A 57671-nucleotide genomic window follows, 5' to 3' on the forward strand; every position below is an offset into this window, starting at 1 on the left:
CACGAATAACACGAATTCAATAATATCAAAGGGCTTCAGCCGAAACTTATAAGTATCCCACGGATTCCACAGATTGGTACGGATGCTTGCGTATATTTATTTGTGCTATTTGTGAAAAAATATTTGTGGTATTTGTGTTTATTAAAATTAAACACAAGTTACACTAATAATTTACGAATAACACAATTTCTATAGGAACAGACTATAATCCTTAGCTTAGATAAAGGAAGCCCGATTATCTTTATAGAAATCTTCCACGGGTTTTACTATAAATGTTTTTAAATTATATAAAAACGAAATGCTTCCGTAATATTTTCTTTACTTCAGATTATTCAAGCTTAAAAACAGAAAATTTTTCTTTGTTTAAGGAAATAATAGATAAAAACACGTTTCACAACAATCTCATCAATCCCGTGAAACAAAGTGTTAATCGCGAAAACAGAACTTTGGCATGATATTGGCATGTAAAATATTGAGAAAAAATTAAAAAAAACACTAAGGATGAGAAAAGAGGTTTTCTGTGGATTTTCAGTTTTTCCACCGATTCAAGTTCATATCTAGTATATGAATCCTTTTTTTTCTACGATGCCGTAAAAGATACGGGTCCGTGATTAACTAACCCCCGTTAGTTTTTCACAGCAGTTTTGCACCCCGTATCTAACTGGTATCACAATAATCAAGAATCTTTATTGATTCGAAAAAAAAACAAAAATATCCCGGACTTTTAGCCCGGTGTTATGATATAAATAAATGGCAAAGTCATCGTGAACCTTAGCCCAGTAAAGGAATTTATTCTTTTTACCGTGATGAGTGCGCCTTTATCCTATTAATTAATGTATAACCCTTAAAATGTTAGTAATGATGAGAGCCTTTTTTGAAATGATTTTTAAGAGAAATGAAGATGCTGCAAAATTGCATATATGGAGTCTATTGTTGATGTTAAGTTTTGCTGCATTTTCTGTGTTGGTATACGCCTTAGAACCAAGCTTTAACAGCTTAATTATATACCTGACGGCATTTGCCGCTTATATCGGGTTTGGCCTTGTATTCATCAGTTCCTTAGCCGGAACGAGTATGAAGAAAAGATAACAGAACATATAACTTTCAATTTATTTTTACTGAAAAAACCGCCCTGTTTGGGGCGGTTTTTTATTTACAACCCTACTCCATTCTTATATCTCTAAAATGACCTTCAGTATTCAACAAAAAAGCCACTCCATCCGGAGCAGCTCAGGTGATAACAAAGTTATCTTAACATCGTAAAAACTTATTCTTTAAACAGATCCTTCATCATCTCATCGAGGATCTTTTTTGTTTCTTCTTCAATCATTTTCCCTGACTTTTCAACAAGCTCTTCTCTGAAAGGTTCACAGCAGGCTTTTATTCCAAAACCTTCGTCTGTTTTTACAAATTCAGGGTGCATGCCGTGTTCTTTGCATATTTCAGATTCTATTTCCGTCTTTATCTGGTCGTAATTCAGGTTAAACATATTCTTGTATTTTGTTCTTTTAAGTGCATGATAAAGATAGAAGGAATAAAGCCTTGCCGAAATCCGTATTTCTACGGTATTTACAGGAAACAAAAAAACCGCCATTTCAAGACGGCTATTTTAATATAAAAGCTAATGCTTACCTCTTTAAAACTTATCCAGAATTTTCTTCGGTAAGATCTTCACCAGTTCTTTTTTATATTCCTTTTCAAGCATTACAAATTTCCATGCCTTTTTATCTTTTGAAACCGCACAGGCTTTCATATTGGTATTGATGAGATACGAACTTTCGTTAGCCAGATATTTCACATTATTTACGCCATACTTGGCGGTTAAAGCACTGTTCATTTTCTTTTTCATATCATCGTTTAATGAACTGACATTACATTTCAGCTTCAAAAAATAATGGGTAATAGAAAAATATTCACCGGTAATAAGTTCAGGTTTCTCAATATTTCCAAAATTTAAATCCTGTACTTCAATTTTCATGAATGGATTATTGTAAGTCATATTCAGAATCTGTGTCATCTGCTCTTTTGAAATTATGGTGAAGAATTTCGGATATATACAGCTTACTGCCTGATCTATCTGTTTAGATTGAATACTGTTTACAAAATAAGTAAGCGACTTTTTTATCGTTGGATCGTCAGGATTCGCTTTAGTCTGTGAAAAAGTCATCAACGACAACAGAACGAACAGAAACAGGAGTGATTTGGTTTTCATGATTTAATGGTTATTATAAATTTGAAGATTACTTTTCACTGGAAAAACAGATAAGCTTTCCAGACTGTAAAATATGTCGTAACCTATACGCCAATCGTTACAGAATGTATTTGACACCAATAAAAAAAGCCATCCTTATGGACGGCTTTTAGTACTATTTTGAAGATTCAATTATTTTACTTTTACAAGCTCAACATCAAAAACTAACCAAGAATTTGGCGGGATCACTCCTCCTGCTCCTCTTTCTCCGTAAGCCATTGCTGGCGGGATCAATAATGTAGCAGTTTCACCTTCTTTCAATAACAGGATACCTTCATCCCATCCTTTGATTACTCTTCCCATTCCGATTGGAATTTCGATCGGCTCGTTTCTCTTGAATGAAGAATCGAATTCAGTTCCGTCTACCAATTTACCTGCATAATGCACAGATACATTGTCACCAGCTTTTGGAGCTTTTCCGTCAGCTGTTTTTGTGATTTTATAGTAAAGACCTGATTCAGTTTTTTGCATACCAGCTTTTAAGTTTTCAACTAATTTCTCCTGGTTAGCTTTGAATTCTTCTTCTCTTTTTTTCTTTTCAGCTTCTTCTTTAGCGATGAAAGCTTTGTTGTTTTCTGCAATTTTAGCCTTTCCTTCGTTGAAAGTTTTAGCTGCATCGTAGTGCTTGTACTCATCACCTTTGCTGAAAACAGAAACCTTTTCTAAAACGATATCAGTTTTAGGTTTATCCTGAGCTCCTTTTTCAACGTTAGCAATAGCATCAATTACATCATTTCCTTTTACCACTTTTCCGAAGATTGTATGTCTTCCATCTAACCAAGGTGTAGCAACTTCAGTGATGAAGAATTGAGAACCGTTTGTATTAGGTCCTGAGTTTGCCATAGAAAGAACTCCTTTTCCTGTATGTTTAAGGTCGTTTCTTTCATCCTCGAATTTATATCCAGGATCTCCCATTCCTGTTCCCTGAGGATCTCCTCCCTGGATCATGAAATCTTTGATTACTCTGTGGAAAATAGTTCCGTCATAGTAAGGAACTCCTTTAGCCTTAGCTTTGTTGTCGATTTTCCCTTCTGCAAGACCGATAAAGTTGGCTACAGTTACTGGTGCTTTCTTGTCTTCAAATTTTACAATTAAGTTACCTTTTGTAGTTTGAAGATTGGCATAAAGTCCGTCATTAAGACCTTCGTAAGTTTCTTTGTCTACGTTCATTTTTTTATAAATTGGGGTACAACTCATCAGCGAAATACTTGCCGCTGCCAGAATTATATTCTTGTTAAACAATTTCATATATTATAGAGCTTTTAATTTTATGATTAATGGAATGTCGTTATCTATTTTCTTTTCGTCTCCGTAGGTTCCGTAAGCCAAAGAAGACGGTACCAAAAGCATTACTTCCTCTCCATCACGTATAAAACGTAAAGCATTCTCCACCGCTCTCAGTTCATCAAAATGCCCGAATCTGGCATCTCTTCTTTCAAAAGGCTGATCGTAGATTTTAGTCTGATCAAAATCATACAGATCATAAGAATAGGAAATTGTAGTTTCATCTTTCCTTCTTTCCCTTTGATCATAACCTTCTACCGTTACCCAATAATTAAGCTGCGTAGGATAAAACTTCACAGACTGACCGCTGATCCAATCCTGAATCTGCCCTCTTTCTATGACATTCAAATTTTTCATCCTGTTCTTGGAAACATCCAGATCTTTTTGGCTTAAAACCCCGCCTACAGGAGGATGGGCCATCTGTGCATTTCTGTTGCAGCTCAACAGGCTTATGGCTGATATGAAGAGTATTTTTCTCATAAACTTTTGCGAAAATACACATTTCGGGAATCAATTACAAAACTTGACACAGAAATATGTAAATGGAAGAATGTATTCATCTTCTATAAAACTATTCTTCCATTTTAGATCAATGCATAAATACAAAAAAGCCGGGAAAAACCCGGCTTTCATATAATTATTTAAATACTATTAAACTGTTTCAAGAGCGTGATCTACCATAACTCTCCATCCGAACGGATCTTCAGAAAGGTTGTTTTGAAGGTCTACCAAATCTTTCTTAAGAAGAGCCGCATAGCTTTCTTCATCAGATAATCTTGGAAGTTCAAGTTTTTCACCCTGATATCCTAAAGCCTGGAACTGTGTAGTTACTACTGCTGTACCTACTCCCCAAACTTCTTTAAGCTCATTGTTCTTTAAAGCTTCAATAACTGTTTTCACAGGAATTGGTTCTACTTTTACTTCAATACCTCTTTTCTTAGCTAACTGGATGAAGCTGTCTCTTGTTACTCCATCAAGGATTTTCTCAGAAGTCGGAGGTGTATAGATCGTATCGTTAATTCTTACAAATACGTTCATTGTACCACTTTCTTCAAAATATTCGTGAGTAGCATCATCAGTCCAGATGATTTGCTCATATCCTTCTTCAATTGCCAGCTGAGTTGGATAGAAAGAAGCAGCATAATTACCTGCAGCTTTTGCGGAACCTACTCCACCGTTTGCAGCTCTTGAATAGTGATCAGAGATTTTTACAGATACCGGCTCAGAATAGTAGCTCTTTGCAGGTGTTGCAACGATAGCAAACATATATTTATTAGATACTCTTGCTTTCAAAGCTTCTTCAGTAGCAAAAATCAAAGGTCTGATATAAAGAGACATTCCTTCCCCCTGTGGAATCCACTCTCTGTCAATATCTACTAACGCCTTTAATCCGTCTAAAAACATTTCTTCAGTCACTTCCGGCATAGCAAGACGCTTCGCTGACTTGTTGATACGTTCAAAATTCTTTTCAGGCCTGAAAAGGAAAACCTGCCCGTCTTTGTCTTTATAGGCTTTCATACCTTCAAAACAAGCTTGTCCATAGTTTACTCCCATCATGGCAGGTGTAAATGGAATCGGACCGTAAGGAACTAATTTTACATCACCCCATTTTCCATCTTCGTACTCACAAATGATCATATGATCAATAAAAGTACCACCAAATGAAAAATTGTTAGGGTCAAATGTAGAAATTCTGGAGTTTTCAGTTTTTTGAATTATCATTTTTTAAAATTTTTACGATGTTCTACAAATTTAACATAATTTTCTAAATATAAAAATTTTAGAGTAAATTTGACAAAAAAATAGCTTGAAAAGAGAAATAAAGACCACAAACGACGGTAGTAAAACATTGTTTATCAATGAATTAAATGAAAACTACCATTCTCATCACGGAGCGCTACAGGAAGCCGAACACGTGTTTATCAAAAATGGACTTAATTTGATAAATGATTGCGAAATTAATATTTTAGAACTCGGTTTTGGAACAGGTTTGAATGTTTTAGTAACAATTAATGAATATTTAAAAACTGACAAAAATCATGTCATCAATTATTTTTCGCTAGAAAAATACCCCATAAATGAATCCGAAGTTAAGGATTTGGCTTACTTTGAACTTTTCGATAACCCAGAGTTTAAAAATATTTATCAGAAAATTCATCTGGCAGATTGGGAAAAGTCAGTAGAAATCATTAGTGGATTCAATTTAAAAAAGATAGAATGTGATTTTTTCGATCTGAAAGACATTGATCTGCCAAAAATCAACCTTGTTTATTTTGACTGTTTTGGAGCCAGAGTACAGCCAGACCTTTGGGAAAAGCCATTATTCGAACTGGTATCTGACAAAATGGCCATTAACGGATTATTAACTACCTACTCTTCTAAAGGAAGTGTAAGAAGAATCCTTCAGGAATTGAATTTCCAGGTAGAGAAAAAACAAGGCCCTCCAGGAAAAAGAGAGATGATTAATGCAATTAAGTTGTAGAAGAAAGCTTGAGGATGGAAGCTGGATGCTTAGGGTCGGCTGCTTAATTAATTCTGATCTTTTATTTTAAAATAATAATCAATATATAAGATACGTTAGTTCAACATTATTAAGAATAAATAGTGTTAAAACTTCCAGCTTCGCGCTTCCAACTTCCGGCTTTTTCCAACAAAATTCCTTACATTAGCTATACAAATATTATACATTATATATATGATAGATAAGATCAACATTAGAGTGTATGCCTGTGCGGTAAAAGATAAACAAGTTCTGACTTTATTTGAAGAATATGCCGGCGAGCCTTTAATGAAATTTCCGGGCGGTGGATTGGAATACGGTGAAGGAGTACTGGAATGTCTGCATCGTGAGTTTGATGAAGAATTGAATGTAAAAATCGATATTCTGGAACATTTCTATACTCAGGAAAACTTTCTGGTATCCCGTTTCAAAGAAAATGAGCAGCTTCTTACCATATATTATATAGTAGATATCGTCAACGAGGAAGACTTTATTATTTTGGATCCCTGCATCGAAAAAACAGAATGGATTGATATCGACAGACCAGACAATCCTTTTCCTCTTCCAATAGATAAGATTGTATTCGATAAATTAAAAGAAAAATTCCTGTAAGTATTCTTACAGGAATTTATATTATTTCTTTACTTTAAAATCATTTGCTCCGGGATAAGGCTGCAGATAACCTGAATTCCAATTGGACTGCAGTAATGACTCTATAAATTCATCACTTCTGTTAGCGTGAGGATCATAGCGTTCTTTCAGATCAATATCAGCCATTTTTCCTTTTACATTCCACCAGAAAGCACTCCATCCACCTCTTAATTCTTTGATAATCTCAAATACATTTTTTCCGGTTGCTCTGTTCATCAGCTTTGCGAAAACCTGCCCTTCAGTGGTAGTAAGATCTCTCAATTGTTTTTCATACTGATCAGCAAGCATATTCTGTCTTTCTCTTACAAACTTTCTTTTGGCTTTGCTGTCCATATCATTCATATCTTTCTGGATATCTCTGTACTGCTGGAGTGCAGTAACAAATAAAGGATATACTCTGTACAGCTTTTTATTCAGAAAATAATAGTAATTCTTATCCAGCTGATTATTAAATCTCGGTTTATTCACCAAAACCAACTCATCCAATACAACTACAGGCTCTCCATTGATTTCATACACCTTAATCTTCTGCTGTTCGTCATAATAATACTTATTACCAAATTCATCCACTTTCAGGGATTCGGGCGGATACTGATTGAGTGGTTTTGCCACTATTCCATCTTTCTGACCAAAAACACTGACTCCAAAAAAGAAAATAAAAAGGCAGATAATCTTACTAAAATTCATTATTTTTACACTTATAAGAAGAAAAATTAAACGCAAAAATCATTCCTTTTTATGAAATTTGAAAAGAAATCTTTGAAATTTTTAGAGAAATATTTAAACACATCATCCCCAACAGGTTACGAACACAAAGGACAAGAAGTCTGGATGGACTACATCAGACCTTATGTGGACAAAATAGAAGTAGACCATTATGGAACCTGTTATGGGATCATTAATCCGGAAGCTGAATTCAAAGTAGTGATCGAAGCACATGCTGATGAAATTTCATGGTACGTCAATTATATTACGGATGATGGATTAATCTACGTCATCAGAAACGGAGGTTCAGATCAAACCATTGCTCCTTCAAAAGTAGTTCATATTCACGGTGAAAACGGAATTGTAAAAGGAGTATTCGGGTGGCCGGCTATTCATACAAGAACCAATCAAAATGAGCCTACTCCAAAAATCGAAAACATCTTTATCGACTGTGGTGCTACTTCCAAAAAAGAGGTAGAAGAAATGGGAATCTTTGTAGGATGTATGATTACTTATCCGGATGAATTCTTTGAAATGAATGACAGATATTTTGTCTGCAGAGCTCTGGACAACAGAATCGGTGGTTTCATGATTGCTGAAGTGGCCAGACTTTTAAAAGAAAATAAGAAATCAATCCCATTCGGGCTTTATATTACCAACTCTGTACAGGAAGAAGTAGGTTTATACGGAGCAGACATGATTGCTGACACCATCAAACCAAATATCGCGATTGTAACAGATGTTACCCATGACACTACAACTCCGATGATTGAAAAGAAAAAAGAAGGAGATCAGAAATGTGGCGCAGGACCAGTAGTGTTTTTCGCTCCAAGTGTTCATCATACCATCAGAGAATTAATTATTGATACCGCAAAAAACAAGAAAATTCCTTTCCAGAGAGCCGCAGCAAGCAGAGCTACAGGAACCGACACAGATGCCTTTGCTCATTCTAATGGCGGAGTACCAAGTGCTTTAATTTCCTTACCTTTGCGTTATATGCATACTACGGTAGAAATGGTATCTAAAGAAGACGTAGGTAATGTGATCAAACTTATCTATGAAACCGTTCTTAAGATCAAGCCGGAAATGAAACTGAAGTATCATTAATTACAATGAAAAAGGTCTTTTATCATCTATTTAAAAACCCTACTTTTATTTCTATTATAACCATTATAATAGTCACGCTTGGAATTCCTTTGATCGTTTATCAATTATTTACATTCGATTCAAGTGAAAGTTTGGGAATCACAATAGAGGTAATTTTCCTTGTGGTCTTATTTGTATTGCTTATAATTGACAGGTTTTTACTCTTAAGCATTAACAATAAAAAGTTATCTGTCATAGAGGCGGTTTTAATAACAGGATATCTAGCCAATTATTATTTCACCCATGACCACTCATTTTCAATAGGATAATAAAAGTAAAAGTATAAAAAGTAAAAATGAAAACGAAGCTTATTGCTCCATCCCTTTTATCAGCAGACTTTGGGAATCTGCAAAGAGATATTGAAATGCTGAACAACTCTCAGGCCGACTGGTTCCACATTGATGTAATGGACGGCAGATTTGTTCCCAATATTTCTTTTGGTTTTCCGGTGATGAAAACCGTTCAGCAGCATGCTAAAAAATTTGTAGATGTTCACCTGATGATCGTGGAACCTGAAAAATATGTTGATGAATTCATCAATCATGGTGCTGATCTTGTTTCTGTACATTATGAGGCATGTACTCATCTTCACAGAACCATTCACCACATTCAGAGCAAAGGAGCAAAAGCAGGTGTTGTTTTAAATCCTTCTACTCCGGTATTAATGCTTGAAGACATCATTGCAGATGTAGATCTTGTATTATTAATGAGTGTAAATCCAGGATTTGGAGGACAAAAATTTATTGAAAACACCTACAAAAAGATTGCTGAAACCAAGGACCTGATCTTAAGCAACAACTCTACAGCGCTTATCGAGGTAGACGGAGGAGTAAACCTTGACAACGCTTCTAAATTATTTGAAGCCGGAGCTGATGTTCTTGTTGCAGGAAATGCTGTTTTCTCAGCGGAAAGTCCTGAAAGAACAATTGAACTTTTAAAGATCTAAAAGAATCAAAATAATAAACAAAAGGCAGCCATTGGCTGCCTTTTCTCTTGTTTGGAAATTTAAGTCGTCTTGGTTATAATCTTTTTTTCAACTTATTTGAAAATGTTTAAAACTATCTTGCTAACAACACAAAGATCTGAATAAAACCCTACGTACACATCCGTAGAAACACCTAATTTAACAGTAAGTATTTTTACTTAATCTATTATATTTTTCAAACTTCTTTATTCCAGACACAGGCACAAACCACAAGAATGATCGAAATAACTGAAAAGACCGTTCTGATATTATTCAGAAAATTCCATCTGTTTTCAAAATTTTCCCGCATCTTTCTGATGGCTTCTGTTGTAGATCCGGATATATCAAACTTATCCAAAGTATCATTCATAGGAACATTTCCGGCAACTGTTACTCCAAAAACACCAATCACATAAGCCAGTGTAGCCAACAGAAGAAAAATAAAAACAGGCTGCTGTCCACGGAGTAAAAAGGTAGATACAGGAAGAAGAATTACAGTTCCCATAAAGCTCATAAAGAAAACAGGGTTTAGGATTTCCCGGTTAATGTTCTGCATTGCTTTCAGGTATTCTGTATCAGAAAGTTTTCCGAGCCCAAGAACAACTGAGCATGAATAAGCATAGAAAAGCCCTCCTATCAGAGCAGTGAGGACAGCGGTAATGATCAATACTAATGTTGTCATTTTCATATATTTTGATTTTGGTTATCAGAAGAATAGAATTAATAGGGATTCCATTTTTTAATAATATTCTGAGCTGTAAGAATCATTTCAGAGTCCCATTTTTCTGTTTTAAAATAATGAAAATCCAGATCTTTAATGGTTTCAATATTTGCATTATCATATAGAAGTCGGGTAAGCCTTGACTGCTCTTCATATAAAACCAGGTCTTCTAAAGGTCTTTCCGAGAGTTTCATTTCCATCTTACTCCAGCTACTTTTTTCTTTTCCATTAAAATCTGAAGTTTCAATAATGTCTTTAACTTTATTAAAATCATTCAGGAAATCATCTCTTTCTTGTTCTGTTTTCACAGTATGTCCCAGCCTTTCAATAATAATATATTCCAGGTTTCCACATTGTGTAAGTACAGACGGCAGAACAGAAAGAATATCCTGAGGAATAATATCATCATGAGTATCCCTTCTCACCTGCTTTTTTCCATATACACTATCCTGCCAGCTTCCTCCGGAAAGATGGATTTCTTTTACTTTTTCCAAAGGATATAAAGCAATGATCTCCTGCATTCCTAATTCGAAATTACAGGATTGGCAGTAAATATTATGAAGATCAAGAATCAGAAAACCATTGGTATCTTCCGTCAGCTTGTCAAGAAAAATGCCTTGTTCTTTAACGTCATCTATAGAAAATGAGAACGCTAGATTTTCTATCCCTACAGGAATATTTACAGCATCCTGTAGTCTGTATAACCTGTCTTTTCCTATTTGTAAAGTTTTGGAATGTAAAGAAACCGGCAACGGTACTCCCTGATGAAAATTCTCAGTATTCATGAAACCAAAATGTTCCGTGATATGATTATATTTCCGCAGACTAACCTCTTCTTTAAGCTTTTTCAGCCATTTTTCCTGCCTTTCTGTCCATTTCGCATCAAATAAAGAATAATACACTCCATGTCCTATCAAGCGGTTATTTTCAGCGTAGAAATTCAACAGATCCCGAAGCCAATCCGGTTCATTGGTATGATAAAGGGTATCAAAAGACCATTCCATCACATCGATAGAATTATTCTGCAACAACGGCAAAATAGCAGAAACAAAATCTGCCTCTGCCATCATGGATACTCCTAACATTGGCTTTCTCATCTTCTATCCCATTCCGCAAGCCGGACAGCCGTGTCCACGAAGCACAAGTGTATCTTTTTTAACAACCGGCTTAGGTGTTCCCGGTTTTTTCTTTTCAACCGTATCCGTTGAAGTGGCTTTCTTTACTTTTTTAACAGGCTTTTTTGTTTTAGCTTCCGGTTTAGTCGTTTGTGCAGACACGCCCACCGCTAATAAACTTGCCATTAATATTGCTGGAATTTTCATAATTGCTTTTTCAGATAAATTTTACAATAAACGTTCCATTTATAAAAATACAATAATAAGAAACGTTTTGATAACAATTATTAATAAATATCAGCAACTCTTATATAAGGTACCGTTATCTTTATTTATATTTAGAGTTAAAATAAATCTATATATGAAAATCAGTCTGATTAAAGCTGTTTTCCTTGGGTTGATATTATCTGCAGATCATATCAGCGCACAGGTTCAGACAGCTGGCAACAGCAAAAAAATGGAATGGTTCAGCAATGCAAAACTGGGTATTTTTATTCATTGGGGAATCTACTCTGTTAACGGAATCTCAGAATCCTGGTCATTCTTCAATAATTATATTAACCACGAAAATTATATGAAACAGCTGAATGGTTTTTCAGCTTCAAAATATCAACCGGAACAATGGGTAAATCTCATTAAGGAATCCGGAGCAAAATATGCTGTCATTACCACTAAACATCATGACGGAGTTTCGTTATGGAATTCAGGAGCAGAAAAAGCGACAAGCATTCCTCAACACTCTTTGGCAAAAAAGGATGTGTTAACTCCTTTTGTTTCCGCTCTGAAAAAATCAGGATTAAAAACAGGACTTTATTTCTCTTTGCCGGACTGGAGCCATCCGTATTATGATATTAATACCCGGACAAAAAAACGCTACAAACTCAAAAATGATCCAAAGCGCTGGCAGAATTTTATCCGCTATTATCAAGGTCAGCTCAATGAACTTTCTACCCAATATTCTCCTGATCTTCTTTGGTTCGATGGTGACTGGGAACATACTTCCGAAGAATGGAAAGCGGCTCAGACCCTGGATTTACTCAAAAAATACAATTCTAATATTATCATTAATTCGAGGCTTAATCATCACGGAGACTATGATACTCCTGAGCAGGGCATTCCTGTTGTTCCACCGCAAAATCCATATTGGGAGCTTTGTTACACCATGAATGATTCCTGGGGATATCAGCCTTTTGATAAAAATTACAAAACCCCCAATATGATTGTCAGAACACTGGCAGATGTGCTCAGCATGGGAGGAAATCTTCTGCTTGATATTGGCCCGAAATCAGACGGTACAATTCCTGATGAACAAATTGAGATTCTTAAAAATCTTGGTCGATGGACTTCCAAAAATCAACATGCCATTTATGAAACTACCCGCGGAATTCCTTTTGACAACTATAAAGGAAAATCTTCTTTGTCGACCTCTAAAAAATCTTTATTCCTTTATCTGGAAGAAACCAAAAACTTTGCAAAAATTTCCGGATTGACAACAAAACCTCTTTCAGTAAAGATCATCGGAGATCCATCCGCTGTTGTTACAATGGATTATAATGCAGAAAAAACACTGACACTGAATTTCTCCAATGTAAAATTTGACAAAGATGTCACTGTGGCAGAAATTACTTTTGACACACCTCCTGCATTTTTGAAAGATTTTAAGACGGAAAAACATCCTCTTCCCGAAATACTGGAAAACAAAAACACTCAGGAAGCCGTCTATGATATCGCCAATGCTCTGAGCTATGATCAGAATATACTGACGCAAGAAGGCCTTACCTATGATGGTCTTGACATGAAAATTAAAAAAACGTCTAAAACAAATCCGGAAACCACAGAATGGATAAGTAAGCATGCTGAAGCTTTGTTTGAGACAGGAAAAGGTCTTCCGGCTGGTCACTACCCAGGAATAAGTGCTTTATCAAAAGACAAACAGACTCTTTATCTTTTTGTGGAAGGAATACCTACCGGCCCGATTGCCCTGAAAGGAATAAAAAATGAAATTGCCAGAATAAGAGTTGTTGGTGAAGGCACTATGCTGCCTCATACCATCTACAATAAGCTGTACTGGAGCGACAGACCGGGAATTATTTATATTGACGTTCCAAAGGAAAAACTTGACAAGCAAATGACCGTCATTGCTGTTTTATTGAATAAACCTCTTGAACTCTACAGAGAAAATGTGGGAGCAATTGAAAATAACCTTTAGTACACCTGAAAGATGCATTCATAAAAAACAAAATCCGGAGAAAATCTCCGGATTCTTTATTTTGTAAGATGATTTTCTTAGAAAATCTCTCTTCCTGAAAAATGGAATTGAGCTTCGATTAATGCATTCTCGTCAGAATCTGAACCGTGAACAGCATTTTCTCCGATGCTTCTTGCAAACATTTTTCTGATAGTACCTTCTGCAGCTTCTGCAGGGTTAGTAGCACCAATTAATGTTCTGAAGTCTTCAACTGCATTGTCTTTTTCTAAAACTGCAGCAACGATAGGACCAGAGCTCATGAATTCTACTAATTCTCCATAAAATGGTCTTTCAGCGTGTACTTCATAGAATTTTTTTGCATCAGCAACTGTAAGCTGAGTTAATTTTAAAGCTTTGATTTTAAAACCTCCTTCAGCAATCTTACCCAATATAGCACCGATATGTCCGTCAGCAACAGCATCAGGCTTAATCATAGTGAATGTAATGTTAGACATAAATGTATATTTTTTTAATGGCGCAAAATTACAAAAAATATCTTTGATTTTTATTTTAATTTTTTTTTAACATAAAAATAACTTTTATTAAGAAATCGTAAACTAAACTTTGGCACAGTAATTGTTTATTCTATTGCGATTCTCATGTTTAATTTGAGTTTTCATGGTTATTAGTTTTTACCCAGCTTCGGCTGGGTTTTTTATTTTCAAAAAACACCCTGTATTTTTATCAATTTAATAATTTTTCAACCCAAATAAATCCATATACAACATTATTTGAACTTTTATTGAAATTAATACAATATCCAAAAATCGAGTAATATCATTTTTCAGATTGGCAAAAATGTGACAAAAGTGGAGTTATGTGCCAAAAAAAGAGTGTCAGAAAGTAGAGTTATCTAAAAAGAGATTTTTTTTCATCAAAAACTTAAAAAAATAAGTTTAAAAAATACACATTTCAAAACAGGATTAAATCCAATCTTTAAAGAAATGATTTTTTAGAATATTATTCTGATATAGTGATACATAAAATAGTACAGATTGTCCGAATTAATCTGTAGCTGTTAAAAAAGAGAATGTCTGTTACTGATTATTTTTGGGAAGCTTCTTCTGCTTCATCCATCAATTTAATATACGTAGCATAGCGGGAATGTTGAATCTCGCCCGTTTCAAGCGCATCGATAACGGCACATTTCGGTTCATTAATGTGAAGACAGTTATGAAATTTGCATTCTTCTCTCTTCTTGAAAATCTCGGGGAAATAATGTTGTACTTCTTCTTTTTCAATATCAATCATTGCAAATTCACGGACACCAGGAGTATCAATAACATTTCCACCAAAATGCCAGAAATGCATCTGCGCAAAAGTTGTGGTATGTTTTCCTTTCAGGTGCGTATCTGAAATTTCAGATGTTTTTAAATTTAATCCTGGCTGTAAAGCATTCACCAAAGTAGATTTTCCACAACCTGAGTGGCCGAAAAATACTGAAGTTTTATCTTTAAGAATCTCCTGAAGCTGATCAAGATTCAATTTCGAATAGGAAGAAATTTCCAAAGTATCATATCCAATTTCCTGATATAGGAATTCAATATCCTTTACAATTTCAATTTCTTCTTCGTGTAAAACATCGATCTTATTAAAAAGAATGAGCGGGGTAATATTATAGGCTTCACAACATGCCAGAAACCTGTCCAGAAATCCTAAAGATGTTTCAGGATGTTTCAGAGTGAAGATAAAGCATGCCAAATCAATATTGGATGCAATAATATGGGCTTCTTTTGAAAGGTTAACTGATTTTCTGATCAGATAATTGGAGCGCGGTTCAATTTTTGTGATCCATGCGATATCATCCTGCTCCAGCTGAAACTCAACAAAATCTCCTACAGCGAGTGGATTGGTAAGTCTGGTTTTTATTAATTTGAATTTCCCCCGGATTCTGGCCTCGAAAATTTTATTTGTTTCCAATTCCAAAACCTGGTACCAACTGCCTGTAGATTTAATGATTTTTCCTTTCATAGATAATGCTGGTGCAAATATACGCAATTAGGGCTTAGCATTCAGGAAATAGGTTTAAAAACACATGTTTCAATTGCCCTAAATGCTGATGTCTAAGCCCTAATTTATTTTTTAGCTGAAAATTTAGTAAAAGTATTAGTCTCTTTTACTTTTTATCCACAGCTTATCTCTCAATCATAATATTATTCTGTACTTCAATAGATTCTTCATGAATCGCTTTGAATACTTTTTCAATAAATTCCTGAGACATTCCAGTTTCTTTTGCTTTTTGGGTAGCGTATTCAGTGATCACTTTCCAACGTTCAGGCTGGAAGATTGCAATATCATTTTCCTTTTTAAGTTTACCGATTTTCTCAGAAATTTTCATTCTTTGAGAAAGAAGTTCAATTAACTGGAAGTCAAGATCAGAAATCAAAGTTCTGTGTCTTCCCATTTCTCCTTCAAAACCTGCAAGATTGGAACTTCTTACTTTCAGATTCCCGATAAGATCTGCAAGAACTTCAGGGGTAATCTGCTGAGAAGCATCACTCCATGCCTCATCAGGATTGCAATGTGATTCAATGATCGCTCCCTGGTATCCTACGTTAAGTGCTTCCTGTGTAATATCAGCAAGACCAGTTCTGTTTCCGCAGATGTGAGAAGGGTCGATTAACATTGGAATATTTGGAAACTGACTCTTGAAATCAAGGGCAATCTGCCAGTTCGGATTGTTTCTGTATTTTGTTTTCTGGTATGTTGAAAATCCTCTGTGAATAACTCCAAGGTTTTTAATGTCTTGTCCTAAAAGTCTTTCCAAAGCTCCAATCCATAATGCAAGATCCGGGTTAACAGGGTTTTTCACGAATACAGGTTTATCCGTACCTCTTAAAGCCATCGCAATTTCCTGTACTGTAAACGGGTTCACTGTAGAACGTGCTCCAATCCAAAGAACATCTACGTCTGCTTCCAGAGCTGCGAACACATGGTGAGCGTTGGCTACTTCAGTCGCTGTTTTAAAACCGTACTCTTCTTTTACTTTTTTTAGCCAGTTCAAACCGATCACTCCTACTCCTTCAAAACCGTTTGGTTTGGTACGGGGTTTCCAGATTCCTGCACGGAAAACGGATACATTGGCATTAGATTCTTTAATTCTCCTTGCAGTTTCAAGCATCTGAGCTTCACTTTCCGCACTACATGGTCCCGCAATCATTAGAGGCTGTGTAAGCTCATTGATCCACTCGTTTTTTAAATCATTTAAATTCATTATTTTAAATTTTATTGTTTTTTATATAATTTTTTCGTTAACAGCAATAGCCCTTTGGATTATAAAATTTAATTTATAATTCTTTTCAAAAAATGCCGTTCAAAATTGTTTAAAGGAATCAGGAAAATAATAGGGCTCTACTTCTCCTGTATTTTTTGGAAAGAAATTCAGTTAACAGTACCAATAAAATCGGTAATACGTTCTGAAATTTCTATAATAAGAAGCAGAAAAACTAAAATAACCGCTAAAGAAGTAATTAGCGGGTGCAAAGAAAGACTGATATGTGTTAGTCAAATTTTCCATTTTATTCTGGAAATGTCTTTATTTAGCGTTTCTGGTTGTAATTTGCTTTTGTCAAAAACTTATTTTCGACAGAAATATTTGACAAATATATAAAAATTATGTCAAATCAAACTTCATTAAATCATCAAGATCTTTCAAAAGTGGATTTTTTTCTATAAATTTTTCAAACATTTTTCTTTTCGTCACCACCTCAATCTTCAGATTTTCAACGTCTCTGACGTATTCTACCTCAATAATATGATTCTGAATTTTTCTTTTAAAATGATTAAAAAATTCTCCACTTATTTTATCAAATTCTACTTTTGCAGAATCTGAAGGGAACAAAACTTTGATTTTATGCTCTTCAGCTTTTACCAGTTTGAAGGTCTTGACTGCATTAAATACAAAATTATTTTTTACCTGAAGCTGTTTAAGCATAATTTTCCATTCCACCTGCAGATCTGTATCTGTAAAATGGTTCTGAGGAAGATTATCAGTTTTTACCACAACATCTTCTGTTGTTTCTACTTTATCTTCTTTATTCAAAAAGGAATTGATGCTGAAACCGGAAGAGATTCCCGGTCTTGACAATGGCTTGGTGGTTTTTGTTACTGAAACTTCCTGAACTGCCTGAGAAGCTGCAGGTTGTTGTTCTGCTTTAACTTCTTTCTTCTCCTGGGCTTTTTCCGGCATCTTCACTTCCTGCTTCTCACTGAGAAACGGAGCCAGTATCAGGAACTTTTTTTTTTAGTATCGCCTAAATTAGCTGTCAGTGAAGCCAGCTGCATTAATGCAATTTCAACCGTAAGTCTTGGGTTTTTGGAATTCTTATAATTAATATCTGCATGGTTACAGATCTCAATACCATCAATAAGCTGCTGGGCGGCCCATTTCTGTCCTTGCTCTACAAATTTAGCCTTGGTTTTCTCTCCTACTTCAATGAGTTCCATGGTGGAAGCATTCTGTGCCATCATCAGATCTCTGAAATGATTTCCTAATCCGGCAATGAAAATATGGGGATCAAAACCTTTCTTTACAATCTCATTGAATGCGAAAAGCACTTCAGGAATTTTGTTTTCCTTGGCGAGATCCACAATGTTCAGATATTGATCATAATCCAGAATGTTGAGTACTTCGGCAGCTTTTGCCAAGGTAATATTTTTCTGGGAGAAGGTAGAAAGTCTGTCGAAGATAGAAAGTGCATCTCTTAATGCGCCATCAGCTTTCTGAGCAATCAGATACAGTGCGTCATCTTCATACTGGATATTTTCTTTTTGGGCAATATTTTTCAGATGATTCTGGATGTCTTCAATGGTAATTCTCTTGAAGTCATAAATCTGACAACGGGATAAAATTGTTGGAATAATTTTATGCTTCTCCGTGGTAGCCAAAATAAAAATAGCATGAGCAGGCGGCTCTTCCAGCGTTTTCAGGAAAGCATTGAAAGCGGCAGAAGACAGCATATGAACCTCATCAATGATATATACTTTGTATTTACCAACCTGAGGTGCAAAACGTACCTGATCTATAAGTTCTCTGATATCATCTACAGAGTTATTGGATGCAGCATCCAGTTCATAGATATTGTAAGCAAAGCCATCTTCTGAAACCGAGCCATCTTTCTCATTGATCTTTCTTGCGAGAATTCTGGCACAGGTAGTTTTACCCACACCACGAGGACCACAAAAAAGTAATGCCTGAGCTAATTGACTTTCTTCAATTGCATGTTCTAAAGTATCCGTAATATGAGATTGCCCCACAACCGTATCAAACTCTTGAGGACGATATTTTCTTGCAGATACTATAAAATTTTCCATTGGCCAAAAGTAAGAAATATAGTTTTAATTTGAAAATTAAAAGTTTTCAAATTATTAACAAAAACGTATTTCTGCTCAAATCGGAAAACTTTTAATTTCTATTTCTTTTTGCTGTATGCAAAGTCGATCAACTCAACAATAGCGGCTTCAACCTCTTTTCTTCCTTCTTCAGTTTTCAGATCGATACCACAAAACTTATTGGCGTTGTATCCTGTATAAAGGTTGAGATAGTAAGCTCCAGACACAATCAAAGCCATAATTGCTCTGTGTCTCGTTGCTACTCCTTCACCAAAGTAAGGATCTGAGATGTTTCCAAATAAAACCTCTCCTACTTCTTCACGTTGTTCAACCAATTTCTTAAGAATAGGCTTACTTTCCGAAAGCTCCCAAAGGATGATCTTCTGAAGTTCTTTATTTTTCTTCAGGTTTTCGAACTGGTTCAATACTACCATTTTAGTAAGTTCGTGCCCACCGTCCGAGAAATCCATATCAACATCCTGGTTGACCTGGCTCCAGTAATCCTGAGATTTGATATACTCATCGATCAGTTTATCAGTACTTCCAAAGTACTCATAGATCAATTTTTTATCAAATCCGGCAACGGCAGCAATCTTGCTTACTTTTAATCCGGAATATCCTTTTACTCTTAAAATTTTACCAACTGCAGCAAGCAGTTTCTGCTTTGTTTTTTCTTTGTCCCTAATGGGGCCCTGCACTACTTTTCTAGGCATAATTATTATTTTTTCGCAATATGCAATTTTTTATTAATATCATCAAACGCATTAAGCGTTTTGTCGAGATGTTCTTTTTCGTGTCTTGCCGTTACACTCATCCTGATACGTGCGTCTTTTCTTGGTACAGCCGGATAAAGAATCGGGTTGGTATAGATTCCCATTTCTATTAGTAGTTTTCCTACATCACCTGTTACATAAGGATCTCCAATTTTTACGGGAACGATCGCAGAGCAGGTAACTCCTGTATCTAATCCTAAATCGTCAAGTCCTTTTTTGAAATAATTGATGTTATCCCAGAGTTTTTCTCTCCAGATAGGTTCTTCGTCAATTAAATCAATGGCTTTAACAATTCCTGCGGATGATGGTGGAGCTGTGGCTGAGAAGATCTGCTGGCGTGAATGGAATCTTATAAAGGCAGCTATTTTTTTATCTGCAATGACATAACCTCCCAGATTTCCAAATGTTTTGCTGAATGTACCTGTGATGATGTCTACTTTATCCAATAACCCAGCCTGTTCCAAAGTACCTCTTCCGGTTTCTCCAAGGATGCCGACACCATGTACGTCGTCTACCATTAGAAAGGCATTGTACTTTTTCACAAGGTTATAGATCTCATTAATACGGGAAGTATCACCATCCTGGGAATACACTCCGTCCACAATAACGAGTTTCGTACGGTACAGATTTTCAGATACCTTCAAAATGTGTTCCAAAGATTCTAAATTATTGTGCGGAAATGTTTTTTTATTGGTAAAAGCACATCCTTCATGTACACTGGCATGCACTGCCATGTCTAAAATAGCAAGATCTTCTTTCTGCATTAAACACTGTAAACTAGCGCTATTAGCAGTATATCCGGTAGTAAATACTACGGCTTCATCTTCTGTTCTTTTAAAAAAACTTGAAATTCTTTTTTCTAAAGCATTGTGATAATCAAAGTAGCCACCGATAAGAGGTGTAGCTCCTGTTCCCGTTCCATATTTCTCTATTCCTTCAATAGCGGCTTGCTTTACTTTCGGGTGTTGTGTGAATCCTAAATAATCACTTGATACAAAACTAACAAATTCTCTGTTTTGGTTTGCAATATTTACATTCAGTATTGCATTGGTTCCTGAAGTGTTCTTCAGTCTGTAATTCATGTGTCCGTTAGACTTTACAAAGTCTAAATATTCATAAAAAATTTCAGCCCTTTGAGCCATATCATTATCTGGTATATTCTCAAAGTCTTTAATAGTTGCTGTTGTGAAATTGATGCTCATCCTTAATCTTGTTTGTTGTGGTTTAAAAGAAACAAATATATAACTATTTAAAAGGCTTAAGCGCCTCTGTTAAGATTAAATATTATTAAAGACACAATATTTTCATCTTATTATCTGGAAACCAAAGTATTTAAATATACATCTATCTTTTTTAACGTTTTCTGCTTTTGAATTAATTAGTTTTTTCTTACCTAAATTTAATAAAAAAATCAAACAATAAAGAAATATTAATACATAAATAATAAAAAAATGTAATTATTTTTCACAAACGGCTCATTTATAAAAGATTATTTTTTCATTATTTTAACATTTTAATTCACTAAACAGCCTTTAAAACACATCAATCTGAGCGTTCAAATCCCTACTCTGAGACAAAAACCAGCGCAAATCTCTTGCAACAACAATATTAAACAAAAAAAGTAGTCAATTTAAACTTTTTTGGAATTTCTGAAATTTCCGGGAGTAAAGCCGGTCATTTTTTTGAAAAATTTTGAAAAATTGGAAGGATCATAAGTAAAAATACGGGCAATTTCTGCCACAGATTGATCGGATCCCACGAGCATTTGTTTGATCTGATCAATAATTTTTTCATCATAAAAGGAACAAGGGTGTTGTCCAGTTTCTTTTTTAACGGTATCGGTAAGATGCTTATGGGACACAGCAAGCTCTCTGGCGATCTCATTCAGCTCCAGAAATTCAGGAACAGCGCCGGAAATAACTTCCTGGATATGCTTGTCTAAAAAAGTAAAATACTGGTGGGTAATTTCTTCGCTTCTTTTCATCGTGTATGTTTCTAATGCTTATTCAAGATATAAATTTAATCATTAAGATACAAAATAACAAGGTAAGCTTTTCGGATATTTCAAGCTGGATATTTAAGAAAAACTATCTTTAAAAGCTTGTGTAGAATTTTTTACTTTCAGTTTTTCCAGAATATTCTGGCGGTGTCTGTTGACCGTATTGACGCTTATAGAAAGAAGACCTGCAATTTCTTTGCTTGCATATCCCTCTCCAATCCATTTTAAAACCTCCAGTTCTCTGGGGCTTAAAATATTTTTATAATCAAGCTTATCTTTTACAACCACTTCCCCTTTTATCATATTAACAATCATAAAATCTGGAAAGTTAGATGAAGTCAATGCAATATTGTAAAGACAAAGAGCCAGCCTCAGCCTGCCGTTATCGGGTGAATAAATATAAAACATACGGTGCTTCACCCATCTGTAGTCTTCATTTTTATCTTTCATTCTTATTTTTGAAACCACACTATATGCCGTACGTTCTTTTATTTCCATGGTATCCAGCAATTTGAAAAAACGGAGTTCATGGATGTATTTTTTCAGACGGTCATCAGGATGTATCTTTTTCAGCATTTCTTCTTCCCAGATGGAGTCTATTTCTGCAGGGTTTTCATCCATCTTTAGCCCAAGTTCATCTGCAGCTGCAGATTTATAAATAAAACTTTTATTCTCCTGCATATCGCTCAGCACACATATTGCACCTTCCATCTGAGCGTATGCTAACCCTCTCTGTTTATAGATCTCTACATCAAGTTGGCATTTTTTCGAGGCGTTATCCAGTAATTGATCGCTAAGCTGTTCACGGATTTCCATAATGGTTATTTATCAGTATTGACGCAAATGAAGTTTAATAATACTTTTGCTAAAATAATAATTTACCCTTAGAACTTATCCCAAAGAGAATGAAGAAACTGATTTTCGGCTTTTGCGCCTTATTCCTGATTCAAAAGTTTTCCAGCCAGAGTCTTGAGAAAATGACCTGGTTTAATGAACCTGAAAAATGGGAAATCAAAAATAATAGCCTTTCTATGTTTGTAACGCCACAGAGCGATTACTGGAGGGTTTCACATTATGGATTCACGGTAGATGATGCCCCTTTCTACTACACAACATATGGCGGTGAATTTGAGGCAAAAGTAAAAATAACCGGCAGTTATAAAGCAAGATTTGACCAGATGGGGCTTATGCTGAGAACAGATCAGGAACATTACATCAAAGCCGGAGTAGAATTCGTAGATGGTAAATATAATCTCAGCACAGTGGTCACCCACAATAAAAGTGACTGGAGTGTTATTACATTAGAAAAAACACCTCCTGCCATATGGATCAAAGCGGTAAGAAGACTGGATGCTGTTGAGATATTTTATTCTTTTGATGATAAAAATTATATCATGATGCGAAATGCTCCTCTTCAGGACAATACTCCTGTAATGGTTGGATTAATGGCAGCCTGTCCGGACGGAGAAGGATTCAATGCAGTTTTTGAAAACTTCAAAGTAAAACATCTGCCGGATCAGCGCCGACTCAAGTGGCTTGAAACCCACCAATAACGATTGAATTACACTTCAATATACAGTCAATTTTATTCACCTCCCATCATTTCCGGGAGGTTTTTTTGATTTAAAAAGGGATTCTAAATGTTTAAAAATAAAAAAAGAGACTGTTTACTTTTAGTACAGTCTCTTTTGTTTTTGAGATAAAAACCGTTTGTGTTCTTAGAATCATTATTTTGACAATAAAGCTTCTTAATTGTTGTGAGAATATTTTTGCAAAAATATGAATATCCATAAGCCCTGACAAAGTTATCATGTAGAATAAACCATCTTTTTTTTGTCGAAGTTTTACTACAAAATCAATTAAACATAACTTCAACCATTAATTTAAAAACTAATAAAATTATTCAGACACGATAATATTTCTCATTTATAAAATTCTAAAACAAATCAGAAATTCAGCACAATACAGAGATCTGTAAAAGATAATTTAAAATGAATGCAATATAAATTTATCACTTATTATTGAAATATGATAATGTGTCAAAAAAATTTGAATGATTTATTGTCTGCAATACATGATAAAACTTATAGAAAACAAAATATGCAATACTAATTTATCGCCATAATTTCACTATTTTTACACGATCAAAAAATATAAAACACAAAAGACCAGAAAACTTCAATGATAAAAATTTATTCCCAATCGTTCCTGCCCTTTAAAAAAACTTTGACTTGTACAAATACTATTATTAACCGTCTATTGCATTAGCAGCAGATATAGATCAGTTTTGCACATATATGAGAGTTTGGGCATTAATTTTTGCTTGTATCTATCTAAACATTTCCGGGCAGCACTATACATCTACGTGGTACAACATAGATAACGGGCTTCCCCAAAGCAGTGCAAAGGCCATTGTCAAAGACAAATATGGCTTCATCTGGATTTCTACTGAAAACGGGCTGGTACGGTATGACGGGAGTTCTTTCATTACCTTTAATAACTTCAGGGTAAATAATCTTCATTTTGGCGAATTCATAGGAGATCCTTGCCTTGACAGCATCACCGTTCTTAATAATTTCCAGGAAAACAAAATCATTATCAGAAACAGGTTTCCAAAGCTGGCAAGCCTTACTAAAGGTGATAAAATGACCTATTCTAATGGTACTGATATACTACACCGCATTGCCAATAATATCATTACATCGGATTTCTATAATGACATCCAATATTTTATTCAGCTTAGAAATTCTGTTTATCATTTTACAGAAAAGAATGCCATCATCTACAAGGAAGGAAAAAAAGAAATAAAAATTGCTTTTCCTTTTACCAATAAAGACCTGAACTACATTTTTGTACTGAATAATCACCTGTTCGTCAATGATCTGAAAAAAAGAAAAACCTACTCTATCTACAAGGGACATCTTTCTGTTTCTGATAAACCTACACTTTTTAATCATCCTGACACTAAAATCTATTGGCAACAGATTACCAATCAGACTTTTATTATCAATCATGACAATATTTACCTTTTAGAAGGGAATGAAAAGGATCTCCGTTTGAAATTTCTTGTCAATTTTGAAGAAATCGGTAATCACTCATATTGCTCCATGTACTATGATGAGAGTTTCAACAAATTGTATCTGGGAACTCTCAATAATGGATTGAATGTGCTGCAGCTTTCCAATTTCTATGTTTCAAGGAAAGAGGCCGATTTTTCCAGTAATGTATATTTTGCATCCCTTCCTTTCAGCCAAAATACGATTATTGCCGAGGACGGAACAGAATTCGGACGAAATGGGATTGTAAAAAACCATCTATTCGGAAACAATGACGATTATCTGATGATGTATGACCATTCCGGAAATATTCTGATCAGAAAACGAAACAGCATTATCAGGTTTTATAAAAATTCCGGATATAAAAAGAAGGATTCAACTTTTGTTAAAAAAGGGCTTGAAACGTTTATGAAAAGCGGAAACCTTTATGGAACTACCTTTACAGATCTTTCCGGAACTCAGCTTCATCTTTACAGAAAAGATATATTTAAACAACCGGACTTCACCTATACTTTCAAAAGTTTTGTCAATATTTTTTATCAATACAATGAGAATGAAATTCTGACAGGAAACAGTGACGGACTTTATTCTATCACACTTGGCAGCAATACCATAACTCCGTTAATCAAAAACATCCATGTAAAAAGTATTATCAGAACAAAGGATAATCTGATATGGATTACTACGAATAAAAACGGATTCTATCTTTTCAGGAATCACAAGCTTACCAAGATGCCAAACGACGTGAACGATTATCTTCAGTCGGCTCATTATATTCTTGAAGATCAGAAAGGATATTATTGGATTTCTTCGAATAACGGAATGTTTAAAGTCGCTAAGAAACAATTACTGCAGTATGCGGAAGGCAAAAAATCTCCGGTTTTTTATTATCGTTTCACCAAAAAAGACGGTTTTCTGACCAATGAATTTAATGGAAGCTCAGGACCTAACGCTTACGCTCTTCAGAACGGGGATTTTGTATTTCCTTCAATGGACGGCTTTGTATTTTTCAATCCGGAAAGTATTCAGACTTATTATCCGGGAAGAAATAAAATTTACATTGAACGGGTAAAAATAGGAAATTCTGAGCCTCAGTATTTTCATCAGATCCTTGATTTGAAAAATGATTACAAAACAGCGGACGTCTTTATTGATATTCCTTATTTTTCCAATCCTGAAAACCTTTATATTGAAGCAAAAATATCCGGAAAAGAAAACACTGAATGGGAAAAGATTGCCACAGGAAAAGAATTAAAGTACACCATCAGCAACCTTCCTCCAGGAGATTACACCCTGAGTGTAAGAGTATTGATTTCTGCTGACGGGAAATATGAAGAAAAGGCAATACATTTTAAAATCCAGCCTCTTTTTTATCAGACCTTGCTTTTCAGGGTGTCTGCGTCCATTATTATCCTTATTATCATCATCATTATTGTTCAGTTAACCACTAATTTTCTAAGGATAAAAAATAAAGCTTTAAAACAGATTGTTCATAATAAAAACTCTGAACTGAAGGAAACCTCCCTTCACCTGGAGGTCGTAAAAAACAACCTGCAGAAAGAAACGGAATATCAGAAGAAACTGGTGGAAACGATCAGCCATGACATTACCACTCCGATCAGATTTATTGCCATGCTTTCTCAGAAACTGCATGAATCTGATGATGTGGAACTTCAGAAAAAGTACTTTGACAGTATTTATAAATCTTCCGAACAGCTGTATCAGTTTACCCTGAATTTGAAAGAGTACACTGAACTTTATAAGGCTGAAAATATTTTTGAAGAAAAGGAATATCCCATCAACAGAATTCTGGAAATCAAGAATAAATTATTCTGTGAAATTGCAAAAGAAAAAGGGACTACAATTACCAATCTTACTGAAAGTATTATATTTTCTAAGGTAAATGAAAGTATCTTAACCGCTATTATTCATAACATCCTTGATAATGCGGTGAAAAACACCTTTGAAGGGAATATAACCCTTACTATTACCGAAAATCCACAACAATCCACCATACTCATTACTGATACAGGAACAGGAATGTCTGAAGAACAGATTTCTATTTATATGAACCTGTTCAGAAATCCAAAACTGGAAACCCCCAGCTTTAAAGGGAAAGGATTAGGTCTGCATATGGTTATCCATCTGGTAAAAAAGATCAATGCTGAAATGAACTTCAGGCAAAACCATCCTAAAGGAACTGTTGTGGAAATAACACTCAAAAAAAACTAATCTTTATGAATGAAAGAATTTTAATTGCTGATGATCATTATGTGGTAAGAGCAGGAACCTCTCTGGTTCTTGAAACAGCTTATCCGGGACTGAATATAGATTTTGCGGAAAATTATGATCAGGTGAAAAAGAAACTGGAAGATCAGCGGTATGACCTTATTATTTTAGATATTGATATGCCGGGAACTCAGTATAAAAAAATGGTTCCGGAGCTTAAAGATATACAGAATGACCTTAAAATTCTCATATTCTCAGGATATGACAAAGATGTAGCCATCCAATATATCAGAGAAGGAGCTGAAGGCTATCTGAATAAACAAAGCAGTGAAGAGGAAATTAAAAATGCTGTGAAAACAGTAATTGAAAAGGGATATTTCTACCCTGCAGAGCTGATTGGTCTTATTATTCAAAACAAAAGAAATAATCCTGTAGAAAAGTTATCATCCAGGGAATACGAAATCTTCAAACTTCTGGCGGATGGTAATGGCAATCTGGAAATTGCCAACAGACTCAATATTCAGATGTCTACAGTGAGTACTTATAAAAAAAGGATTTTTCAAAAGCTTAATGTTGGAAATATTGCAGAACTGATCAAAGTCTATGAAATGATGCATTAAGAAAACGGGGCCGGAATTTCAAATGGTTCCGGCCCCAGAAAAAACACAAATCTCATTAGATTTTTAAACAGCTAACCCATTGATTTTGTATAATTTCATAGGATCATTGTATTTTTAGAATCTTCAGGCAACAAATTAATACAGTCTCTGTACAGAGAGAAACAGTTCTCTGGTGTTGTCAGAAGTATTGGAATCTGTGGTTGTAGCATCACTGCTTCCGGTTGTAGACTTATTATCTACACGGAATGCATAATACACTCTGTACCACCTTGGTTCCGGTTCCTGTATGGTAATATCAAATGTTACAGTCTCATTATGAGTCTGAGTAAGATAAACACCATCATCAAACTGCCTGTAAGCACCTGGTGATAATTTAATATTTCCGTTGTCAGAATCACCGGTATGGGTAGACATTTCTGAGACCCATATTTTCACATCTGAAGTTCCTACATTATAAAGTCTCGGATTAAAAGTGGTAGCCGCTCCAGTTCCTGCTGAACTACTGTTAAATTGCGCATCCAGTCTTAGGAAACCTCCCAGAACAGGAAGATCAGTAAGATAGGTACTGGCTAACGTGGCAGCTCCGGAAGTGCCTGCAGGAATGCTTCCATGATAGTAGATCAGATCTCCAATGGTAATGTCATCATCTTTTCCTCCGAAAGCAAACTTCCAGGTTGTTCCGTTGAACATGTAATAACCGGCTTTATCTACTTTTGCCGTTTTTACTGAAGGGGCAGTTACAGCCTGAGTTACATAGACCAAAGCTCCGGTTTGAGCCGCTAAATAGACATCGTCTTTAGCTCTTAACTGGTCTCCTGTCATTCTGGGAGCCATTACACCATCAGGTACGGTAGTCACGTCAGGTTTTCCTTCCACATGTAATGTTACTTTAGGAGAATCTGTATTGATGCCTACCTGGGAATATGCAGCTATTGAAAAACACATCATTATGCTGGCAAGAGGTAATTTTATTTTTTTCATTTTAGTATATTTGTTTAAAAATTATTTGATTTATTTAAAAATTGAATAAATCATTTAAGGTCAATTGATAGATCATCAATCAGCCTTTGTTGAGCTAGCTGGTGCAAAGTTATCGGCATTGATAAATCAAATTCATGAATAATCAATGAAAAACCGGAAACGGCTCAACAAAACACAAATAACTAGTAATCAATAATTTAACACAGTCATTTTCTAACATCTGACTGGAGTAAAATATATTGGAATGATTTAAAATTATCTGTTACCACAAATGACCACTGAAAAAGACATAAAAATTGAACACTACAAAAGACAGCTCGTTTATTATTATAACATTCTGATGTCTGTCATTCTTGCTGTATTTGGTTTGATATACACCTTTATCATTCCGGATAAAATAATGGCCTGGTATCTTTTTGGTGGACTTTTTTTAATGGTCTATACGTATCTGATTGTACGCAAAACCTACTCGGTGAATGTCATGGTACATTCCTACATCATTATTGCTACTCTTTATAATTTCTACATCATGCTTGCTTTCTGGAACAATTCTATCGCAAGTTTTGTGTGGCTTATCCCGATTCCGCTTGCTGCCTACGTTTTCTTCCAAAGAAAGTATGTCTTTATTTACAGCATGTTTGTTTTAGTGAATATTATTGCGGGATACCTTATTTCCAAAACCTTCAGCTTTAAATTCCCGATACACAGACCTGAAGACGTGAGAGTTACTGATACCATTCTTATGATGTCCAATGTGGCAGTAATATCACTTCTGCTCTATTTTAAGGATAAAATAAAACGTGTTGAAATTTACCATGAAATTGAAGAAAAAAATGTACATACAGTAATTCAGCCAGTTTCGGTGACAGAGAAAGCGCCCTTTGCAGATGAATTGTTTGAAAAAATTGAGCATGTCATGAGAGAAAAACAGCTGTATAAAGATGTCAATTTTAATATTTCAAAACTTTCTACAGAAATGGATATTAACAGCAGTTATATTTCAAAATCAATTCGTGCAAAAGGATATCCCAATTTCAATAATTACCTGAATATGCACAGAATTGAGTGTGTAAAAAGGTTGCTGAATGAAAATGATATTGAAAAAGTTACCCTTATGTATATTTACACAGAGGCTGGTTTCTCTAATCAGTCTACCTTCAACAGGGTTTTCAAACAGATGGAGAACATTACTCCTTCAGAATACATTAGCGGTCTGCAATTTCATTGATTTGTTTCACCAATCAATATCATTGAGATAATGATTTTTAAATTCGGAAAATAATCAGGAAATTTACAGAACTTAATTTTTCTGTCAAACCACTGCATTTAATGCAAATCATAATGAATTCATCTGAAAAAGCTCTTCAGGGAAGCCAACGTCTCCGATATATAAAACTTTGTATATTCTTTTCCGGGCTGTCAGTTTTTGCACAGCTTTATCTTTTCCAGCCGATGCTGCCAATGGCTGCTGAACAGTTTGGAGTGTCTGTAGGTGATACTTCCCTGCTGGTATCATCATCCACAATAGGTATGGCATTGGGGTTATTGTTTTTTGCTTTTAAAGCTGACAGTTATTCCAGAAAAAATCTGATGGTTTTTTCATTGATTTCATCTGCCATTCTCACCATTATTTCTACCTGGATTCCGAGTTTAAGCCTCCTGATTGCCATCGGAGTATTGAAAGGTTTTGTTGTTTCCGGAGTATCCGCAGTTGCTCTTGCCTATCTTACAGAGGAAGTAAGTGCTTTGGCAGTACCGGCAGCCATCAGCATGTACCTGAGTGGGAATACAATCGGTGGGATGAGTGGAAGAATAATGGCTACTTTGTTTGCAGGAGAATTCGGATGGCGTAATGCTGTTCTTCTGATTGGCGTAGAAAGTTTTATTCTGGGAGCTGTATTCTGGAAACTGTTTCCGGAGTCAAAATTTTTCAATCCACAGAAAACGGATTATCACCTCAAGGTAAAACAGATGAAATTTTTCCTTACCAATCCTTATATGCTTCGTTTATATTTTACTGCGGCATTACTGATGGGCGTTTTCGTGAGTGTTTATAATTATCTGACATTCAGATTAGAGGCAAAACCATTTTCATTAAGCCACTTTATCATTGCCTTTATCTTTCTGATGTATATTTTTGGAGTTTTCGGGACGATGATCGCAGGTCGCCTTTCAAGAAGGTTTCCCATGAATAATATTCTTAAAGCATCTATCCTGTCTATGATTATCGGTGCTGCTTTATTGCTGTCTGAAAATATTTATATCCTTATTTTTGGACTCGGGCTTTTTACTTTATCATTTTTTGCAGCACATACTATGGCCAGCCAGATGACTGCTTTGTATGCCAAACGTGGAAAATCATCAGCTACTTCTATTTACTGGCTGTTTTATTATTTTGGTTCAAGTATTCTGGGAAGTGGTACCGGCTATCTTCTTCATGCTTATTCCTGGAATGTCTTCATAGGAGTTCTTATGATATCCGTTATTATCGCTCTTCTTCTGACAACTTTTAATACCACTCCAAAATCAAGAGTAAAAAACTAGTACCACATACATACCACATCCTGTTTTTCACGGAAAGCTGATAATTCGCTTATGAGTGTACTATTTTAACATATCATTAATTTTTTATAGTAAAAATTTAACCTAATCTTCACCAAAACAAGGCTTAACAATACAATGCCGGGCATACTATTTGCTGTTTATCTGAGACCATATCATCAACTAAAATTCAAAATATTATGAACGTAGCAGATCTAAAAATCAAGAACTTGGTCGAGTACAAAAATCAGATTTATACCATCACTGAGATCTTTCACAATGTTGAGCAGGCTTATTTTGTTAAAATTGAAAATGATATTCAGAGTATTTCAGTTCCGGCAGACTCTATCAAGCCTATTAAGATCACTGAAGAATGGCTTGAAAAACTAGGATTCTCAAGAACATACAGTTCTGAACAGAGCATCCGGTATGAAAGGCCGGAATCCTTTATAAAATACGATATAGACCTGAGTTCCAGAAAAATACTGGAAGGGCTGAAAATATACGGGAACGCCATAAAGTGTAAATACATCCATGAGTTTCAGAATATTTTCTCAAGCTTATTCGGAAAGGAAACTGTTTTACATTATGGTTATTTGAAAACAGAATCGTAGTTAAATAGTTCTTAGTTGAGGAAGACCACAATTTAGCCCGTAAATTGTGGTCTTCTTATGTATAACAGCTTCATGTAAGTAAGTCCTGATAATTTAATATTTACGTAAATTTGTCCCCGTACACTATCAGTACAAGACTTCAAAATGGATACAGATATAATACTTTCGCAACTCATAGAACACTTTAAGGAAATTGTCTCTTTAGAAGAGAAAGATATTCACTGTATCCTGTCCAAATTAGAAATCACACAGCTTAAAAAGAAAGATTATCTGCTTCGTGAAGGGCAGGTATCCAGACATATGCGTTTCATTGCACAGGGAAGTCTGTATGCGTATCACATTGACGAAAAAGGAAAAGAGAATACCACCCAGCTAGGCATTGAAAACTGGTGGGTAAATGATCTTTACAGCTATCTGAGTGAGCTGCCTTCAAGAATGTTTATTCAGGCCAATGAAGATACGATCATCATCCAGATCAGTAAAAGTAATCTGGAATTACTGTACAAAGAAGTTCCGGCTATCTCAGAATTCTGGCGCCTGAAAATGCAGTCTGCCTATGTTACTTTACAGGAAAGAACGTTTGAACACTCCCGCGTTGATGCCTACACCAAATACAGAACATTTGTTACTACCTATCGTAATATCGAGCAGCGTTTCCCTCAATACATGATCGCTTCCTACCTTGGAATAACGGTAGAATATCTGAGTTATCTGAGAAAAAAACACCTGTCTGACGTTTCTTAAGATTTCTTAAGTTTATTCCCCTCCAGCCCGAATAATTTTGCTCTCAGAAATTTAATGAGTGAAATATGAAGGCAAAAATTATCGCTATAACAGCTCTGGTATCAGCTTCCCTGAATCTGAATGCACAGAAACTTTCCTATACCCCTGATCTTGTTTTAGGACATCGCTCCTATACTTATATGCACAATATCAATTATCAGCTGAATGAACGGTTGAAATTGAACAATCTAACGCTATTTGATACGGAATATACCAAAGACAAGGAAAATATATTCTTCATCAGAAATACCCTCTCGTATAATCTTACCAAAAGATTGAGTGCCAATGCTGCATTTGGAATGAAAAACCCGGGAGCATTTTTCAGTGCTTACCTGCAGTATAAGATTATCCAACCCTCCTATTCTCTCTCCTATTCTATAGGAACTACGTATCAGAAAGGATTTTCCCTGGAACAATCTATATCATTTGAGTACACCCCTTATCTGACAGAAAATTTCAAAGGATATTTCAGTGTACTCGCTATTGGGAATATTGATGACAGCGGATATCCCAGAGGGTTACAGTTTATCAGACTGGGCGTAAAACAGAATAAAATGATGTATGGACTGGCTTCCAATTTCGACCAGTTTAATAATGCCAAAAAGACCCTGGAAAATATCGGGGCATTTGTAAAATATAACTTTTAAATAATTATAAGATATGAAAAAGAACATTGATTTAGGACTACTTATCACCAGAATAGCAATCGCATTTCCTATGTCGGTTTATGGAATCAGTAAACTGATCCACGGAGTTGGGTTTATTGAAGATATGATGACCATGCATGGCTTACCATCATTCTTTGCCTATGGTGTGTTTGCCGGAGAAATTATAGCTCCTGTATTGCTAATCATAGGATTCAGGGCTCGTCTTGCAGGGTTGATCTTTGCGGGCAATTGCTTCACTGCTACTATTCTGGCACAAACAGCCAATATTTTCAAACTTAATGAATTCGGAGGCTGGGCTTTGGAACTTCTTGTAATCTATATGCTTGTAAGTTTAAGCTTTTTCTTTACCGGAGCAGGAAAATATGCAGTTTCTACCCAAAATAAATGGGATTAAAATACTCAGAAATTTTCTATTCACTATTGATAAATCAGAGTCTCAGGATTCTGGTTTATTTTTTTATTTTTACATTCAACTGAATTATTCTGATATTATTTTTTTGAGAATGTCCTCGTTATAAAAAATCGGTCGTCATGTATATGAATCAAAAAATTAAAAACAATGAAAGAATTCTTATTAGTCTTTCGTGCAGACTACAAGTCTATGCCCAAGACATCACCGGAACAGATGCAGGCTAATACACAAAAATGGATGAACTGGATAGCAGGAATCGCTGCTCAGAATAAACTGGCTGACAAGGGAAACCGTTTAGAAAGCACCGGACAAGTACTACAATCAGATGGAGTAATTTCCGATGGTCCGTATGCTGAGATTAAAGAATCCATCATGGGCTATACCATTATCAATGCAGAATCTCTTGAAAAAGCCACAGCTTTGTGTAAAGAATGCCCTATTCTGCTATTGGGTGGAAGTGTAGAAGTGAGAGAGATTAGTAAACTGTAATATTAACATCAGAATTTGATACAGCCTTTTCATAAGCCATGGCCAATCCCAATGAAATAACCCCGCATTTATTCAGAACTGAGTACAGCAAAATAATTGCAGTGCTTTGCAAGACCTTTGATATAAAACATATCGAAATTGCAGAAGATATTGCCAGCGACACCTTTCTGAAAGCTTCTGAGCATTGGGCAATCAATGGGCTTCCGGACAATCCCGCAGCTTGGCTTTACACCGTAGCAAAGAATAAAACGAAAGATTATTTCAAACATCTTTCCGTGATTGAAAAAAACAAACAGGAAGATGTAAAAACAACTGAAAAGGAGTTTCCGGCAATAGACTTTGATACCAAAAACATCTCTGACAGTCAGTTGGAAATGATTTTTTCGATCTGTAACCCAATCAATTCCCAGGAAACCCAAATATCTCTGGCATTGCAGATCCTCTGTGGTTTCAGCATAGAAGAAATTGCCAATGCTTTTCTCTCCAAAACAGAAACCATAAAAAAACGATTACAACGGGGACGGCAAGCTCTCAGAACACATCATTTTACAATAGATTCTTTAAGCGAAAATGATATTCATCAACGCTTGGAAACCGTACTGACTACTTTATATTTGCTGTTCAATGAAGGGTATTTTTCCAGAACCAATAATCTTTTAATCCGGAAAAACCTTTGTCTGGAGGCAATAAGACTTGCCCTGATTCTTACTGACAACCCACTTACCAACATTCCTAAAGCCAATGCTTTGCTCGCTTTGATGTGCTTTCAGAGTTCAAGACTGGAAGCCAGAATCAATGGTGAAGGAGAAGCTATTCTTTTTGATGAACAGGACGAAGCTTTATGGGATCAGGCTTTGATTGAAAAAGGTAACTATTATCTGATAGAAGCCTGTCAAACTCACAGCAATGAAGTTTCAAAATACCATCTTGAAGCAGGAATTGCTTATTGGCATACTACAACTGCCAGCCCAGATAAATGGCAACATATTTTAACCCTGTACAATCAGCTTATCATTATTGAATATTCTCCTGTTACTGCTTTAAACAGAACTTTTGCTTTTTCCAAAGTCTATGGAAATGAGAAAGCACTTGTTGAAGCAGAAAAACTCAACCTCATCAGCAACGGGTATTATCATGGTTTACTCGGATATTTATATTCCGGACTTCATATTGATAAGGCGATTCATCATTATGAAGAAGCCATTCGTCTGACAAAATCAAAACAGGAAAAGCAGACTTTGCAGAAACATATTCACCTTTTACAACAACCAAAGTAGAACGTAAATAAAAAGCCTCCCGATCAATAACCGGGAGGCTTTTTTTAATTATTTATTATCTGCCGTATTGAGAAAAAAATCCTCTTTTCCCATAAGGTATGTATTAATCAATGCATGCCTGTTGATCTCGATACGATCACCGTTGGTAATTTTATATTTCTTCTGCAGCGGTTTTTGATTAAAATAAACCGCACCTGAATCAAGCAGAAAATTCAGTTTAGATGATGAAAGACCTAAACAGGTTCTGAGTACTGTTGAAACTCTCATATTAAAATTAAAAAGAGACTGTATTTGAAAAGAAACTATCTCGCTCTCCATATGGATCAGATTTTCTACCGGAAGATTGGGATACAGAATTTCATATTCTACACTTTCCCAATCGGCCTCTACATTATTTTTTCTTATTATTTCCTGTGAAAAGGCATATTGCCAGGCCAATTCCGTATTGTTTTCTGAAAATTTGTTGAATATTTCTCTACTGATAGATTCTGTTCTGATTCTTGAAAACACCGTCATATTATAGGTGTTGTTACATTTTACACATCGGTAAATCAGCCATATATCAATATTCTTTTTCTGCGCATTCAGTCTGAATTTATCGCTGCATTGAAATCTGTCGCTGCTACATTGATTGCATTTCTTTTTGAGTAAGGGAGTATTTTTCGCTTTTACCTCCCAGATATGTTGGGTATTCATTACTTATAATCGTGCTTAATATTCTTTGTTGGATTTTTTCCATAATATTCACGCATTACAAGGGTTACCTATATCCGGATTATAGCTCAAAGATTATTTCTTAAGCCATGTCTTGCTGTATATTTCAGTTTTGATCAATACTCAAAACGAAAACAGCAGATAAAATCACCCTTTACAGGTAATACGATAAATAATATGATGAAATAAAAACCTGTTCGGGCAGAATTACCCAAACGAAAGAACGATCAGCCTGTGGTTACGGAGACTGATACTAAGCGAAAATAAGTTTAAGAGTGGTTCTCAAAACGAGTTATTTACTTGGTTATGATAAAAGTAGTCAATTTTATTGAAGAACAGAGCATTTTCACAGGTAAATTCAAAAAAACAAAATTTACAGCTTTTAAAATGGACCGTACAACAAAGAAAAATTGAGCTATACAACAAACCTATCCTTTCCGTTTCTGCCGAACTTTGTGGTATTAAAATCATCAAAATGAGACAGATTAATAAAATTTACATCAACGGCGAATTTGTTACGCCAAAAGGAACAGAAACTTTTGATCTTATCAATCCGGTTACCAATCAAAAAACAGGAGAAGTAATTCTGGGAAATGAAGAAGATACCCGAATGGCTATTGCAGCAGCGAAAAAAGCTTTTAAAACATTTTCAAAAACAACAAAAGAAGAACGAATCAATCTACTTAAGAAACTACACGCAGCCGTAAGCAAAAGAGAAGAGGAACTGGTTTCTGCTATGGTGAATGAATATGGCGGAACATTACAATTCTGCAGAATGAGTGTTCAAAATGCAATCTCTGCCTTTACAGCCACCATCAACACTTTAGAATCTTATGATTTTGAAAGAACAGTAGGACATTCTAAAGTACGTTTTGAATCTTTAGGTGTAGTAGGAATTATCACTCCCTGGAATGCCAGCAACAGCTTCATCTGTAATAAACTGGCTACTGCCATTGCTGCCGGATGTACAGCCGTCATCAAACCAAGTGAAATGAGTGCAGCACAAACCCAACTGCTTACTGAATGTTTTCATGAAGCAGGGTTACCTGAAGGAGTATTCAATATTGTCAACGGGTTAGGAAATGTAGTAGGAAATGAAATTACACAGCATCCTGATATTGCTAAAATATCTTTCACCGGATCTACATTAACAGGAAAAGCAATTGCTAAAGGAGCTGTAGATACGATGAAAAGAGTAACCTTAGAGCTTGGAGGAAAGTCTCCTAATATCATTCTGGAAGATGCTGATCTTGAAAAAGCAATTCCTATGGCTGTTTTCGGGGCCTATATGAACAACGGGCAGGCATGCATTGCTCCCACCCGACTTCTTGTTCCGAAAAACAGACTGGAAGAAGTGAATGAACTGGCTAAAAAAGCTGCAGAACAGGTAAAAGTAGGAAATCCTAATGAAGAAGATACACTTGTAGGTCCAATGGTAAGTGCCAAACAATTTGAAAGAGTACAAAGTTATATCCGTCTGGGACAGGAAGAAGGAGCTGTTCTGCTTGCAGGTGGTGAAGGTAAACCACAAGGTCTTGAAAATGGTAATTTTGTAAAAGCGACCATCTTTACCAATGTTCGTAATGATATGCGTATTGCTCAGGAGGAAATTTTCGGGCCTGTACTGTCTATTATTCCTTATGCTAATGAAGAAGAAGCCATTGCCATTGCCAATGACACCACATATGGTCTGGCCGCTTATATCAGTTCTGCTAATCAGGAACATGCAGAACGTGTAGCTGCACATATTGATGCCGGAAGAATCTGCATTAATGGGTTTGCCCATGATCCTTATGCGCCTTTCGGTGGTTTCAAACAAAGTGGTATCGGGCGTGAGTTTGGTGTATTCGGATTGGAAGCTTATCTGGAACCCAAAGCAATTCTGGTTTAATCTGATATTCTTCACAGCAAAATATTCTTATGATTGTTTTGCTGTGAAGATTCTATCATCCTAAAAAGTTTTGTAAGTTTGAATAAGAATCTATCAAGAAATACCCATCTGAGCCATGAGCGAAAATAACATTCCCTTTCCCATCAATTACTCCTGCCATTTCTCAGAATTCAGGGAAGGAGAACAATTTGCACGGATTCACAGTCTGGGTCTTGTTCTTTCAGGGGAAATGGAACTGAATGACGGGATCACAAAAACAATTTTTAAAGAAGGAGAACTCTATTCTGCAAGGAAAAACAGTTTATTGAAGTTCGCAAAATATCCTCCTAAAAATGGAGAAATCAGAACGATATCCATCTATTTTGATGATGCCATGCTTCATGATTTCAGCCGGGAGTATGGATATCAGGCAGAAAAGAAAGACAATGTTCCTGCCTATATAAAACCGGAGCAAAAGGCATTGCATTCATTTATGTACTCATTATTGCCTTATGAAGATCTTCCTGCTTCTGAGGAAATTCTTCGACTCAAACAAAAAGAAGCTCTCCTCTTGCTGTTGAATTATGATCCGGGGCTTAAGGATATTTTATTTGATTTTTCCGAGCCGTATAAAATAGATATTGAAAGTTTTATGAATAAAAACTTTCATTTCAATGTTAATATAGAGCGTTTTGCTTACTTAACGGGGAGAAGTCTGTCTGCATTCAAAAGAGATTTTCAAAAAATATTCGGAGTTCCGCCAAGACAGTGGCTGCAACTTCGCAGATTAAAGGAAGCGCATTTTCTGCTTACTCAAAAAGGGAGATCCGTTTCTGATATTTATCTGGATCTTGGATTTGAAAATCTATCCCATTTCTCTTTTGCCTTTAAAAAACAGTTCGGCTATCCGCCAAGTGCATTACAGGCAAAATAACTTAGATTTCCTCTAAAAAGAAATACCTAAAAGCAAGAATCACCAGAATAACGACTGCTATTGTAATGATTTTCAATTTCATATCGCTCTTAAGATTTTCCGGAGCGTAACGCAGTGTTTTTTCATCAAGATAAAAGTCTTTGTATACTTCAGGATTGATTTTCAGATCCGGGCGAAACACATGCACACCTTTCAGAAAATGCCCGATAAGATCATATCGGTTTTTAAGTGGAATCACATCCAGATTGATCAGTTTCTTTTGAGGGTTTCTGTTTTCATCTTTTTCATGAACATACAGATTCTTTCTGAAATCGCTGTACTTTCCGGAAGCACGGGATTCTGAAAATATATCTTTTGTATAAGGATTATCACTCTTTACCAAATCATAATATTTGATTGCTGACAGCACTTCATTATTCCTGTTGAGGAACAGAATTCCCTGATGATTGATGAGCAGACCACTGATTTTTTCATCCTGATTCCTCATCATTTCATACACCAGCCAACCCGCCAGTGAACCTGCAATAAGAAACAGTAATAAAAAGATCATATCAGAAGCGGTGTCTGTAGAAGGATCGGATAAAGCATCAATAAAAAACCTCAGTAAAACAACAGCAACGGCAGCAAAAAGAATGACAATACTCCACCTTACTCCGGCAATGTATTGAGGATTATAGGTTTCCGATCTCATTTCAGGAAATGCTTCTTTCATGGTTTTAATGTATAGTATATTAGTTTGATCAGCTTTTAACATCTATTTAAAAGATCATATGTCAAAATTTGCCGAGCTGCAAAAATAGAATATAAAAATGAATAGAATATTATAGGATATCCATTATTTTAACCACTAAAAATAACAGATCGCGTCATGATTTTCATGACACGATCTGAATTATAGAATCTAATTATTTTAAATTTTTCTAAACAGCATATTCTACTGAAGCTTCTTTAGCAGCAGCAACCATTGCGATTAAAGCTTTTTCAGTTTCTTCCCAATGTCTGGTCTTCAGTCCGCAATCAGGGTTTACCCAAAGCTGATGGGCAGGAATGACATTCTGAGCCTTTCTCAACAATTCAATCATTTCTTCTTTTGACGGAACTCTCGGTGAGTGAATATCGTATACTCCAGGACCAATTTCATTCGGATATTTGAAATCTGCAAAAGCATTCAGCAGTTCCATCTGAGAACGTGAACATTCTATGGTAATCACGTCAGCATCCATATCCGCAATGTTTTCAATAATATCATTGAACTCAGAATAACACATATGCGTATGAATTTGAGTGGCATCTTCTACTCCACTTGCTGAAATTCTGAACGCTTCCACAGCCCATTTCAGATAATTCTGCCAGTCTGTTTTTCTTAATGGAAGTCCTTCTCTGATCGCAGGTTCATCAATCTGAATAATTCTGATTCCTGCTTTTTCCAGATCCACCACTTCATCACGAATCGCCAAAGCAATCTGCTTACATGTTTCTGAACGAGGCTGATCATCACGGACAAAAGACCACTGTAAAATCGTAACAGGACCTGTCAACATTCCTTTTACCCATTTTTCAGTCTGGGATTGTGCATATTCAGACCAATACACAGTCATCGGAGTCGGGCGGGAAACATCTCCAAAAATTACAGGCGGTTTCACACAACGGCTTCCGTAGCTTTGTACCCAACCGTTTTTAGTGAATACAAATCCTTCCAGCTGTTCTCCGAAGTATTCTACCATGTCATTGCGCTCAAATTCTCCGTGAACCAATACATCAATTCCGATGTCTTCCTGCCAGCGGATTGTTCTCTGCGTTTCTTCTTTCAACAAGGTGTCATATTGTTCTGCGGTAAGCTCTCCTTTTTTGAATTTGGCTCTCCAGCTTCTTACTTCTGTGGTTTGCGGGAATGACCCGATGGTGGTGGTTGGAAATAAAGGAAGCTGCAATACTTCCTGCTGTTCTTCTTTACGGATTTTAAAGGTATTTATTCTCTGAGCATCTTTTTCAGTAACGGCATTCGCTCTTTGTTTTACCTGATCATTATGGATAAGAGAAGAAGTTCTTCTGCTTTCAATTGCTTTTTTATTTTCTTCGAATGCTTCAAGAATCTGTTCATTTTCCGTTCCGGATGCCAATTCTTTAAGGGTTACTACTTCTGTCACTTTTTGTTTAGCAAAAGCCAGCCAGTTTTTAATTTCAGGATTAAGATTGGTTTCAAAATCAAGGTCACAAGGTGAATGAAGCAATGAACATGATGGTGCAATGAAAATTCTTTCAGAGCCTAATTTTTCAACAGCTTTTCTGATGAATGACAATGATTTCTCATAATAATTTTTCCAGATATTTCTACCGTCGATTACTCCTAATGAAAGGCTTAAACTTTCAGGAATAACATTCAGAACCTCATCAAGTTGTTCAGGATTTCTCACCAGATCAACATGCAATGTATTCACCGGAAGGGAAACAGCAAGTGATGTGTTATCTTTTAATCCGTCAAAATACGTAGCTACAATAAATTTCAGTTTTGGGAAACGTTTTCTGATTTCGGCATACACAGAAAGATACGTTTCTTTGGCTTTTTCTGTTAAATCCAAGGCCAGAAAAGGTTCATCAAACTGAATCCATTCTGCTCCCTGATCCTGAAGTTTAGTTAAAATCTCTGTATAAACAGTAAGAAGATTTCCAGCCAGATCCAATTTATCGAAGCCTTCTTCTTTTTCTTTTCCTAATAACAGATAAGAAACCAGTCCGATAATCACCGGTTTTGCATTGATTCCAGCTTGTTTTGCTCCTGCAAATTCATTGAAAATTTTATCTGAGCTCAGTTTAAACTGTTGATTTTTATAAAATTCCGGAACGATATAGTGATAGTTGGTATCGAACCATTTGGTCATTTCCATTGCGGTAATGTCCAATCCGTCTTTCTGATATCCTCTTGCCATCGCAAAATAAAGATCCAACTCAGTATTGTTCTTTTTAAGCACCACTTCATGATAACGTGTTGGAATTGCTCCTACTACAAGGCTCATATCCAAAACCTGGTCATAGTATGAAAAATCATTACACGGGATAAGGTCTATTCCTGCTTCTTTCTGAATATTCCAGTTTTGGTTGCAGATCGTTCTTCCGGTATTCAGAAGTTCTTCCAAAAGGATTTTACCTGACCAATACTGTTCACAGGCTTTTTTAAGTTCTCTTTTGCTACCAATACGCGGATAGCCAAGAATGTGAGTTTGCATTTTTTTAAACTTTTTAATTAAACTTATTGGGAAAGTTCTTTAAAAGGCTTCGTAATGTTTTATCGGAAGAAGTTTCAGGAAAGTCATGACATAGCAGACAGCGTAATTTCTTTTAAAAAAAGAAAATACCCGAATCCGATATATCATCTGTATGATCCCAAAGCTTCAGACCGCGAAAGCATTGTCAATTCAGTAAAGGCAGGTCTCCTGACTTGTAACAGTTTCCGTCATCCTTCCCGCTTTTGGCAGTGGATCTGCAAGGACAGAAACCTTTGGTGTGTTACTTACAGTTGCGCGACAGCTCGTGATTTGCACACGATTCCCTATTAATCTACCTTAAGTAAAACCTTTCCTGTTTGATGAAGTATCTGTAAAGAACTGTACTTTTACCTTTGACAATTACCATCAGTAAAAGTTTTTAATTTTGTGTAAAATTAGCAATACAGAATAAAAATACAATTAATATTAAATAATTAAGTAAATTAAACTTTTAAAAACAAAAATCAAAGCATATAATTCTGTAAATTTGACTGTTTTAATCATTTAAAAGAATAATATTCTGTGGAACAACTCGATGACAAGGATGTACAGCTGCTCAGGCTGCTCCAGAAAAATGCTAAACTGACCGTTAAGGAACTTGCAAAAGAAATCAACCTATCCACCTCACCTGTTTTTGAAAGGGTAAAAAGACTGGAACAGGATGGTTTTGTTAAAAGATATGCAGCTGTTCTTGATGCTGAAAAACTGAATCGTGGGTTTACGGTTTTCTGCCAGATCAAACTCAAAATTCACGACAGATCTGTAGGCTATGATTTTGTAAAAGAGATTCTGGAAATTGAAGAAGTTGCCGAATGCTACAATATTTCCGGAGATTTTGATTTCCTTCTGAAAGTTCAGGTAAGGGATATGAAGCATTATCAGGATTTTGTATTCAATAAGCTTGGATCTGTAGATTCCATAGGAAGTACGCACAGTACTTTTGTGATGGCTGAGGTAAAAAATAACCATGGGCTGACTATTTAACGGTATAAAACCGGAGAACCCATTTATTCTTCAATCCATTTTCTGAACGTGGAAGTATTGCTCTGGCTTGTGATAAGATGATCTTTCTGCCCTTTTATCTGAACGGAAAGTGTATTTTTATTGTATCGCTCTATTCTTTCAATATGACATTTCTGAATAAGCTCACTCCGGTTGATCCTGAAAAAATCAGAAGGATTCAACTGCATTTCAATTTCTTTTAAAGTAGATTCATTCAACAGATGTTTTTTTCCTGCTGTATCAAAGGCAAAAACAACTCCTTCTTCTGCTCCAAAGAAAGAGATCTCTTCCGTATTGATAAAATAAAGTGCCTGGTGTGAACTGACAGTGAATCTTTTCTTATAATTTTTCTGGGTATGGTTGTTATTCAGCATTTCCTGAAGTTTTGCCAAAACATCTTGCGGTTCTGAATGAGTTTTTCCTAATAAAAGAAATTTATCCCATGCTTTTTGGAAACGGTTCTGTGAAAAAGGCTTTAGCAGATATTCAATTCCGTTGCTTTCAAAGGCATTCATCCAGAACTGATCATACGCTGTAGTGAAAATAACCGGACACGAAATATTCACCTGATCATAGATTTCAAAAGCATTTCCATCCAATAGTTCAATATCGGAAAAGATCAGATCAACAGATGAGTTTTTTAAGAAAACAATAGCCTGTTCTACGGTATCAATTTCCGCAACAATTTCAATAGGAGTTTCAAGTTCGCTTATGAAACGTTTTAATTTGTTTCTTGCAGGAATTTCGTCTTCGATGATTACTACTTTTATCATATTTTATACTGGAATTATGGGAATGGTAACTGAAAATTCTGTTTCAATTTTTAAAATGTTTACCTGCTGATCTGTTAAAAGTTGATATTGTTCCTTAAGATTATTCAATCCTCTTCCTGAAGTTTTTTTACGGTTCCGTTTAGGGATTACATTATTCGAAACGGTTATTGTCTCGTCTATTTTTATTGTGATCCGGATAGGTTTAGAAACAGTTCCAAGGTTATGTTGAACCGCATTCTCAAGTAACAGTTGTAATGAAAGAGGGATGATATAACCTGATGATTTAACAGAATTGATTGTTAATGAATAAGCATTTCCGTATTTGTATTGTATCAGGTTAAAATATTTCTGTGCAAAAACCAGTTCTTCTTCCATGGACACTATTTTTTTATCGGAAACATCTAAAACATAGCGGTATATTTCTGCAAATTCATTCAGAAAATCTGAAGCCTTGTGTTTGTCTTCTTCTATTAACTGATCCAGAATATTGAGATTATTGAATAAAAAATGAGGATTAAGCTGGGTTTTCAGTTGATTAATTTTACTTTCAGACAGGGCATGATCATATAGAGCCAGTTGTTTCTGATATTCTGTATTTTTTTTGTAGTAACGGTACGCCAGAAAAAAACTTCCATAGATAAAGCCTCCTATCAAATCTGAAAAAGTAGAAAGAATAACAACTTCCTGATTAAAATTTTTCTCAACTTTTCCAAAAATAAGAGCAATCACAAAGCCTATTATTTTCATCACCAAAAGATAGGTTAGCAATGAAAAACTGAATATTTTCAGGACTTCAGCTATACTGAACGTTGATGATTTCTGCCAGTTTTTAATGAAAAAATCAATGACAAAAAACAGAATACAGGAACTGATGAGTGTAACAACAGCCGCTTCCGGAGTGAAAATATACCAATCCAGTGTTCTTCTTATGCCAATACGGGTATGAATAGACTGTACATAGGCAAACAAAAGGATAAACAGCAGGAAGTATCTGTTTTGATTAATCTTTTTTAAAAGGGTTTTCATCGGTTTTATGAAGGATCACTTTTTTACAAAAATAGCCCTATATTTTTACAGGGCTGTTTTTTACAGTATTATTTTTTCTTTTCAGGAAATGATGCGGTAACGTTTCCGTTATCATCTAAAAAATCAAGTTTGGCTTCATTATTTTTATCTACACAGAATCTGGCTCTTGGTTTTCCTTTGCTGTCAAATAAAAACAGTCCGTTATGTTCATCTTTGGTTTTCCCAAGCATCATTCTTGGTGCTCCTCCAATAAGCCCCTGCTGTTCATATTCTTTGTATTTTTTCTGTGCAGCGTCAGGATCTTTCATCTGATCCAGCTCCGCAAAGATTTCTCCTGTTTTGATTTGTGATTCTTTTGAGGGACGGTCATTGAAATAAAGCCCGCTGGACACTACTCTTTTGTCACCTTTCTTATAATCCTGGGTCAAAAGCTGCATGACCTGATCACCATCATACTGGTCGTAAGTTAGAGATAACCCTGAACTGTGGCCATTCTGATTTTTCTGTCCGTCATAGATAAAACCTCCGCATTCGATTCCTTCTTCATTGAAAAAGAGCATACCGGACCGTTTTTTCCTTGTTTTATTAGTCGGCCTTCCGTTTATTTTATCTTCTCCGGTAGGAAATTTTCCAACATTAGTAATAACCATCTTTACCGTACCATCTTTTTCTACGATATTGATTCTTTCCACATCTATTTCAGTAAACTTCTGATTTCCGGATGTCTTAAAGGCTGAAGCAGTTAAAAATACAATTCCAATGACTGCTGTAAAGGCAAATGTTCTTAAAAAAATGAGTTCTCTGTTCATACTGTTATCTTGTTAATCGTTTTTGTTTTGATAGGTCAAAGCTATGATAACCCTGTCTGCCATTCAATCAGAAAACAATGAACTAAGGAAATAAAGAAATGAATGAAGGACTTTCATCATTGAGTATTTTTATATCCTTCTTCTTTCGTACCTGATCCGGTAAATAAAAACACCCATCAAAAAATGACAGGTGTGATATAATGGTAATTTTTAGCAACTAATTGGCTGCCGGATCAATAAGCGCTGTTGTTAAGCCTAATGATTTCAAAAGGTTTTTACTGTCAAAAAACAATGTTGCATAATGTTTTCCTTTTTTAAAAACCAGTTTTGATCCACCTGGAAATTCACTGCCAGCTCCTAATTTTTGTGTTTTAGCATTGTATTTAGTGAACTTGGTTTTACTATCCTGTAATGTACTTTTATTCAGCACAAGGCCAAAAGGAAGCCCTTCCACCACTAAAGATTTATTGTCTGAAGTTGCAAAAAACATCTCATTGACAGCATTATCTTTTCCCAAACTGCAATAAAGCTCCAGCCCTGTTTTCATTGGCCATTTTGCATATTTTTCTTCATTGGCATCTTCATAAAAAACAGTTTTTACATTCAGTGCTTTTGATATTTTATCGGGTGTCTGTGGGAAGATAAATTCTGAATTTTTATCCAATAAAGAATTCAAAGCGGCTGTTTTTTGTGAAAATGCAGTCACACTTAATGCCAGAAAAAAGAGAGTTACAATGAAATTGAATGGTTTCGTCTGCATGAGAATGTTTTAAAATTTTAATAATTTGATGATTAAAGGTATTAAAATTACACAATTTGTGTGATATAATTCTATGGTGAAACCTTATCTGTAAAATTCCCGATTCTACTTCTTTTGCTGCAAATTGAACACCGTCCCAGCAGGATCAGTAATCCAGTGCATGTTGTCAGGAAGTTCTTCAATCTCGTCACAGGTTTCCACCCCATTTAACTGCAAGTATTCTGTTGCCGTTTCTACGTCAGGGACGGTGAGTTGTAACCAGGTTTCGGAATGGGTATAATTGTCGACACAATCCAGCCAAATAATATTATTCCCGAATTTTACTTCGTGAGTTCTGGAAACAGTAGGGTTATTAATTGGCCTTTCCTCCACTTCTAATTTTAAAATTTCTCTGTAAAAGGCAACTGTTTTTTCATATTTATTTTTGGGAATTTTTATAGCGATATTAATTCCTGCTTCAAATTTTGGATTCATACTCAAACTATTTTAAAAAATTATTCAGATAGTTCAGAATCATTGCTGTCTGCATCATGAGACTCACGTGAGTTTGTCCCGGAGCAATAGCCAATTGAGATTTCGGCATAGCTCCCATGTCTGCAAAAACATCACCACCTAATAGTTTATAGGTTTTTGAGAGTTCTGTTTTATCCAGTCCATCATTATCACCAGCTATGATTAAAACCGGTACGGGAATTTTAGAAATATTACTATCACCAAGATCAAAAGGTTGTCCGGCAGAAGCCATCATCTGCTCCAGAAATGGCGTCCATTTTGTTTTATCTGGCGCAACAGCATTATAGGCAGTATGCATAGGACTGTTTGTAAAGAGGTCGGGTTTCATTCCTTCAAGCGCTTTATTTACTTCGGGCAGCCAGCCGTTCGTTTTATATGTTGACGAAATAATAACCAGTTTGTTCAGCCTTTCCGGACTTTGTATCGCTAATTGATAAGCCACTTCCCCTCCAAAACTATATCCTGCAACGTCTGCTTTATCAATTTTCAGATAGTCCATTACCTTTGTAACATCACTGGCTAAAGTTGCATGGGATAACTTCCGTTCTGAAAACGGAGTATGTCCGTGTCCCTGTAATTCAATCGCTATTACTTTTCTGTTTTTAGACAATTCCGGGATCAGCTCGCCCCAATTCAGATCAATGGTCATAAAGGCGCCATGTAGCAGCACAATAGGCTTTCCTTTACCATAAACTTCATAATACACTTTGATTCCGTTGGCAGGCGCATAGCCGCTTTCAGAAGGTTTTATTTTTTGTCCATATACCTTAGATACTGTAAGAAAAACAGTTAGGACCAATAATGCAGAGAATTTGAATAAATTTTTCATAATATTATCAGATTTGGTGGATTAAACTTTTAATCAAAATTACCAAGTCATCCTGAAACCAGACTTGTCACAAGACAAGATTTTATTGAAATAAGATGAATTTAAAAACAACTGAATCTCAAAACCTTCTCCACAAAATATTTTTACGCAATTTCATAAAACAAATACAAAACATCATACAATTAATCAATTAAAAATAAATATTTTTATAATAATTCTACAATAGTTGATAAAATTTGATTAATTTCGAATAGAACTAAACTTCAAAATTATTATGAAAAATTTAAAGAAAATCGAAAGACAAGAATTGAAAACAATTAAAGGTGGAATTGACTGCAGAGGTGGTCAGCTATGTTTAATCGGTGGTAAGTGGCAATGTATGCCTTACGACGGATGTGGTGGTGGAAACCAGCCTTAATCTTACGTTTAATACAATTACTTGACTATGAAAAATTCTAAAAAAATTTCAAGAGACCAATTAAAGAGTATTAATGGCGGAGCGGTAAGCTGTTCTGAAGCGTGCTGCCCACCTCCGGGAATCAAAAGATGCCCATGGGTGATCTGTATAGCACCATGTGAGATTCTAAGTTAAAGAAGACTCTATTCTCAACAATAAACCCTGTGATTTTAATTGCAGGGCTTTTTATTTTTAAGATAGTACATTCTTATTTATACTGATGTAAGTCTGAATATACTCTAAAAATAAAAAAACCTTAAATCAATTGATTTAAGGTTTTCTTTGCGGAGAGTGAGGGATTCGAACCTAAATTCTACAATCAGCACTCCATCTAATATTTCCATCTTTGCAAATAACTATTGCCATGATTCTGCCACAGTTTCAGTTATTATCAAACTTAACTTTTTAGTAATTTAATCCTTTACAAAAATAAAACTTTTTCACAATATTTACAAAATCCTTTAAGGAGGCATCAGCGGTACATTTTTCGAAAAATCTTGTAGAGAATTTGAATAAACTTGCACAGCTTTCTAAAATCAATATATATTGAAATATCGTCAAAAAATACAGTTTAAAAAAAACATCCATAATGAAAGATAGTTGAAAAGATACAGCCGTTGCGCTTATGGCAAAATAAAATAATTTTTAAAATAAATTCTTTCTCAAACTAAATAAATATTTGGACTTCATTTTACAACTAAGTAAATCTATAATATGCTTATCATTTCAAATTGATAATTTCATAAAGAATAACAACTTTAGAGTGTTTAGGTTACCTCTTAAAAAACATCCATCAAATAATCAAAATCATCCATTTTTAGGGATCTTGTAAAAATCCAACTTTGCAACAGACAAAATAGATAAGTAAAACCTAAAATTATTTTAAATATGTCTGTTTATGATTTATTTAAACCTCTTACATTTCTTCACGGTTCTCCGATGAGAAATCGTTTTATGATGGCACCGTTGACCAGTCAGCAAAGTGATTTTGATGGCACAGCTTCCAAATACGATCAATTCTGGATGGAACAATTGGCACAAAGTGGTTACGGATTGATTCAAACAAGTGCATCAACAGTAGAAGCTGGAGCAATAGCATTCGAGCGTCAGTTAGGAATTCATAGTGATAAACACTTACCGGGATTGACGAAAATGGCAACAGCGATTCGTGAAGGTGGCGCATTATCTGCAGTACAGTTGCATCACGCCGGACATCGTGCTGTACCATCATTAGGTGGAATTCCTGCTCCTGCTTCAAGTAAAACACTAAAAGATATTAAAGCTATCTCTACTGAAGAAGTGGAAAGAATTAGGGACAGCTTTATCGAAGCGGCAAGAAGAGCGCAGTTGGCTGGTTTTGATGGCGTTTCTGTTCACGGTGCTTTTGGTTGGATTTTATCTGAATTTCTTTCACCAAATCTAAATGATAGAACTGATAAATACGGAGGAAATGTAGAAAATAGAGCCCGCATAACCATTGAAGTGATTGAAGGAATTCGAAAAGCTTGTGGAAATGATTTTCAAATTGGATGGCGTCTATCGATTGAGCGATATGGATTACGTTTGGAAGAATTACGTGAAATAACTGCTGAAATTTTTGATAAGGAATTAATTGATTATCTTGATTTGGCACTTTGGGATTCGGCGCAGCTTGTAAGGGAAGGAAGTTTTCAGGGGAAAACTATGCTGAGCGTTTTTACAGAGCTTCCACGAAAAGGTGTTCGTCTTGGTGCAGCCGGAAAAATAATGAGCGCCCAAAGAGCCGGAGAATTGCTGGATGAAGGTTGTGATTTTGTTTTGATTGCAAGAGCCGGAATTCTTCAAAGAGATTTTCCGCTTCAGGTAAAAGCGAATCCGATGTATGATAGTCCGAAACTGCCTGTGACGGCTGATTTTCTTCGTGAAGGTGGGCTGAGTGAGCGTTTTATCGAAACGATGAGAGGTTGGCAAACTTTTGTGAAGCCTGGTTCGTAAAGGACTTAAACTTTTTATTTGAAAATCATAATAAGCGAACTTTTTTCATTAGGGTTCGCTTTATCTTTTAGTTTAATTCTAAAAATATCTATCATTAGTTAGTACGAAATTAAACATTGAAAAATCTCCATCACAAAGTGAAAATCATCCATTCTTTAGCGACCGTTATTCCCACATCTTTGCAGTGTAAATTAAATTTTTATACAATGAAAAAAACAGCAATTATTATTCTTTCTGACCCAAAATCCGGTTCGGAAGAAGCTTTGGGAAGAGTGTTCAATGCTTTGGCTTCGGCTTACGAATTCAAGCAGGCAGGTGAAGATGTGAAAATTATTTTTCAGGGAACGGGAATCAGATGGCCGGAACAATTGGAAAAAGCAGATCACCCTGTTCACGGACTTTACAATGAGGTGAAGGACTACGTTCACGGTCTTTCTAAAGGTTGTGTGGCAGTATTTGGAACAGAAGTTTCCGGATATGAGTTATTGAACGAAAACGAGGTTCCGGGAACGCCTGGTTTGCCGAGTCACTTAAATTTAAGAAATGAAGGTTACGATATTTTGATTTTCTAATCTTGTTTGGAAACTGCCCTTTGAAATTTTCGGAGGGCAGTTTTGGTTCAAAAACAAATAAATTAACTACAATAGGATTTGAACACAAAGCTCACAGAGATTTTATAATAAATACTGCTTTTGAGTTTCACAAAGCCGCTGACTTATAAAAGTGCTCAGAGTTCGAACTCAAAAAAATTGGAGATATTTTTTAAAAATAATAATTAAATTGCAGGTACAATGTTATCACAATCTGTCTACACGCTCGTGAATGAGCAAAACGGAAATCTGGCTTTCAAACTTTTTGAGTTTGATAACAACAGCTATTTTGACCATATTCAGCGGAATAATTATTTTACTTTAATCCTGATCACTTCGGGAGAAGGCGTTGCGACTGTGGACCTTTGTGATTATAATTTCAAAGAAAATACGATGTTTGCATTTTATCCCTATCAGCCTTTTATGTTGCAGTCTGCAAAACCGATTATGGGAATTTCCATACAGTTTCATCACGATTTTTTCTGTATTTACAGGCATCACAAGGAAATTGCAGCGAACGGAATTTTGTTTAATAATGTCTATCAACAGCCTTTTATTGGTTTGAATGAATTCAGTAAAAGTTCAATTTTAAATTTGATTAACGGAATTGCCAATGAGCTTAAAAACGATGCTTTCAGAAAGGATGAAGTTTTGATTTCTTACTTAAAAATTTTATTGGTTACGGCAACCAGAATTAAACTGGAGCAGCAAACCGTTCAAAATTCTGAAACCACAAATATTAAGCAACAGTTTATTATTCAGGACCTTAAAAACGCGATTGAAGATCATTTCCGTACGAAACATTCAGCGAGTGATTATGCGAATTTACTGAATCAAACCCCGGCTTCATTGGCAAGAATTACGAAGAATCATTTTAATAAAACGCTTTCTGACTTGATTACAGAACGAATCATTATTGAAGCCAAAAGAGAATTATATCTTACGGATAAAACGATAAAAGAAATTGCCTACGAATTGGGTTATGAGGACGAATATTATTTCAGTCGGCTATTTAAAAATAAAACGGATATTTCGCCTCAGATTTACCGAAATACAATTGGTTTCAACAGAGGTGCAGAATCTAATTAAAATGTAAAAATGGACAATTACAATCATTATATGCTTGAATGCATCGAACTTGCAAAACAGGCTTTGGAAAAAGGAAATCCGCCAGTTGGTTCTATATTGGTTTTTGAAGATAAAATTATCGGCAGAGGGATTGAATCAGGAAAATCAAGTGGAGATATTACACAGCACGCAGAAATTTTAGCTGTAAAAGACTCTTTAGCAAATGGTTACAGAAATATTTTAGAGAAATCTGTGATGTTTTCTACTCACGAGCCCTGTATTATGTGTTCTTATCTTATAAGACATCATAAAATTTCAAAATTGGTTTTTGGAGTTTCTGTTCCTTTGGTTGGCGGACAATCTTCTGAGTTTAAAATCCTTGAGACTGAAAATGTTCCGAAATGGGGAAATAAACCTGAAATTGAATCGGGAATTTTACAGAAGGATTGTGAGATTTTGAATGAAAAATTTGCAGAATATCTGTCTAAGCAAAAATAAATTTAACGTAGATAAAAAGCAAAAGGGGCTGTCTCAAAAGTGGGACAGCCTTTTTTATGCAAAAAGGAAAGCTTTCGCTTTCCTAATTGTAGCAAATTGACTAATTTGCTTTGTGTCAATAAAATCAAAGGTAGTCTTTAAAGATTACAATCCCAAAGAAAATTTGCTTTTTCCTCCCAATTTATCAGAGTTGATTGATGAGAAGCATCTTGTAAAAATTGTTTCAAACATTATTGATGGCTTGGATATTAACAGTTTAATCAAAACCTACAAACCTGGTGGCACCTCGTGCTACCACCCGAAAATGCTTTTGAAAGTTTTGATTTACGGATACTTAAGTAATATCTATTCAAGCCGGAAAATGGAACAGGCCTTGAAAGAAAACATCCATTTTATGTGGCTTTCAGCAATGAGTCGTCCCGATCATAATACCTTGAACAGATTTCGTAGTGAACGATTGAAAGGTGAAATTAAAGCCATTTTCACCCAAATCGTTTTGCTTTTGGAAAAGGAAGGTTTGGTGAGTCTGGAAACCACTTTTGTGGACGGTACCAAGATAGAAGCCAATGCCAATCGCTATACTTTTGTTTGGGGAAGGGCTGTAAAAAAACATAAAGAAAGGATTGCTGAGCAACTGGAAGAGCTTTGGAATTATACAGAAGGAGTTGCAAAAGATGAACTTCAAAATACGGAATCTGCTGATTTTAAAAAGGTGGATTCTGAAAAAGTAACCCAAACCATCGAAAAGATTAATGAGGTTTTGAAAGATAAAAAGCAGCTTCTAAAATCCGCCAAAAACTCAATTATGCTAAGAAAAACTGGGCAGTTAATTTAGAAAAATACAAACAGCAGCAAGAAGTATTACAGGGCAGCAATTCTTATTCCAAGACAGATACAGAGGCTACATTTATGAGGATGAAGGAAGATCATATGCGCAACGGACAGCTTAAACCTGCTTATAATCTACAAATTTCTACCAACAGGCAATTTATCTTACATTATTCCATACACCCAAATCCTACAGACACTAAAACGTTATAATCTCATTTACAAGGCTTTGAAGAAAATTACCATAAAGTCCCAAAAGAACTTGTGGATGATGTAGGTTATGGTTCTGAAGAAAATTATAACTTGTTAAAATCTAAGAAAATAAAGGCTTATGTTAAATACAATTACTTTAGAAAAAACCAAAAATCCGGACAAATAACCACCTCCCAAAGCAATCCCAAACTGGCAAAAATTAGAGAAAAGGCTTTCAAACTTCTCAACACCAGGAAAGGCATAAAACTTCGAAAACAAAGATGTCATGATGTTGAACCTGTTTTGCGGAACTCAAACACAACAAAATTTTAAACGATTCATGCTTCGAGGAAAAAATAAGGTCGAGGTAGAAATCGGCATACTAGCCATTGCTCACAACTTAAAGAAAATGTCAAAAGCAGCCTAAAACAAACTATTTTTTGACTTTTTTAGCTTCATTTTTCAAAATTTTTAAAATACAAAACCTGAAAAATCTTTTTTTTCAACTCAACACGAAAAGAGACTGCCCTTTTGAGACAGCCTCTTTCTTTGTAAAATATAAATCAATAATTCAGTAAACTAAAAACTATTTCCAGCCACCGCCTAATGAACGGTACAGTCCGACAATAGCATTCAACTGTAAGGTTTTAATCGTTGCTAAGTCTAATTCACCTTGCAACAAATTACCTTGTGCCGTGATGACTTCTAGGTAATTTGCCATTCCACTTTTAAATAATAACTCAGCATTTTTTGAAGCTTGTTGTAATGTCTGAACACGTTTTTCAGCAATTGAATATTCTTCCTTCAGCTTTTCAATTTTTATCAATTCATCTGAAACTTCTCCAACTGCATTCAAAACAGCTTGACGGAAATGGATCACTACTTTTTCTCTATCGATTTTTGCCAGTTCAACATTAGTCTTCAACTCACCTCTTTGAAAAATCGGCTGCGTAATTCCACCCGCAACCATTCCAAATAGTGATGCAGGAATATTAAACCAATTGCTTGCCTTAAAAGAGTTGATTCCTCCACTTGCGGAAATTGTCAGCGAAGGATATAAATTCGCTGTAGCAATTCCGACTTTTGCATTAGCAACATTTAAGGCAAATTCTGCACTTTTAATGTCAGGTCTGAAGCTTAGCATTTGTGATGGAAAACCTGTATTTAAATTTTCCGGAATTATCATTTTGTCCAAACTGCTCTTTCTATTTATAGCCTTTGGTAAAGTTCCAATTAAAACACTTAACGCATTTTCCTGTAAAGTAATTTGCTGTTCTAGTTTTGGGATAAGCTTTTCTGCATTCAGTTTTTGAGCCTGAGTCTGCTGAACTGCCAAAGAAGTCACCTGGCCGGAATTAAACTGTAAATTGACAATTTTCAATGTGTTTTCATTAAGTTCTAAATTCTTTTTGGCAATCTCCAACTGCTCATCAAGCATCAACAGGTTATAATAACCTTGTGCAATATTCGCTACTAATCTTGTCTGGATTGCCTTTTTTGCTTCTTCAGTTTGTAGAAAACTTGCTAAAGCACCTGCTTTTCTATTTCTGATTTTACCCCAAATATCAGCTTCCCAGAGTACACCAACTCCTGCATTGTAATCCTCAATATGATTGGTTCCCATAAACTGGCTTAAAGTAAAACCGTTCATACTGTTATCAGAGGGTCGGTTTGAACTGGCAGAAACTAACGCTTTTACTTCCGGTAAATTGCCTAATTTAGACTGTTTGTACAATAATTCTGCAGCATCAATATTTTTCAAAGCAATCTGCATATCATGATTTTTTATCAAAGCGGTATCAATCAGATTTTGAACCGTTTCATCTTTAATAAAATCTTTAAACGGAACAGAACCAATATTTACTGAGTCTTGCTGAACAGCATCTGTTCTGAATGATTTCGGTGCCACATCAGGCAATGAAATATCTTTTGAAACGGCGCATCCAACGAGGAATGCACACATTTTCAATATTATAATTAAATTAAATCGTTTCATATAATTTTTATTTAACAGGTTCTTCAACCACATCATCATATTCATCTTCCTGAGAATTTTGAGATAATTTTTCCTGTAAAAAACGGAAAACAACAAATAACACAGGAATAATCAACAATCCTAAAACTACTCCCGAAATCATTCCCCCAGCAGCTCCAATACTGATGGAATGGTTCCCCTGAGCCGATGGACCTGTCGCATACATCATGGGAATTAAACCCACAACAAAAGCCAGTGAGGTCATAATAATCGGTCGAAGTCTTAGTTTTGCGGCTTCGATCGCGGCTTCAGTTAAAGATTTTCCTGCTTTTCTTTTCTGTACGGCAAATTCTACAATCAGAATAGCATTTTTAGCCAATAATCCAATCAACATCACCAACGCAACCTGAATGTAAATGCTGTTGGCAATTCCCGTTAAACCAATCGCCGCAAATACTCCGAAAACCCCAACAGGAATGGAAAGCATTACTGCTAAAGGAAGAATATAGCTTTCATATTGTGCTGCCAAAAGGAAATACACAAACACCATACACAGAATAAAAATAATGGTCGATTGTCCGCCGGAAGCAATTTCTTCTCTTGTCTGACCCGAAAATTCGTAGCTGTAACCTGTTGGTAATTGTTTCTCCGCAACTTCCTTCACTGCATTAATAGCTGCACCGGAGCTGTAACCCGCTTTCGGAATCGCATTGACAGAAATTGAATTAAACATATTATATCTTGAAACAGTTTCGGAGCCATATATCCTGCTTAATTTCACTAAAGTATTAATCGGAACCATCTCTCCATTTTTGTTTTTCACAAAAACCCTGTCGATTGCAGATGGATCGGCTCGGTCCTGAACATCGGCCTGGACAACCACTCTGTAATATTTACCGAAACGGTTGAAATCTGAAGCCTGTGCGCTTCCAAAATAAACCTGCATTGTTTCCAGAATATCTTTTACACTTACGCCCAACTGGTCTGCTTTATCGTCGTCAATATCCAGTTGTAACTGAGGGTAATCTGCATTGAAACTTGTAAATGCGACTTCAATTTCAGGGCGTTTGATTAATTCTTTAATAAACTCCTGAGAAATACCGCTGAATTTATCCAGATTTCCTCCACTTTTGTCCTGTAAAACGATATCTAATGCTTCCACGTTACTGAAACCCGGAACCGTCGGAAAACTGAAAACAAAGAAATTTCCGCCGTTGATCGTTCCCAGTTGACTGCGGATCTCATCCATCAATTTATCGATGTTTTTGAAATCACCACGTTCTTTATTCGCTTTTAATTGAACATAAATAATCCCTTTTGTGGGGCTCATTGAGTTGGTAAGAGCATCGAACCCTGAAATAGCCGTTACAAATCGGGTGGCTTCCAAGGCTTTCATTTTTGTTTCGGCAACTTTCATCACTTTTTGGGTACCATCTAATGTAGTTCCAGATGGTGTATTGACTGCAATGGCAACAAAATTCTGATCTTCTGTAGGAATAAATCCGGAAGGTATTGATCTTACCATTAAAACAGTGGCTAATGAGATCAAAGCTAAACCTCCTAAACTTAACCATTTATGACGAATTAAAAACTTCAATCCACCTACATAACGTTTGGTCAGAGCATTAAAACTGCTGTTAAATCCGATAAAGAATTTTTCTTTAAAACTCTTTTTGGCAAGAGCTTTATGTTCTTCATTCTGAACAGGATGAACACCTTTTAAAAACAAAGCCGCCAATGCAGGACTTAATGTTAATGCATTAATGGCTGAAATGACAATCGCAATCGCCATTGTAAAGGCAAACTGACGATAGAAAAGACCTGTAGATCCTTCCATAGAACCAACCGGGAGGAAAACAGCAGCCATCACCAAAGTAATCGAGATGATTGCTCCTGAAATCTCATGCATTGCTGCGTGTGTCGCTTTTTTAGGTTTCAAATTTTCGTGTTCCATTTTAGCGTGAACGGCTTCGACGACGACAATGGCATCATCCACAACAATTCCGATAGCTAAAATCAGAGCAAATAAGGTTAATAAATTAATGGAAAAACCGAACAGCTGCATAAAGAAAAACGTTCCTAAAAGCGCAACAGGTACGGCAATCGCCGGAATCAACGTTGACCTGAAATCCTGCAAAAACAGATACACAACAATAAACACCAGGATAAAAGCTTCGATCAAAGTACTTTTTACCTGGTCGATGGATTGGTCTAAAGCTCTTTTTGTACTAAAGAAAA

At 35.6% G+C, this 57671-nt stretch carries 56 protein-coding genes, 1 pseudogene and 1 riboswitch (1 of these 58 running past the window's edge); of the genes and pseudogenes, 27 read left to right on the plus strand and 30 right to left on the minus strand.

Going from position 1 to position 57671, the window contains the following annotated elements; translation table 11 throughout:
- Positions 1-858: 858 nt before the first annotated feature.
- The gene (locus NK356_RS08100) at positions 859-1089 is read left to right on the plus strand and encodes a hypothetical protein (protein ID WP_253316669.1); all 231 of its coding nucleotides are present in this window, start codon (positions 859-861) and stop codon (positions 1087-1089) included.
- Positions 1090-1267: 178 nt separating this feature from the next.
- Here the strand turns inward: NK356_RS08100 and NK356_RS08105 are convergent, their stop codons facing one another.
- The 5 genes from NK356_RS08105 to NK356_RS08125 form a co-directional block, all read right to left on the minus strand.
- On the minus strand, positions 1268-1489 hold the full coding sequence (locus tag NK356_RS08105; RefSeq protein WP_156106541.1) for a hypothetical protein: 222 nt from the start codon (positions 1487-1489) through the stop codon (positions 1268-1270).
- Between the two features lie 147 nt (positions 1490-1636).
- Positions 1637-2212: a hypothetical protein gene (locus tag NK356_RS08110; protein ID WP_253316670.1), complete on the minus strand. Its 576-nt coding sequence runs from the start codon at positions 2210-2212 to the stop codon at positions 1637-1639.
- 171 nt (positions 2213-2383) lie between these two features.
- A complete protein-coding gene (locus tag NK356_RS08115) occupies positions 2384-3421 on the minus strand; it encodes a peptidylprolyl isomerase (protein WP_253316723.1) in 1038 nt (345 codons plus the stop codon).
- Between the two features lie 81 nt (positions 3422-3502).
- Complete coding sequence (locus tag NK356_RS08120) at positions 3503-4015, minus strand: hypothetical protein (RefSeq protein WP_253316671.1); 513 nt, start codon at positions 4013-4015, stop codon at positions 3503-3505.
- A gap of 171 nt (positions 4016-4186) precedes the next feature.
- A complete protein-coding gene (locus NK356_RS08125) occupies positions 4187-5257 on the minus strand; it encodes a branched-chain amino acid aminotransferase (RefSeq protein WP_034698529.1) in 1071 nt (356 codons plus the stop codon).
- A gap of 85 nt (positions 5258-5342) precedes the next feature.
- On the opposite strand from NK356_RS08125, the gene mnmD reads away from it, so the two are divergent.
- Together mnmD and NK356_RS08135 are read left to right on the plus strand one after the other, a co-directional pair.
- The gene (mnmD, locus tag NK356_RS08130) at positions 5343-6017 is read left to right on the plus strand and encodes a tRNA (5-methylaminomethyl-2-thiouridine)(34)-methyltransferase MnmD (protein WP_034698530.1); all 675 of its coding nucleotides are present in this window, start codon (positions 5343-5345) and stop codon (positions 6015-6017) included.
- A gap of 213 nt (positions 6018-6230) precedes the next feature.
- The gene (locus NK356_RS08135; RefSeq protein ID WP_253316672.1) at positions 6231-6647 is read left to right on the plus strand and encodes an NUDIX hydrolase; all 417 of its coding nucleotides are present in this window, start codon (positions 6231-6233) and stop codon (positions 6645-6647) included.
- A 21-nt stretch (positions 6648-6668) separates the two neighbouring features.
- Here the strand turns inward: NK356_RS08135 and NK356_RS08140 are convergent, their stop codons facing one another.
- On the minus strand, positions 6669-7373 hold the full coding sequence (locus NK356_RS08140; RefSeq protein WP_034698532.1) for a DUF4294 domain-containing protein: 705 nt from the start codon (positions 7371-7373) through the stop codon (positions 6669-6671).
- Between the two features lie 51 nt (positions 7374-7424).
- Here NK356_RS08140 and NK356_RS08145 point away from each other — a divergent pair, with 51 nt between their 5' ends.
- Positions 7425-8498, plus strand: a complete 1074-nt coding sequence (locus NK356_RS08145) for a M42 family peptidase (protein WP_034698533.1) — start codon at positions 7425-7427, stop codon at positions 8496-8498.
- A gap of 334 nt (positions 8499-8832) precedes the next feature.
- Entirely contained in the window at positions 8833-9483 is a 651-nt protein-coding gene (rpe, locus tag NK356_RS08150; RefSeq protein WP_034698534.1) for a ribulose-phosphate 3-epimerase, read from the plus strand.
- A gap of 214 nt (positions 9484-9697) precedes the next feature.
- Here rpe and NK356_RS08155 read toward each other — a convergent pair whose 3' ends face one another.
- The 3 genes from NK356_RS08155 to NK356_RS08165 are packed head-to-tail and all read right to left on the minus strand — an operon-like array spanning position 9698 to position 11544.
- Positions 9698-10183 carry a DUF1772 domain-containing protein gene (locus NK356_RS08155; protein ID WP_253316673.1) on the minus strand — a complete coding sequence of 162 codons (486 nt, stop codon included), beginning with the start codon at positions 10181-10183 and terminating at the stop codon, positions 9698-9700.
- A gap of 38 nt (positions 10184-10221) precedes the next feature.
- Entirely contained in the window at positions 10222-11319 is a 1098-nt protein-coding gene (locus tag NK356_RS08160; RefSeq protein WP_034698536.1) for a DUF692 family multinuclear iron-containing protein, read from the minus strand.
- Between the two features lie 3 nt (positions 11320-11322).
- Entirely contained in the window at positions 11323-11544 is a 222-nt protein-coding gene (locus tag NK356_RS08165; RefSeq protein WP_034698538.1) for a hypothetical protein, read from the minus strand.
- 154 nt (positions 11545-11698) lie between these two features.
- Here NK356_RS08165 and NK356_RS08170 point away from each other — a divergent pair, with 154 nt between their 5' ends.
- Positions 11699-13546: an alpha-L-fucosidase gene (locus tag NK356_RS08170; protein ID WP_253316674.1), complete on the plus strand. Its 1848-nt coding sequence runs from the start codon at positions 11699-11701 to the stop codon at positions 13544-13546.
- A gap of 77 nt (positions 13547-13623) precedes the next feature.
- Here the strand turns inward: NK356_RS08170 and NK356_RS08175 are convergent, their stop codons facing one another.
- From NK356_RS08175 to NK356_RS08215, 9 genes are all read right to left on the minus strand, one after another.
- Complete coding sequence (locus NK356_RS08175) at positions 13624-14040, minus strand: nucleoside-diphosphate kinase (RefSeq protein WP_034687444.1); 417 nt, start codon at positions 14038-14040, stop codon at positions 13624-13626.
- Between the two features lie 589 nt (positions 14041-14629).
- Positions 14630-15556 carry a ribosome small subunit-dependent GTPase A gene (gene rsgA / locus NK356_RS08180; RefSeq protein WP_034698541.1) on the minus strand — a complete coding sequence of 309 codons (927 nt, stop codon included), beginning with the start codon at positions 15554-15556 and terminating at the stop codon, positions 14630-14632.
- Between the two features lie 163 nt (positions 15557-15719).
- On the minus strand, positions 15720-16799 hold the full coding sequence (locus tag NK356_RS08185; RefSeq protein ID WP_034698544.1) for a chorismate mutase: 1080 nt from the start codon (positions 16797-16799) through the stop codon (positions 15720-15722).
- A gap of 399 nt (positions 16800-17198) precedes the next feature.
- The gene (locus NK356_RS08190) at positions 17199-17774 is read right to left on the minus strand and encodes a hypothetical protein (protein ID WP_253316675.1); all 576 of its coding nucleotides are present in this window, start codon (positions 17772-17774) and stop codon (positions 17199-17201) included.
- Positions 17775-17812: 38 nt separating this feature from the next.
- Positions 17813-18898, minus strand: coding sequence for a DNA polymerase III subunit gamma/tau (dnaX, locus tag NK356_RS08195; RefSeq protein WP_034698546.1), 1086 nt, complete (start codon positions 18896-18898; stop codon positions 17813-17815).
- A 98-nt stretch (positions 18899-18996) separates the two neighbouring features.
- A complete protein-coding gene (locus NK356_RS08200) occupies positions 18997-19629 on the minus strand; it encodes a TetR/AcrR family transcriptional regulator (protein ID WP_034698548.1) in 633 nt (210 codons plus the stop codon).
- Between the two features lie 5 nt (positions 19630-19634).
- Positions 19635-20891, minus strand: a complete 1257-nt coding sequence (locus NK356_RS08205; RefSeq protein ID WP_034698554.1) for an aminotransferase class I/II-fold pyridoxal phosphate-dependent enzyme — start codon at positions 20889-20891, stop codon at positions 19635-19637.
- 428 nt (positions 20892-21319) lie between these two features.
- Complete coding sequence (locus tag NK356_RS08210) at positions 21320-21673, minus strand: AraC family transcriptional regulator (RefSeq protein WP_034698564.1); 354 nt, start codon at positions 21671-21673, stop codon at positions 21320-21322.
- Positions 21674-21766: 93 nt separating this feature from the next.
- Positions 21767-22504 (minus strand): LuxR C-terminal-related transcriptional regulator, encoded by a 738-nt coding sequence (locus NK356_RS08215; protein WP_253316676.1) that lies wholly within the window; start codon positions 22502-22504, stop codon positions 21767-21769.
- Between the two features lie 89 nt (positions 22505-22593).
- On the opposite strand from NK356_RS08215, the gene NK356_RS08220 reads away from it, so the two are divergent.
- From NK356_RS08220 to NK356_RS08230, 3 genes are all read left to right on the plus strand, one after another.
- Complete coding sequence (locus NK356_RS08220) at positions 22594-23241, plus strand: DUF1349 domain-containing protein (protein ID WP_253316677.1); 648 nt, start codon at positions 22594-22596, stop codon at positions 23239-23241.
- 744 nt (positions 23242-23985) lie between these two features.
- Positions 23986-26976, plus strand: a complete 2991-nt coding sequence (locus tag NK356_RS08225; RefSeq protein WP_253316678.1) for a sensor histidine kinase — start codon at positions 23986-23988, stop codon at positions 26974-26976.
- A 5-nt stretch (positions 26977-26981) separates the two neighbouring features.
- On the plus strand, positions 26982-27593 hold the full coding sequence (locus tag NK356_RS08230; RefSeq protein WP_034698570.1) for a response regulator transcription factor: 612 nt from the start codon (positions 26982-26984) through the stop codon (positions 27591-27593).
- 135 nt (positions 27594-27728) lie between these two features.
- Here NK356_RS08230 and NK356_RS08235 read toward each other — a convergent pair whose 3' ends face one another.
- Positions 27729-28574 (minus strand): hypothetical protein, encoded by an 846-nt coding sequence (locus tag NK356_RS08235; RefSeq protein WP_034698573.1) that lies wholly within the window; start codon positions 28572-28574, stop codon positions 27729-27731.
- 271 nt (positions 28575-28845) lie between these two features.
- Between NK356_RS08235 and NK356_RS08240 the strand changes: the two genes are divergently transcribed.
- The 8 genes from NK356_RS08240 (at position 28846) to NK356_RS08275 (ending at position 35358) form a co-directional block, all read left to right on the plus strand.
- Positions 28846-29802, plus strand: a complete 957-nt coding sequence (locus tag NK356_RS08240; RefSeq protein ID WP_034698575.1) for an AraC family transcriptional regulator — start codon at positions 28846-28848, stop codon at positions 29800-29802.
- 113 nt (positions 29803-29915) lie between these two features.
- Positions 29916-31118 (plus strand): MFS transporter, encoded by a 1203-nt coding sequence (locus NK356_RS08245; protein WP_253316679.1) that lies wholly within the window; start codon positions 29916-29918, stop codon positions 31116-31118.
- 197 nt (positions 31119-31315) lie between these two features.
- A complete protein-coding gene (locus tag NK356_RS08250) occupies positions 31316-31729 on the plus strand; it encodes a hypothetical protein (RefSeq protein ID WP_034698579.1) in 414 nt (137 codons plus the stop codon).
- 144 nt (positions 31730-31873) lie between these two features.
- On the plus strand, positions 31874-32473 hold the full coding sequence (locus tag NK356_RS08255; protein WP_034698581.1) for a Crp/Fnr family transcriptional regulator: 600 nt from the start codon (positions 31874-31876) through the stop codon (positions 32471-32473).
- 65 nt (positions 32474-32538) lie between these two features.
- The gene (locus NK356_RS08260) at positions 32539-33159 is read left to right on the plus strand and encodes a hypothetical protein (RefSeq protein WP_051934557.1); all 621 of its coding nucleotides are present in this window, start codon (positions 32539-32541) and stop codon (positions 33157-33159) included.
- A 13-nt stretch (positions 33160-33172) separates the two neighbouring features.
- Positions 33173-33574 (plus strand): DoxX family protein, encoded by a 402-nt coding sequence (locus NK356_RS08265; protein WP_034698583.1) that lies wholly within the window; start codon positions 33173-33175, stop codon positions 33572-33574.
- A gap of 165 nt (positions 33575-33739) precedes the next feature.
- Positions 33740-34081, plus strand: a complete 342-nt coding sequence (locus NK356_RS08270) for a YciI family protein (protein ID WP_253316680.1) — start codon at positions 33740-33742, stop codon at positions 34079-34081.
- Positions 34082-34119: 38 nt separating this feature from the next.
- Positions 34120-35358 carry an RNA polymerase sigma factor gene (locus NK356_RS08275; RefSeq protein ID WP_253316681.1) on the plus strand — a complete coding sequence of 413 codons (1239 nt, stop codon included), beginning with the start codon at positions 34120-34122 and terminating at the stop codon, positions 35356-35358.
- Between the two features lie 48 nt (positions 35359-35406).
- Here the strand turns inward: NK356_RS08275 and NK356_RS08280 are convergent, their stop codons facing one another.
- The gene (locus NK356_RS08280) at positions 35407-36054 is read right to left on the minus strand and encodes a DUF1062 domain-containing protein (protein ID WP_253316682.1); all 648 of its coding nucleotides are present in this window, start codon (positions 36052-36054) and stop codon (positions 35407-35409) included.
- 346 nt (positions 36055-36400) lie between these two features.
- On the opposite strand from NK356_RS08280, the gene NK356_RS08285 reads away from it, so the two are divergent.
- Together NK356_RS08285 and NK356_RS08290 are read left to right on the plus strand one after the other, a co-directional pair.
- Complete coding sequence (locus NK356_RS08285; protein ID WP_253316683.1) at positions 36401-37963, plus strand: aldehyde dehydrogenase family protein; 1563 nt, start codon at positions 36401-36403, stop codon at positions 37961-37963.
- Positions 37964-38078: 115 nt separating this feature from the next.
- On the plus strand, positions 38079-38876 hold the full coding sequence (locus tag NK356_RS08290; RefSeq protein ID WP_253316684.1) for an AraC family transcriptional regulator: 798 nt from the start codon (positions 38079-38081) through the stop codon (positions 38874-38876).
- 1 nt (position 38877) lies between these two features.
- On the opposite strand, the gene NK356_RS08295 is transcribed toward NK356_RS08290, so the two are convergent.
- Positions 38878-39588, minus strand: coding sequence for a hypothetical protein (locus NK356_RS08295; RefSeq protein ID WP_253316685.1), 711 nt, complete (start codon positions 39586-39588; stop codon positions 38878-38880).
- Between the two features lie 208 nt (positions 39589-39796).
- Positions 39797-42100, minus strand: a complete 2304-nt coding sequence (metE, locus tag NK356_RS08300; RefSeq protein ID WP_253316686.1) for a 5-methyltetrahydropteroyltriglutamate--homocysteine S-methyltransferase — start codon at positions 42098-42100, stop codon at positions 39797-39799.
- A 179-nt stretch (positions 42101-42279) separates the two neighbouring features.
- Positions 42280-42466: riboswitch (cobalamin riboswitch) on the minus strand.
- 195 nt (positions 42467-42661) lie between these two features.
- Here metE and NK356_RS08305 point away from each other — a divergent pair.
- On the plus strand, positions 42662-43123 hold the full coding sequence (locus NK356_RS08305; protein WP_034698598.1) for an Lrp/AsnC family transcriptional regulator: 462 nt from the start codon (positions 42662-42664) through the stop codon (positions 43121-43123).
- 23 nt (positions 43124-43146) lie between these two features.
- Here the strand turns inward: NK356_RS08305 and NK356_RS08310 are convergent, their stop codons facing one another.
- The 6 genes from NK356_RS08310 to NK356_RS08335 form a co-directional block, all read right to left on the minus strand.
- The gene (locus NK356_RS08310; RefSeq protein ID WP_253316687.1) at positions 43147-43914 is read right to left on the minus strand and encodes a LytTR family DNA-binding domain-containing protein; all 768 of its coding nucleotides are present in this window, start codon (positions 43912-43914) and stop codon (positions 43147-43149) included.
- A gap of 3 nt (positions 43915-43917) precedes the next feature.
- Positions 43918-44940, minus strand: a complete 1023-nt coding sequence (locus tag NK356_RS08315; RefSeq protein WP_253316688.1) for a sensor histidine kinase — start codon at positions 44938-44940, stop codon at positions 43918-43920.
- 68 nt (positions 44941-45008) lie between these two features.
- Positions 45009-45749, minus strand: coding sequence for a hypothetical protein (locus NK356_RS08320; protein ID WP_034698604.1), 741 nt, complete (start codon positions 45747-45749; stop codon positions 45009-45011).
- Between the two features lie 217 nt (positions 45750-45966).
- Entirely contained in the window at positions 45967-46509 is a 543-nt protein-coding gene (locus NK356_RS08325; RefSeq protein WP_034698606.1) for a hypothetical protein, read from the minus strand.
- 105 nt (positions 46510-46614) lie between these two features.
- Positions 46615-46983, minus strand: coding sequence for a VOC family protein (locus tag NK356_RS08330; RefSeq protein ID WP_034698608.1), 369 nt, complete (start codon positions 46981-46983; stop codon positions 46615-46617).
- A 7-nt stretch (positions 46984-46990) separates the two neighbouring features.
- Positions 46991-47851: an alpha/beta fold hydrolase gene (locus NK356_RS08335; RefSeq protein WP_253316689.1), complete on the minus strand. Its 861-nt coding sequence runs from the start codon at positions 47849-47851 to the stop codon at positions 46991-46993.
- Positions 47852-48296: 445 nt separating this feature from the next.
- Here NK356_RS08335 and NK356_RS08340 point away from each other — a divergent pair, with 445 nt between their 5' ends.
- The 7 genes and pseudogenes from NK356_RS08340 to NK356_RS08370 all read left to right on the plus strand — a co-directional run bounded on the left by NK356_RS08340 (position 48297) and on the right by NK356_RS08370 (position 53885).
- On the plus strand, positions 48297-48443 hold the full coding sequence (locus tag NK356_RS08340; protein WP_165835290.1) for a hypothetical protein: 147 nt from the start codon (positions 48297-48299) through the stop codon (positions 48441-48443).
- A 753-nt stretch (positions 48444-49196) separates the two neighbouring features.
- Positions 49197-50282, plus strand: a complete 1086-nt coding sequence (locus tag NK356_RS08345) for an NADH:flavin oxidoreductase (protein ID WP_253316690.1) — start codon at positions 49197-49199, stop codon at positions 50280-50282.
- A gap of 206 nt (positions 50283-50488) precedes the next feature.
- Entirely contained in the window at positions 50489-50854 is a 366-nt protein-coding gene (locus NK356_RS08350) for a DsrE family protein (RefSeq protein WP_253316691.1), read from the plus strand.
- A 219-nt stretch (positions 50855-51073) separates the two neighbouring features.
- Positions 51074-51961, plus strand: coding sequence for an AraC family transcriptional regulator (locus NK356_RS08355; protein WP_253316692.1), 888 nt, complete (start codon positions 51074-51076; stop codon positions 51959-51961).
- Positions 51962-51970: 9 nt separating this feature from the next.
- Positions 51971-52438, plus strand: coding sequence for a nucleoside deaminase (locus NK356_RS08360; RefSeq protein ID WP_253316693.1), 468 nt, complete (start codon positions 51971-51973; stop codon positions 52436-52438).
- A gap of 118 nt (positions 52439-52556) precedes the next feature.
- Positions 52557-53629, plus strand: a pseudogene (locus NK356_RS08365) (IS1182 family transposase); the annotation flags it as partial.
- Positions 53630-53798: 169 nt separating this feature from the next.
- Positions 53799-53885, plus strand: a complete 87-nt coding sequence (locus NK356_RS08370) for a hypothetical protein (protein WP_253316724.1) — start codon at positions 53799-53801, stop codon at positions 53883-53885.
- Between the two features lie 159 nt (positions 53886-54044).
- On the opposite strand, the gene NK356_RS08375 is transcribed toward NK356_RS08370, so the two are convergent.
- Together NK356_RS08375 and NK356_RS08380 are read right to left on the minus strand one after the other, a co-directional pair.
- Positions 54045-55454: a TolC family protein gene (locus NK356_RS08375; RefSeq protein ID WP_253316694.1), complete on the minus strand. Its 1410-nt coding sequence runs from the start codon at positions 55452-55454 to the stop codon at positions 54045-54047.
- 7 nt (positions 55455-55461) lie between these two features.
- A protein-coding gene (locus NK356_RS08380) for an efflux RND transporter permease subunit (RefSeq protein ID WP_253316695.1) crosses the window boundary here: on the minus strand, positions 55462-57671 show its 3' portion. Its footprint extends 973 nt past the window's final position; only the last 2210 of its 3183 coding nucleotides appear in the window; its start codon lies beyond the right edge, outside the window — the gene reads right to left on this strand; it ends in the stop codon at positions 55462-55464.

Source organism: Chryseobacterium sp. S0630 (genome assembly GCF_024158915.1).
Taxonomy (GTDB): domain Bacteria; phylum Bacteroidota; class Bacteroidia; order Flavobacteriales; family Weeksellaceae; genus Chryseobacterium.

What these genes read in the sequence shown, in the direction of transcription:
- NK356_RS08100 (WP_253316669.1), top strand. Translation starts at nt 859, where the DNA reads ATGATGAGAGCCTTTTTTGAAATGATTTTTAAGAGAAATGAAGATGCT.
- NK356_RS08105 (WP_156106541.1), bottom strand. Translation starts at nt 1,489, where the DNA reads ATGTTTAACCTGAATTACGACCAGATAAAGACGGAAATAGAATCTGAA.
- NK356_RS08110 (WP_253316670.1), bottom strand. Translation starts at nt 2,212, where the DNA reads ATGAAAACCAAATCACTCCTGTTTCTGTTCGTTCTGTTGTCGTTGATG.
- NK356_RS08115 (WP_253316723.1), bottom strand. Translation starts at nt 3,421, where the DNA reads ATGAACGTAGACAAAGAAACTTACGAAGGTCTTAATGACGGACTTTAT.
- NK356_RS08120 (WP_253316671.1), bottom strand. Translation starts at nt 4,015, where the DNA reads ATGAGAAAAATACTCTTCATATCAGCCATAAGCCTGTTGAGCTGCAAC.
- NK356_RS08125 (WP_034698529.1), bottom strand. Translation starts at nt 5,257, where the DNA reads ATGATAATTCAAAAAACTGAAAACTCCAGAATTTCTACATTTGACCCT.
- NK356_RS08135 (WP_253316672.1), top strand. Translation starts at nt 6,231, where the DNA reads ATGATAGATAAGATCAACATTAGAGTGTATGCCTGTGCGGTAAAAGAT.
- NK356_RS08140 (WP_034698532.1), bottom strand. Translation starts at nt 7,373, where the DNA reads ATGAATTTTAGTAAGATTATCTGCCTTTTTATTTTCTTTTTTGGAGTC.
- NK356_RS08145 (WP_034698533.1), top strand. Translation starts at nt 7,425, where the DNA reads ATGAAATTTGAAAAGAAATCTTTGAAATTTTTAGAGAAATATTTAAAC.
- rpe (WP_034698534.1), top strand. Translation starts at nt 8,833, where the DNA reads ATGAAAACGAAGCTTATTGCTCCATCCCTTTTATCAGCAGACTTTGGG.
- NK356_RS08155 (WP_253316673.1), bottom strand. Translation starts at nt 10,183, where the DNA reads ATGACAACATTAGTATTGATCATTACCGCTGTCCTCACTGCTCTGATA.
- NK356_RS08160 (WP_034698536.1), bottom strand. Translation starts at nt 11,319, where the DNA reads ATGAGAAAGCCAATGTTAGGAGTATCCATGATGGCAGAGGCAGATTTT.
- NK356_RS08165 (WP_034698538.1), bottom strand. Translation starts at nt 11,544, where the DNA reads ATGAAAATTCCAGCAATATTAATGGCAAGTTTATTAGCGGTGGGCGTG.
- NK356_RS08170 (WP_253316674.1), top strand. Translation starts at nt 11,699, where the DNA reads ATGAAAATCAGTCTGATTAAAGCTGTTTTCCTTGGGTTGATATTATCT.
- NK356_RS08175 (WP_034687444.1), bottom strand. Translation starts at nt 14,040, where the DNA reads ATGTCTAACATTACATTCACTATGATTAAGCCTGATGCTGTTGCTGAC.
- rsgA (WP_034698541.1), bottom strand. Translation starts at nt 15,556, where the DNA reads ATGAAAGGAAAAATCATTAAATCTACAGGCAGTTGGTACCAGGTTTTG.
- NK356_RS08185 (WP_034698544.1), bottom strand. Translation starts at nt 16,799, where the DNA reads ATGAATTTAAATGATTTAAAAAACGAGTGGATCAATGAGCTTACACAG.
- NK356_RS08190 (WP_253316675.1), bottom strand. Translation starts at nt 17,774, where the DNA reads ATGCCGGAAAAAGCCCAGGAGAAGAAAGAAGTTAAAGCAGAACAACAA.
- dnaX (WP_034698546.1), bottom strand. Translation starts at nt 18,898, where the DNA reads ATGGAAAATTTTATAGTATCTGCAAGAAAATATCGTCCTCAAGAGTTT.
- NK356_RS08200 (WP_034698548.1), bottom strand. Translation starts at nt 19,629, where the DNA reads ATGCCTAGAAAAGTAGTGCAGGGCCCCATTAGGGACAAAGAAAAAACA.
- NK356_RS08205 (WP_034698554.1), bottom strand. Translation starts at nt 20,891, where the DNA reads ATGAGCATCAATTTCACAACAGCAACTATTAAAGACTTTGAGAATATA.
- NK356_RS08210 (WP_034698564.1), bottom strand. Translation starts at nt 21,673, where the DNA reads ATGAAAAGAAGCGAAGAAATTACCCACCAGTATTTTACTTTTTTAGAC.
- NK356_RS08215 (WP_253316676.1), bottom strand. Translation starts at nt 22,504, where the DNA reads ATGGAAATCCGTGAACAGCTTAGCGATCAATTACTGGATAACGCCTCG.
- NK356_RS08220 (WP_253316677.1), top strand. Translation starts at nt 22,594, where the DNA reads ATGAAGAAACTGATTTTCGGCTTTTGCGCCTTATTCCTGATTCAAAAG.
- NK356_RS08225 (WP_253316678.1), top strand. Translation starts at nt 23,986, where the DNA reads ATGAGAGTTTGGGCATTAATTTTTGCTTGTATCTATCTAAACATTTCC.
- NK356_RS08230 (WP_034698570.1), top strand. Translation starts at nt 26,982, where the DNA reads ATGAATGAAAGAATTTTAATTGCTGATGATCATTATGTGGTAAGAGCA.
- NK356_RS08235 (WP_034698573.1), bottom strand. Translation starts at nt 28,574, where the DNA reads ATGAAAAAAATAAAATTACCTCTTGCCAGCATAATGATGTGTTTTTCA.
- NK356_RS08240 (WP_034698575.1), top strand. Translation starts at nt 28,846, where the DNA reads ATGACCACTGAAAAAGACATAAAAATTGAACACTACAAAAGACAGCTC.
- NK356_RS08245 (WP_253316679.1), top strand. Translation starts at nt 29,916, where the DNA reads ATGAATTCATCTGAAAAAGCTCTTCAGGGAAGCCAACGTCTCCGATAT.
- NK356_RS08250 (WP_034698579.1), top strand. Translation starts at nt 31,316, where the DNA reads ATGAACGTAGCAGATCTAAAAATCAAGAACTTGGTCGAGTACAAAAAT.
- NK356_RS08255 (WP_034698581.1), top strand. Translation starts at nt 31,874, where the DNA reads ATGGATACAGATATAATACTTTCGCAACTCATAGAACACTTTAAGGAA.
- NK356_RS08260 (WP_051934557.1), top strand. Translation starts at nt 32,539, where the DNA reads ATGAAGGCAAAAATTATCGCTATAACAGCTCTGGTATCAGCTTCCCTG.
- NK356_RS08265 (WP_034698583.1), top strand. Translation starts at nt 33,173, where the DNA reads ATGAAAAAGAACATTGATTTAGGACTACTTATCACCAGAATAGCAATC.
- NK356_RS08270 (WP_253316680.1), top strand. Translation starts at nt 33,740, where the DNA reads ATGAAAGAATTCTTATTAGTCTTTCGTGCAGACTACAAGTCTATGCCC.
- NK356_RS08275 (WP_253316681.1), top strand. Translation starts at nt 34,120, where the DNA reads ATGGCCAATCCCAATGAAATAACCCCGCATTTATTCAGAACTGAGTAC.
- NK356_RS08280 (WP_253316682.1), bottom strand. Translation starts at nt 36,054, where the DNA reads ATGAATACCCAACATATCTGGGAGGTAAAAGCGAAAAATACTCCCTTA.
- NK356_RS08290 (WP_253316684.1), top strand. Translation starts at nt 38,079, where the DNA reads ATGAGCGAAAATAACATTCCCTTTCCCATCAATTACTCCTGCCATTTC.
- NK356_RS08295 (WP_253316685.1), bottom strand. Translation starts at nt 39,588, where the DNA reads ATGAAAGAAGCATTTCCTGAAATGAGATCGGAAACCTATAATCCTCAA.
- metE (WP_253316686.1), bottom strand. Translation starts at nt 42,100, where the DNA reads ATGCAAACTCACATTCTTGGCTATCCGCGTATTGGTAGCAAAAGAGAA.
- NK356_RS08310 (WP_253316687.1), bottom strand. Translation starts at nt 43,914, where the DNA reads ATGATAAAAGTAGTAATCATCGAAGACGAAATTCCTGCAAGAAACAAA.
- NK356_RS08315 (WP_253316688.1), bottom strand. Translation starts at nt 44,940, where the DNA reads ATGAAAACCCTTTTAAAAAAGATTAATCAAAACAGATACTTCCTGCTG.
- NK356_RS08320 (WP_034698604.1), bottom strand. Translation starts at nt 45,749, where the DNA reads ATGAACAGAGAACTCATTTTTTTAAGAACATTTGCCTTTACAGCAGTC.
- NK356_RS08325 (WP_034698606.1), bottom strand. Translation starts at nt 46,509, where the DNA reads ATGCAGACGAAACCATTCAATTTCATTGTAACTCTCTTTTTTCTGGCA.
- NK356_RS08330 (WP_034698608.1), bottom strand. Translation starts at nt 46,983, where the DNA reads ATGAATCCAAAATTTGAAGCAGGAATTAATATCGCTATAAAAATTCCC.
- NK356_RS08335 (WP_253316689.1), bottom strand. Translation starts at nt 47,851, where the DNA reads ATGAAAAATTTATTCAAATTCTCTGCATTATTGGTCCTAACTGTTTTT.
- NK356_RS08340 (WP_165835290.1), top strand. Translation starts at nt 48,297, where the DNA reads ATGAAAAATTCTAAAAAAATTTCAAGAGACCAATTAAAGAGTATTAAT.
- NK356_RS08345 (WP_253316690.1), top strand. Translation starts at nt 49,197, where the DNA reads ATGTCTGTTTATGATTTATTTAAACCTCTTACATTTCTTCACGGTTCT.
- NK356_RS08350 (WP_253316691.1), top strand. Translation starts at nt 50,489, where the DNA reads ATGAAAAAAACAGCAATTATTATTCTTTCTGACCCAAAATCCGGTTCG.
- NK356_RS08355 (WP_253316692.1), top strand. Translation starts at nt 51,074, where the DNA reads ATGTTATCACAATCTGTCTACACGCTCGTGAATGAGCAAAACGGAAAT.
- NK356_RS08360 (WP_253316693.1), top strand. Translation starts at nt 51,971, where the DNA reads ATGGACAATTACAATCATTATATGCTTGAATGCATCGAACTTGCAAAA.
- NK356_RS08370 (WP_253316724.1), top strand. Translation starts at nt 53,799, where the DNA reads ATGCTTCGAGGAAAAAATAAGGTCGAGGTAGAAATCGGCATACTAGCC.
- NK356_RS08375 (WP_253316694.1), bottom strand. Translation starts at nt 55,454, where the DNA reads ATGAAACGATTTAATTTAATTATAATATTGAAAATGTGTGCATTCCTC.